The sequence below is a fragment of the Acidiluteibacter sp. genome (assembly GCF_055129545.1).
The window spans coordinates 57,672-115,342 of record NZ_JBSRUB010000006.1 but is presented as its reverse complement, the minus strand read 5'-3'; the positions used below and the strand labels follow the sequence as shown (position 1 = coordinate 115,342).

The 57,671-nt window shown below is 35.8% G+C and carries 56 protein-coding genes (2 of these 56 cut by a window edge); 30 read left to right on the top strand and 26 right to left on the bottom strand.

Features of this window, described 5'->3' with window-relative positions; translation table 11 throughout:
* From ACTB0X_RS02490 to ACTB0X_RS02430, 13 genes are all read left to right on the top strand, one after another.
* Positions 1 to 768 carry the 3' portion of an amidohydrolase family protein gene (locus tag ACTB0X_RS02490; protein ID WP_463023402.1) on the top strand. 405 nt of this gene lie to the left of the window's left edge, so only the last 768 of its 1,173 coding nucleotides appear in the window; its start codon lies off the left edge, out of view; the stop codon is at positions 766 to 768.
* Positions 769 to 905: 137 nt separating this feature from the next.
* Positions 906 to 1,427: a hypothetical protein gene (locus ACTB0X_RS02485; protein WP_463023401.1), complete on the top strand. Its 522-nt coding sequence runs from the start codon at positions 906 to 908 to the stop codon at positions 1,425 to 1,427.
* Between the two features lie 147 nt (positions 1,428 to 1,574).
* Positions 1,575 to 2,378 (top strand): caspase family protein, encoded by an 804-nt coding sequence (locus tag ACTB0X_RS02480; protein WP_463023400.1) that lies wholly within the window; start codon positions 1,575 to 1,577, stop codon positions 2,376 to 2,378.
* A 5-nt stretch (positions 2,379 to 2,383) separates the two neighbouring features.
* Positions 2,384 to 2,737: a hypothetical protein gene (locus tag ACTB0X_RS02475; RefSeq protein ID WP_463023399.1), complete on the top strand. Its 354-nt coding sequence runs from the start codon at positions 2,384 to 2,386 to the stop codon at positions 2,735 to 2,737.
* The gene (locus ACTB0X_RS02470; RefSeq protein WP_463023398.1) at positions 2,730 to 4,517 is read left to right on the top strand and encodes a tetratricopeptide repeat-containing sensor histidine kinase; all 1,788 of its coding nucleotides are present in this window, start codon (positions 2,730 to 2,732) and stop codon (positions 4,515 to 4,517) included. The genes ACTB0X_RS02475 and ACTB0X_RS02470 overlap by 8 nt, the downstream gene beginning before the upstream one ends.
* A complete protein-coding gene (locus ACTB0X_RS02465; RefSeq protein ID WP_463023397.1) occupies positions 4,514 to 5,140 on the top strand; it encodes a response regulator in 627 nt (208 codons plus the stop codon). The genes ACTB0X_RS02470 and ACTB0X_RS02465 overlap by 4 nt, the downstream gene beginning before the upstream one ends.
* Positions 5,141 to 5,318: 178 nt before the next feature.
* Entirely contained in the window at positions 5,319 to 6,323 is a 1,005-nt protein-coding gene (locus tag ACTB0X_RS02460; protein ID WP_463023396.1) for a 3-oxoacyl-ACP synthase III family protein, read from the top strand.
* A 12-nt stretch (positions 6,324 to 6,335) separates the two neighbouring features.
* Positions 6,336 to 6,569, top strand: coding sequence for a hypothetical protein (locus ACTB0X_RS02455; protein ID WP_463023395.1), 234 nt, complete (start codon positions 6,336 to 6,338; stop codon positions 6,567 to 6,569).
* Complete coding sequence (locus tag ACTB0X_RS02450) at positions 6,569 to 7,618, top strand: ketoacyl-ACP synthase III (protein ID WP_463023394.1); 1,050 nt, start codon at positions 6,569 to 6,571, stop codon at positions 7,616 to 7,618. Before ACTB0X_RS02455 ends, ACTB0X_RS02450 begins: the two co-directional genes overlap by 1 nt.
* Entirely contained in the window at positions 7,594 to 8,349 is a 756-nt protein-coding gene (locus tag ACTB0X_RS02445; protein ID WP_463023393.1) for an SDR family NAD(P)-dependent oxidoreductase, read from the top strand. Before ACTB0X_RS02450 ends, ACTB0X_RS02445 begins: the two co-directional genes overlap by 25 nt.
* Positions 8,350 to 8,351: 2 nt before the next feature.
* Entirely contained in the window at positions 8,352 to 9,020 is a 669-nt protein-coding gene (locus tag ACTB0X_RS02440; protein WP_463023392.1) for a hypothetical protein, read from the top strand.
* Positions 9,017 to 9,943, top strand: coding sequence for a glycosyltransferase (locus ACTB0X_RS02435; protein ID WP_463023391.1), 927 nt, complete (start codon positions 9,017 to 9,019; stop codon positions 9,941 to 9,943). The genes ACTB0X_RS02440 and ACTB0X_RS02435 overlap by 4 nt, the downstream gene beginning before the upstream one ends.
* Complete coding sequence (locus tag ACTB0X_RS02430) at positions 9,930 to 10,670, top strand: aspartyl/asparaginyl beta-hydroxylase domain-containing protein (RefSeq protein ID WP_463023390.1); 741 nt, start codon at positions 9,930 to 9,932, stop codon at positions 10,668 to 10,670. The genes ACTB0X_RS02435 and ACTB0X_RS02430 overlap by 14 nt, the downstream gene beginning before the upstream one ends.
* Here ACTB0X_RS02430 and ACTB0X_RS02425 read toward each other — a convergent pair.
* Together ACTB0X_RS02425 and ACTB0X_RS02420 are read right to left on the bottom strand one after the other, a co-directional pair.
* On the bottom strand, positions 10,667 to 11,638 hold the full coding sequence (locus tag ACTB0X_RS02425) for a sulfotransferase family protein (protein ID WP_463023389.1): 972 nt from the start codon (positions 11,636 to 11,638) through the stop codon (positions 10,667 to 10,669). The genes ACTB0X_RS02430 and ACTB0X_RS02425 overlap by 4 nt on opposite strands.
* Positions 11,628 to 12,692 (bottom strand): sulfotransferase family protein, encoded by a 1,065-nt coding sequence (locus ACTB0X_RS02420; RefSeq protein WP_463023388.1) that lies wholly within the window; start codon positions 12,690 to 12,692, stop codon positions 11,628 to 11,630. The genes ACTB0X_RS02425 and ACTB0X_RS02420 overlap by 11 nt, the downstream gene beginning before the upstream one ends.
* 53 nt (positions 12,693 to 12,745) lie before the next feature.
* Here ACTB0X_RS02420 and ACTB0X_RS02415 point away from each other — a divergent pair, with 53 nt between their 5' ends.
* Entirely contained in the window at positions 12,746 to 14,635 is a 1,890-nt protein-coding gene (locus tag ACTB0X_RS02415; RefSeq protein WP_463023387.1) for a tetratricopeptide repeat protein, read from the top strand.
* 7 nt (positions 14,636 to 14,642) lie between these two features.
* Here ACTB0X_RS02415 and ACTB0X_RS02410 read toward each other — a convergent pair whose 3' ends face one another.
* The 10 genes from ACTB0X_RS02410 to gldB form a co-directional block, all read right to left on the bottom strand.
* Positions 14,643 to 15,698: a cupin-like domain-containing protein gene (locus ACTB0X_RS02410; protein WP_463023386.1), complete on the bottom strand. Its 1,056-nt coding sequence runs from the start codon at positions 15,696 to 15,698 to the stop codon at positions 14,643 to 14,645.
* Positions 15,699 to 15,711: 13 nt separating this feature from the next.
* The gene (locus ACTB0X_RS02405; protein ID WP_463023385.1) at positions 15,712 to 16,755 is read right to left on the bottom strand and encodes a cupin-like domain-containing protein; all 1,044 of its coding nucleotides are present in this window, start codon (positions 16,753 to 16,755) and stop codon (positions 15,712 to 15,714) included.
* 420 nt (positions 16,756 to 17,175) lie between these two features.
* On the bottom strand, positions 17,176 to 17,844 hold the full coding sequence (locus tag ACTB0X_RS02400; RefSeq protein WP_463023384.1) for a 2-C-methyl-D-erythritol 4-phosphate cytidylyltransferase: 669 nt from the start codon (positions 17,842 to 17,844) through the stop codon (positions 17,176 to 17,178).
* A gap of 3 nt (positions 17,845 to 17,847) precedes the next feature.
* Positions 17,848 to 18,894 carry a tRNA preQ1(34) S-adenosylmethionine ribosyltransferase-isomerase QueA gene (gene queA, locus ACTB0X_RS02395; protein WP_463023383.1) on the bottom strand — a complete coding sequence of 349 codons (1,047 nt, stop codon included), beginning with the start codon at positions 18,892 to 18,894 and terminating at the stop codon, positions 17,848 to 17,850.
* Between the two features lie 74 nt (positions 18,895 to 18,968).
* Positions 18,969 to 19,658, bottom strand: coding sequence for a tRNA pseudouridine(55) synthase TruB (truB, locus tag ACTB0X_RS02390; RefSeq protein ID WP_463023382.1), 690 nt, complete (start codon positions 19,656 to 19,658; stop codon positions 18,969 to 18,971).
* Between the two features lie 3 nt (positions 19,659 to 19,661).
* Positions 19,662 to 20,486, bottom strand: a complete 825-nt coding sequence (locus ACTB0X_RS02385) for an undecaprenyl-diphosphate phosphatase (protein ID WP_463023381.1) — start codon at positions 20,484 to 20,486, stop codon at positions 19,662 to 19,664.
* Positions 20,487 to 20,503: 17 nt separating this feature from the next.
* Entirely contained in the window at positions 20,504 to 20,737 is a 234-nt protein-coding gene (locus ACTB0X_RS02380; protein WP_463023380.1) for a DUF3098 domain-containing protein, read from the bottom strand.
* Between the two features lie 5 nt (positions 20,738 to 20,742).
* Positions 20,743 to 21,618, bottom strand: a complete 876-nt coding sequence (locus ACTB0X_RS02375; protein WP_463023379.1) for a cell division protein FtsX — start codon at positions 21,616 to 21,618, stop codon at positions 20,743 to 20,745.
* A 70-nt stretch (positions 21,619 to 21,688) separates the two neighbouring features.
* Positions 21,689 to 22,036 (bottom strand): gliding motility protein GldC, encoded by a 348-nt coding sequence (gldC, locus tag ACTB0X_RS02370; protein WP_463023378.1) that lies wholly within the window; start codon positions 22,034 to 22,036, stop codon positions 21,689 to 21,691.
* 3 nt (positions 22,037 to 22,039) lie between these two features.
* Positions 22,040 to 23,071, bottom strand: coding sequence for a gliding motility lipoprotein GldB (gldB, locus tag ACTB0X_RS02365; protein WP_463023377.1), 1,032 nt, complete (start codon positions 23,069 to 23,071; stop codon positions 22,040 to 22,042).
* 48 nt (positions 23,072 to 23,119) lie between these two features.
* Here gldB and ACTB0X_RS02360 point away from each other — a divergent pair, with 48 nt between their 5' ends.
* The 4 genes from ACTB0X_RS02360 to ACTB0X_RS02345 are packed head-to-tail and all read left to right on the top strand — an operon-like array spanning position 23,120 to position 28,500.
* On the top strand, positions 23,120 to 23,824 hold the full coding sequence (locus ACTB0X_RS02360; RefSeq protein WP_463023376.1) for a porin family protein: 705 nt from the start codon (positions 23,120 to 23,122) through the stop codon (positions 23,822 to 23,824).
* 42 nt (positions 23,825 to 23,866) lie between these two features.
* A complete protein-coding gene (locus tag ACTB0X_RS02355; protein ID WP_463023375.1) occupies positions 23,867 to 25,495 on the top strand; it encodes an NAD+ synthase in 1,629 nt (542 codons plus the stop codon).
* A 9-nt stretch (positions 25,496 to 25,504) separates the two neighbouring features.
* Positions 25,505 to 27,778, top strand: a complete 2,274-nt coding sequence (locus ACTB0X_RS02350) for a M48 family metallopeptidase (RefSeq protein ID WP_463023374.1) — start codon at positions 25,505 to 25,507, stop codon at positions 27,776 to 27,778.
* Positions 27,775 to 28,500 carry a hypothetical protein gene (locus ACTB0X_RS02345; RefSeq protein WP_463023373.1) on the top strand — a complete coding sequence of 242 codons (726 nt, stop codon included), beginning with the start codon at positions 27,775 to 27,777 and terminating at the stop codon, positions 28,498 to 28,500. The genes ACTB0X_RS02350 and ACTB0X_RS02345 overlap by 4 nt, the downstream gene beginning before the upstream one ends.
* Here ACTB0X_RS02345 and ACTB0X_RS02340 read toward each other — a convergent pair.
* Positions 28,497 to 29,531, bottom strand: coding sequence for a 2-oxoacid:ferredoxin oxidoreductase subunit beta (locus tag ACTB0X_RS02340; protein WP_463023372.1), 1,035 nt, complete (start codon positions 29,529 to 29,531; stop codon positions 28,497 to 28,499). The genes ACTB0X_RS02345 and ACTB0X_RS02340 overlap by 4 nt on opposite strands.
* Positions 29,532 to 29,543: 12 nt before the next feature.
* Positions 29,544 to 31,388, bottom strand: a complete 1,845-nt coding sequence (locus ACTB0X_RS02335; protein ID WP_463023371.1) for a 2-oxoacid:acceptor oxidoreductase subunit alpha — start codon at positions 31,386 to 31,388, stop codon at positions 29,544 to 29,546.
* A gap of 123 nt (positions 31,389 to 31,511) precedes the next feature.
* Between ACTB0X_RS02335 and ACTB0X_RS02330 the strand changes: the two genes are divergently transcribed.
* The 3 genes from ACTB0X_RS02330 to ACTB0X_RS02320 all read left to right on the top strand — a co-directional run bounded on the left by ACTB0X_RS02330 (position 31,512) and on the right by ACTB0X_RS02320 (position 35,834).
* Positions 31,512 to 32,723, top strand: a complete 1,212-nt coding sequence (locus tag ACTB0X_RS02330) for an OmpP1/FadL family transporter (protein WP_463023370.1) — start codon at positions 31,512 to 31,514, stop codon at positions 32,721 to 32,723.
* 12 nt (positions 32,724 to 32,735) lie between these two features.
* Entirely contained in the window at positions 32,736 to 34,145 is a 1,410-nt protein-coding gene (locus tag ACTB0X_RS02325) for an SGNH/GDSL hydrolase family protein (RefSeq protein ID WP_463023369.1), read from the top strand.
* Positions 34,146 to 34,238: 93 nt separating this feature from the next.
* Complete coding sequence (locus ACTB0X_RS02320) at positions 34,239 to 35,834, top strand: arylsulfotransferase family protein (protein WP_463023368.1); 1,596 nt, start codon at positions 34,239 to 34,241, stop codon at positions 35,832 to 35,834.
* A gap of 218 nt (positions 35,835 to 36,052) precedes the next feature.
* Here the strand turns inward: ACTB0X_RS02320 and gatC are convergent, their stop codons facing one another.
* Entirely contained in the window at positions 36,053 to 36,346 is a 294-nt protein-coding gene (gene gatC, locus ACTB0X_RS02315) for an Asp-tRNA(Asn)/Glu-tRNA(Gln) amidotransferase subunit GatC (protein WP_463023367.1), read from the bottom strand.
* 2 nt (positions 36,347 to 36,348) lie between these two features.
* Positions 36,349 to 37,122, bottom strand: a complete 774-nt coding sequence (locus ACTB0X_RS02310) for a lysophospholipid acyltransferase family protein (RefSeq protein WP_463023366.1) — start codon at positions 37,120 to 37,122, stop codon at positions 36,349 to 36,351.
* Between ACTB0X_RS02310 and trpS the strand changes: the two genes are divergently transcribed.
* The 9 genes from trpS to ACTB0X_RS02265 all read left to right on the top strand — a co-directional run bounded on the left by trpS (position 37,121) and on the right by ACTB0X_RS02265 (position 45,958).
* Positions 37,121 to 38,098, top strand: a complete 978-nt coding sequence (gene trpS, locus ACTB0X_RS02305) for a tryptophan--tRNA ligase (protein ID WP_463023365.1) — start codon at positions 37,121 to 37,123, stop codon at positions 38,096 to 38,098. The two genes, ACTB0X_RS02310 and trpS, sit on opposite strands and share 2 nt — an antisense overlap.
* Before the next feature lie 91 nt (positions 38,099 to 38,189).
* Positions 38,190 to 40,277 carry a T9SS type A sorting domain-containing protein gene (locus ACTB0X_RS02300; protein WP_463023364.1) on the top strand — a complete coding sequence of 696 codons (2,088 nt, stop codon included), beginning with the start codon at positions 38,190 to 38,192 and terminating at the stop codon, positions 40,275 to 40,277.
* 84 nt (positions 40,278 to 40,361) lie between these two features.
* On the top strand, positions 40,362 to 40,871 hold the full coding sequence (locus ACTB0X_RS02295) for a TlpA family protein disulfide reductase (protein ID WP_463023363.1): 510 nt from the start codon (positions 40,362 to 40,364) through the stop codon (positions 40,869 to 40,871).
* Positions 40,872 to 40,930: 59 nt separating this feature from the next.
* Positions 40,931 to 42,583: a DUF6029 family protein gene (locus ACTB0X_RS02290; protein WP_463023362.1), complete on the top strand. Its 1,653-nt coding sequence runs from the start codon at positions 40,931 to 40,933 to the stop codon at positions 42,581 to 42,583.
* A 12-nt stretch (positions 42,584 to 42,595) separates the two neighbouring features.
* On the top strand, positions 42,596 to 43,492 hold the full coding sequence (locus tag ACTB0X_RS02285) for an Omp28-related outer membrane protein (RefSeq protein WP_463023361.1): 897 nt from the start codon (positions 42,596 to 42,598) through the stop codon (positions 43,490 to 43,492).
* A gap of 15 nt (positions 43,493 to 43,507) precedes the next feature.
* Positions 43,508 to 44,419 carry an Omp28-related outer membrane protein gene (locus ACTB0X_RS02280; RefSeq protein ID WP_463023360.1) on the top strand — a complete coding sequence of 304 codons (912 nt, stop codon included), beginning with the start codon at positions 43,508 to 43,510 and terminating at the stop codon, positions 44,417 to 44,419.
* A gap of 35 nt (positions 44,420 to 44,454) precedes the next feature.
* On the top strand, positions 44,455 to 45,111 hold the full coding sequence (locus tag ACTB0X_RS02275) for an outer membrane beta-barrel protein (protein ID WP_463023359.1): 657 nt from the start codon (positions 44,455 to 44,457) through the stop codon (positions 45,109 to 45,111).
* A gap of 1 nt (position 45,112) precedes the next feature.
* Positions 45,113 to 45,673, top strand: coding sequence for a UbiX family flavin prenyltransferase (locus ACTB0X_RS02270; RefSeq protein WP_463023358.1), 561 nt, complete (start codon positions 45,113 to 45,115; stop codon positions 45,671 to 45,673).
* A gap of 99 nt (positions 45,674 to 45,772) precedes the next feature.
* A complete protein-coding gene (locus ACTB0X_RS02265; RefSeq protein WP_463023357.1) occupies positions 45,773 to 45,958 on the top strand; it encodes a hypothetical protein in 186 nt (61 codons plus the stop codon).
* Here the strand turns inward: ACTB0X_RS02265 and queG are convergent.
* The 10 genes from queG to ACTB0X_RS02215 form a co-directional block, all read right to left on the bottom strand.
* Positions 45,933 to 46,877, bottom strand: a complete 945-nt coding sequence (gene queG, locus ACTB0X_RS02260) for a tRNA epoxyqueuosine(34) reductase QueG (protein ID WP_463023356.1) — start codon at positions 46,875 to 46,877, stop codon at positions 45,933 to 45,935. The two genes, ACTB0X_RS02265 and queG, sit on opposite strands and share 26 nt — an antisense overlap.
* A complete protein-coding gene (ruvB, locus tag ACTB0X_RS02255) occupies positions 46,870 to 47,901 on the bottom strand; it encodes a Holliday junction branch migration DNA helicase RuvB (protein ID WP_463023355.1) in 1,032 nt (343 codons plus the stop codon). Before ruvB ends, queG begins: the two co-directional genes overlap by 8 nt.
* 7 nt (positions 47,902 to 47,908) lie before the next feature.
* Complete coding sequence (locus tag ACTB0X_RS02250) at positions 47,909 to 48,544, bottom strand: hypothetical protein (RefSeq protein ID WP_463023354.1); 636 nt, start codon at positions 48,542 to 48,544, stop codon at positions 47,909 to 47,911.
* A 72-nt stretch (positions 48,545 to 48,616) separates the two neighbouring features.
* Positions 48,617 to 50,380, bottom strand: a complete 1,764-nt coding sequence (locus ACTB0X_RS02245; protein ID WP_463023353.1) for a cytochrome c oxidase subunit I — start codon at positions 50,378 to 50,380, stop codon at positions 48,617 to 48,619.
* A 33-nt stretch (positions 50,381 to 50,413) separates the two neighbouring features.
* Complete coding sequence (locus ACTB0X_RS02240; protein WP_463023352.1) at positions 50,414 to 51,472, bottom strand: cytochrome c oxidase subunit II; 1,059 nt, start codon at positions 51,470 to 51,472, stop codon at positions 50,414 to 50,416.
* A gap of 25 nt (positions 51,473 to 51,497) precedes the next feature.
* The gene (locus tag ACTB0X_RS02235) at positions 51,498 to 52,757 is read right to left on the bottom strand and encodes a quinol:cytochrome C oxidoreductase (RefSeq protein ID WP_463023351.1); all 1,260 of its coding nucleotides are present in this window, start codon (positions 52,755 to 52,757) and stop codon (positions 51,498 to 51,500) included.
* A gap of 26 nt (positions 52,758 to 52,783) precedes the next feature.
* On the bottom strand, positions 52,784 to 53,443 hold the full coding sequence (locus ACTB0X_RS02230) for a c-type cytochrome (protein WP_463023350.1): 660 nt from the start codon (positions 53,441 to 53,443) through the stop codon (positions 52,784 to 52,786).
* Positions 53,444 to 53,464: 21 nt separating this feature from the next.
* Positions 53,465 to 53,992 carry a DUF3341 domain-containing protein gene (locus tag ACTB0X_RS02225; protein WP_463023349.1) on the bottom strand — a complete coding sequence of 176 codons (528 nt, stop codon included), beginning with the start codon at positions 53,990 to 53,992 and terminating at the stop codon, positions 53,465 to 53,467.
* Positions 53,993 to 54,011: 19 nt separating this feature from the next.
* Positions 54,012 to 55,391: an NrfD/PsrC family molybdoenzyme membrane anchor subunit gene (gene nrfD / locus ACTB0X_RS02220; protein WP_463023348.1), complete on the bottom strand. Its 1,380-nt coding sequence runs from the start codon at positions 55,389 to 55,391 to the stop codon at positions 54,012 to 54,014.
* 29 nt (positions 55,392 to 55,420) lie between these two features.
* On the bottom strand, positions 55,421 to 57,671 hold the 3' portion of the coding sequence (locus ACTB0X_RS02215) for a TAT-variant-translocated molybdopterin oxidoreductase (RefSeq protein ID WP_463023347.1). It continues 848 nt past the right edge of the window; the window shows 2,251 of its 3,099 coding nt (coding positions 849–3,099); its start codon lies off the right edge, out of view — the gene reads right to left on this strand; the stop codon is at positions 55,421 to 55,423.

Sequence of the window (57,671 nt, the reverse complement as noted above, 5' to 3'; positions counted from 1 at the left end):
CACACTTTTTTGGAGTGCTTCGGCTTCAATCCTGATCAAGCTGAGGATGTTTACAATCGAGCAAAATCGCTTAATCAAGAATTGAATGACCACAATTTAAATAACAGTATTGTACCTCATAGCCCCTATTCAGTGTCTTATGAATTGTTTGAATTGATTCGAAAAGGACACCAATCAGACCAACCCATCTGTATCCACAATCAAGAGAACAAAGACGAGAATACATTTTATAAATCGGGTGAAGGCAGATTGGCAGAAATGCTTCAAAGTTTTGGTATCTCTATGGCTCATTGGGAAGCAAACTTTGAAAGTTCGTTAATGGGTTACTTGGAACAACTTCCTGCTAAGAGCAAGACTTTACTAGTGCACAATACGTTTACTTCAGAAAACGACATTGATTTTGCTGAAAAATCAAACCGAAATACCTTCTGGTGTTTTTGCCCCAATGCCAATCAATATATAGAGAACTCCTTACCCAACATTCCACTTTTCGTAAAAAAGAAGGTAAAGTGCACCATTGGAACAGATAGTTTGGCGAGCAATTATGGCTTATCTGTCTTGGATGAATTGAAAGTTATTGCAACCGCATTTCCCGAAATCCCAACAGCTACTTTATTGGAATGGGCAACAATTAATGGAGCTCAATTTTTAGGAGTAGAGCAACATTTTGGTTCTTTTGAGGTCGGCAAGAAACCAGGCATCAATTGGATTAAGAATTGCAAAGGTGGCGCTATTTCTGCAGAGAGCTTTGTTGAACGAATTATATAACTTTAATTACCCCCCTTCATTCCAATTAAAACGCCCTCTACTACTCATAAGTAAGTAGAATAAATTACACTTTCCTCGTGAGTAAATTCCGTGTTGTAAGTTTCACCTTTGTGTAGTAATCATAAACAATCGTTGAGATGAAAACACATAGACTATTTATTTTGGTAAATCAATTGGAAGAAATCAATTCTGATACACTTCCAAAACTCCACAACTTGGACATTTCAGTTGCTGATTTATTGAGTATCCGTAAAAAAAATAGCATTAAGTTAGCAATGGAGGATATTTTTATTGGCAGCAAAGCCACTTGGAAAAACATCCAATCCAGGATAGAAGAGTATCAAGAATTGGCTTTACTTAGAGAAGGTAGATTAGAAATAGTCTATTACAGTATTTATGATTCGTTAACCAGAATGTACACCAACGACGCGGATTATCATTTTCATTTCTACGACAATTGCATCCATCGAAAAGAGATCGAGCAATTGATTAACAGCTTCCCTTCTACTTTTACTTGTGAATTTAAAAACCGATCAGGAGAACAAAAAAAAGTAAAGATTTTGGAGAGCGTTAAAGAAAAATCTAGTTCCGATTCCTCATTCTTTTTTAACCTTGACTCTTTGTCTATCAATAATAAGACATCAACTCAACTTATTTAAATATACTCATAAGTAGGTATTTAAAATCAAAATATGCCTTACTAACTTTATCATATTATGAAATTGGATAGTTATTCGAAGTTTTTATATCTTAGTTGTCCATCATTTCTGCTTATAAGCAATCACTTCTTGAACAAAACACTCTGTATGAAAGGATATTCATTAATTGTTGGGGTTGACGAATTAAATGAACGTCACTATGGGGTAGAAACCTATTCCGGAAATGCGAAAACAAGCGCAGAGGCAATTCATCAATACATCCGAGATGAAACTTCTATTAGAGCAAAGGAAGATGATCTTTTTCTTGATAAGAATTCGATATTCAATGACATCATTCTTCGACTTGAAGCTTTAGCAGATGAATCTAAATTACAAGAAACTTTTGTATTTATCTTTTTTGTGGGTCATGGAACCAAGTATACCAAAGAAGAGGAACAAAAATTTAGCTTCTTCAAATTGTTCGACCAAATGCTATTTGAAAATGAATTTAAAAATGCATTAAAAAAGTTTGATCCACGAACAAAACTCTTTTGTGTTTGTGACTTCTGCTATGCAGGAAGCTACGCAGACAAGACCAACTTTATACAAGGAGAATTTGGTATTAGACAAAATAAGAACCTATCCTACCAAAAAATAATCAATCAATACCATAACAAAATTTCAGTCAAATTAGATTCCGGCGCAAACTGCCCCACCTTTTTAATTACCTCAGTATCAGAAAAACAGTTCGCCCAAACAAATGGAGAAGATGATATGTATGTATTCTCATATCATTTGCTTTCCATTCTAAAATCAAAAAAAGCTTCCAATTATTACGAGCTATACGAACAATTGAAGGCGATTTTTAATTTACAAGCTACTCAGGCATTAGGTGGCAAGCACATTCCTGAGTTATACACCTTTCAGTCAAATACTAATTATTTCATTAATCATAAACCATTTAAAATTTAACTTTTATGTCGGCATTAACAATTACTCAACAAACTCCAGGAAATACTATAATAGCTCATTATAGTGGAACAGACTATAAGTACAAGAGAACTGCATCTTTAGAAATCTCCGACACTAACCTTCCAAAAACCATAAAGAATTTGGCAACTGGAGATAATGCCAGTGTCAATAAATTCTCAATTGCAGTAGTTAAGGCTCAGTCAGAATCTGAGGCATTTAGTTTTAGTGGGGAAATGTCTTTAGTATCCAATGATTTAGTAAACGATGGAATGGTTGTAGTTTATGATGTAGACAATGATACTGTTATAGAACACGTCCCAGTTTTAGGAGATGTTAAACTTGGCGCAGGAGATGAATAAAGCTTTATCTTTTTTTATTTTTTTTTCACTTTATCTTTTAGCCCATTCTACTAACTGGGATAGTATCTATGGAGTCAACCAACAAGCGACAAAACTAATAGACAGTCAACTACAGACTGCTAAAGTTATGAATGGATCAATTGTAGAGTTTATCTCAAATAAAACTCCAGATACTGTAAGTTGTGCATTTTGGAATTTAGAAACGAAAATTGCTTTTTACGAAGGCAATTTTAATACTGCTATTCAAAACAATCTAAAATTTTTAGATTTTGCAGAAAAATTAAAAGACACCCTTAAAATTCATGATGCAATCATTATTTTAGGAACGATAAATTATTATTCTGGAGCATATAAGGAAGCTATAAAATATTTAAACCAGAGTATTCAGCTAGTCCATACTTCTAGCTTACCTGAAATTAAGGTAGCATCTCCATATAACACATTAGGAGCTTTATACAATACACTCAATCAACCAGACTCATCCATAAACTATTATAATAAAGCAATTGATGCATTAGCAAATGACAGCAGTGGCGATAGTCAATACATGAGAGGTATAATATATTCTAATTTAGGCTTACTCTATCTCGCTAAAGAGGAACTATCAAATGCTGAAAACTTTCTACTCAAAGGAATTTATTACAATCAACGAGTAGGCAGAAATTCAGGTTTAGCTTGGTGCAAAAATCATCTTGGTGAAGTTTACTTAGCACAGAACAAACTAGATAAAGCACGAATAATGCTAGAAGAAGCAGATAGTTTAAGCCATTTATCTGCCACTTTCGAACTAAAATCTGAGAACAAATATTCTTTACTTAAATACCACTTAAAAAAGGCTAGAAACAATGAAGCTTTACGTACACTTCAACAATATAGGATATTGGTTGACTCATTGATTATTTCAAAAACCAACTCAAACATTGATGAATTTCAAACCAAGTATGAAGTTGAAAAAAAAGAAGCTTCACTGCAATTGTCCATTGAGAAAGCTAAGAAATTGGCGCTAGAAAACAAAGCTCAGAATCAATTGCTATTGTTAGCCATAGCCGGAATGTTTATTTTGGCGTTAGTCATCTTATACATTTATAGAAATTTCAAACAAAAAACGAGACTGGATGGGTTGGAACTTCAAATCAAAGATTCACGATTGGATGAATTACTTTCTAGCCAAGAATCCAATGCATATGCCGCAATTCTTCAAGGACAAGAAACGGAAAGAGAACGAATTGCACAAGACTTACACGATCGATTAGGAGGAACCTTAGCCGCGTTAAAATTAGCACTGAGAAAGCCTGAAAACAAGGTAGCTCCAGACGATTTAGCCATTATAGATCTAGCTGTAAATGAAGTAAGAAGCATTGCACATAATCTTTCTACCGGCTTGGTATATAAATATGGACTAAATGAAGCAATCAACCAACTATTTAGAACATTAGAGCAATCAAAAGGAATAGAATTTAGCTTATACCTCCATCCTAAAACACCAACGCTAGGACAAAGTGCAGGAATAGAACTTTATCGAATTGTACAAGAACTAGTCAGCAATACCATCAAACATGCTCAAGCCACTGAGGTGAGTTTGCAAACAAACTTTAGTGATGAAACTTTCAATCTTATTTTTGAAGATAATGGAGTCGGTTTTGACTCAAAACAAAAAAAAGGAGGAATCGGACTTGAAAATATTAATGCTAGAGTGAAAAGATTGGGAGGAGAATTACACATTGATACAGAAAAAGGAAGAGGAAGTATTTTTATTGTAGAAATAAAAAAGAACATATGATTAAAATAGCCATTGTAGACGATCATCAATTATTTAGACAAGGTTTAGCTGTGATGCTCACCGTAAAAGAAAACATCGAAGTGGTGGGTAAATTTGAATCGGCTATAGCTTTATTAAAGGCTATCGAAACACTTGAGGTGGATTTAATTTTGATGGACATCGACATGCCGGAGATGGATGGCATAACCGCTACAACAGAGGTATTGAAACTTAGACCAAGGATTAAAGTAGTCATCCTAAGCATGCACCTCAACAGTATTAAAATTCAAGAAGCCATTGCTGCAAAAGTCAATGGATACTTATTAAAAACGGCTAGCGACATAGAAGTAGCAAATGCGATTGAATCCGTAATGCAAGGCAAGGATTTTTTTTCACATGAAGCTCAACAAGAACTAATAGCAAGCTATCGTAAAAAAGAAGATCCTAACTATTCCGAATTGACCAATAGAGAAATTGATATCTTAAGGTTGGTTTGTCAGGAATTGAATTCACAAGAAATTGCTGACAAATTATTTATTAGCAAACACACCGCAGAAACGCATCGAAGAAATTTATTGAGTAAAATTGATTGTAAAAACTCGGTGGGATTAGTCAAGTTTGCCATGGACAACGGATACATATAACATTCTAATTAACAATATCTTATTTCTCAATCTATTTCCATTTATATACCTTACTATTTCATTTCAGCGAACCAATAGACAGTAACAAAATATTTTGCTCTAGTTATTTCAATGAAAGTCATGTTATCACTGCTATTTTTATTTAATTAACTTTAATATCTTAGCAAGAAAACTATCAATGCCCAAATTTGCCGAGAGTGCCTTATACTTTCCAGCCAAAACCTTTACTAACGAAGATTTTTTTCTCAAATTTCCGGAGGAACGAGAGAGTAAAACTTGGCCAAAACTAGGCATCATAAATCGCCACATTATCGGTGATGATGAAGTTCCTTCTGACATGGGACTTAAAGCGGCAGAAAAATTACTACAAGCCCACCCACATTTAAAAGAAGAGATTGATTTTATACTATTTACATCCCCTGAAAGAGATTATTACACGCCAATAACTGCAGGTGTAATGCAACACAAATTAGGCTTAAAAACCGACTTGGGGGCCATGGATGTGCATCAAGGTTGCAGCAGTTTTATTTACCTATTGTCACATGCAGACGGATTAATAAAAATAGGAGCCGCAACAAAAGTCTTAGTGATTGCAGTTTCTTCATTGACTCGAACAATTGATGAAAACGATAAAGCCAACCGATTTATTTTTGGAGATGGAGCTGCTGCTTATATCATAGAAAAATCAGACGAACAGAATTTCCACAGTTATTATTTTGGCAATGACGGGAGCAAAAAGGATAAAATAATTATTCGAGATGGAGAGAACAGAAATCCAATAAACTCAGATTCCTTTATTCCTTTCACCAATGAATTTGGCGAACAACAAATTCCTGCGAAATTTTATCAAGACGGTGCCGGAGTCTTTCGGTTTACATTGGATAGAATTCCTAAAATGATTAACTCCATACTAGAAAAGAACAATTTAAGTAAAGAAGACATAGATCTATACCTTCTTCATCAGCCTAACGAATTTATCGTAAAAGCATTGACAAAAATTGCAAAATTACCAGAAGAAAAAGTAGTGATTGACGTAGCAGATTATGGCAACACAGTGAGTTTGTCCATCGCCATTTTGATACATAACCTAAAAAAACAAAATAAAATTAGACCCGGAATGAAGATCTTTATCGCAGCATTTGGCACAGGATTGAGTTGGAATGGATGCATCTGGGAAACTTAAATAAAAAAGACAATGAATTGGAATGATTTTGAATCTAATGTTAGAGAAACATTAGAAATTGAAGACGATGTGGTAATTGATAAAAATGAATTGCTAGAAGATAGTGAGTACTGGAGTAGCATGCACGCATTATTAATAATGGCATTAGCAGAATCAGAATACGACATTAGTATTACTGGCGAAGAGTTGAGAAACTCAAAAACCTTACAGGACCTTTTTAACTTATTCGAATCCAAAGTGGCATAATGGCATTTTTTAATATCCCTAACATTCGTGTAAATGGCATTAGTAGTGTTGTTCCTAAAAAGACGGTACACAACAAAGACTACGAATATGTGACTGAAATTGAACGTAATTTTTTGATCAAAACTACCGGGATTGAACAAAAAAGACATGCGGAAACTGGGATAACAACAACGGATTTAGGAGAAAAAGCAGCGAATGAGTTGCTCCACGAATTGGGCTGGGAAAAAGAAGAAATCGATATCTTAGTCTTGGTTACTCAATCCAGAGATTACTACCTTCCTTCCTCAGCGATTATTTTACAAGACAGACTTGGTTTACCAACTACATGTATGGCTTTCGATATTGGTTTGGGCTGTTCAGGATACGTTTATGGCCTTTCAGTGATTGCGCAGTTTTTACAAAATGGGCAACTCAAAAAAGGACTCCTAATTAGTGGAGACGTATCAACAATTTCAACTAATTATGAAGACAAAAGCACATATCCATTATTTGGAGATGCAGCAACCGCCACAGCAATTAGCTTTGAAGAAGGAGCGGAAGGAATTCCATTCAATTTAGAAAATGATGGAAAAGGCTATGATTCAATAATTATTCGAGATGGAGGAGCCAAGAATCAATTAAATGATCAGACGACTGTTCTTAAAAACTATGGACCAGGCATCAATCATACCGCAAAAGATTTAGAATTAAACGGACTAGATGTATTTTCTTTTTCAGTTAAAGAACCACCCAAAAACATCATTCAATTATTAGAAAATTCGAATCAATCTAAGGAGGCAATCGATTACTTTATTTTTCATCAAGCCAACAAATTGATCATTGATACCATTCGAAAGAAACTAAAAATAGACGTAGAAAAAGTTCCATTTTCATTGACCAAGTATGGCAATACGAGCTCTGCCTCAATTCCACTAACCATCTGTGATCAATTATCAGAAAGCAGCAAAAACAAAAAAATGTTGTTCTGTGGATTCGGTGTTGGGTTATCATGGGGCAGTTGCATTATCAATACAAAAGACATCTTATGTTTGACACCAATCGAATTTTAGAAGCGGCCAACTATGACTTCAATGGCAAAAAAATACTGATCACAGGAGCTTCCGGTGGCATTGGATATGCTACCGCAAAAAAACTAATCGATTCCGGTGCTGAAGTATTCACTAACTCAAGAAGAGAAATTGAAATTATCTCTAAAAATCACCACCATTTTTGTGGTGACATTGCTGATGAAGCCATATTAGAGAGATGGGTTTCTGAATTGCCTAGCATCGATGGAGTGGTTTATTCTGCCGGAATATTAGACACCATGCCCATTCGATTTGCTAAAAAAGAAAAAATGATGAAGACATGGGACATCAACTTTTTTGCAGCAGTTAATTTAAGTGCCCTGCTAATCAAAAAGAAAAAACTCAATAAAAACGGAGCATTTGTATTCATTTCTTCCATTTCAGCAAAGCACCCTTATATTGGCGGCAGTATGTATACTGCTAGCAAAGCAGCTCTAGAGACCTATTCTAAAGTATTGGCATTGGAATTAAAGGGTAAATTTATCCGAAGTAATTGCATTGCTCCAGCTATGGTTAAAACTGAAATGTACGAGAAAGGCATTGAAAAAGGATCCTTAGAATTCATGGAAGAGCACGTCGCTAAATATCCCTTTGGAGCCGGAGAGTCAGAGGATTTAGCGCAAGCAACTTGCTTTTTATTGTCAGATGCCGCCCGATGGATCAATGGAATAACGTTAACAATGGACGGTGGATTTTTATTACAAGGCACATAACCATGAAAATTAGAAAATACGGTTTAGAACTTAAAGAGGTAGAGCGGGAAGATTTGGAGTTAATTCGCCAATATAGAAACACAGATATCATCAAAAAAAAGATGATTCACCGTCAACAAATCACTCGAGAGCAACAGCTAGAGTGGTACAAAGAAATACGATCGGTCAAACATTATTATTTTCTCATCTACAAAGATGACTCTGCTATCGGACTCATCAACGGAAAAAACATTGATTTTATAAACAAAACTTCTGAAGGAGGTATTTTTGTTTGGAACGAAGATCGAAATTATGAAATTTCAATTACCGCCTCCATCATTTTAAATGACTGGAACTTCTTTATCAATGCTTTTGAAAAAAATTATGCTCAGGTATTAAAATCCAACAAACAAGCCATTGCCTACAATGAGTTTATGGGTTATAAAATAGCAGATAGAACCCATGAAAATGATCAAGTTATTTGGATGGAACAGACCAGAGAGGACTATGCTATATATCGCAAAAAAATAGAACTCTTAAAATTTGAAGACTTCAATATAAGTGAACCGCTGACCGAAAATGATATCTTTTTCGACGCAGATGAAGAATCTTATGCAAGAAGTATAGTTGAATTAATCCCGGCATCACAACAAGAAATCTACAACCGAATTTTAAAGAGAGCCTTCCCATGAAACACAAAACACTGAGTATTGTCGTTCCTGTTTACCAAGCAGAAAATAGCATTGGGGAGCTTATTGATCAATTGGAGACCAACACCTATCTGAACACTCTAAAATGGGAACTTATTTTAGTCGATGATTGCAGCACTGACCTTAGTTTTCAAATTATTGAGGCAAAAGCAAAACAATACAGTAATATTATTGGCTTGACTTTACATAAAAACTCTGGGCAACACAGCGCAACTCTGGCAGGGATTATTGAGGCGAAAGGCGAATTACTTTTGACCATGGACGATGATTTTGAGCATCCGGTTGAAGCAATAGAAGGATTGATTAATGATTTAAATATGCAAAAAGCCGATGTCGCATTTGGCATTCCAAAAAACCAAGAAAAGAATATCATTCGAAAACGAATAAGCAAGGAATTCAAACGTTCTACCCGTAACTTCTCAGAAGGTTATGGAGAAGGATCTGCTTTTAGATTGATACGGAAAGAAATTTACACTCAACTAAGCAAACACAAAACCCCTTTTGTATTCATTGATGAAGTATTGGCTTGGTATACAAAAAATGCGATTTTCATTCCCATCAACTTTAATAAAGCCACAAAAAAGTCAACTTATAAAGTTTCGAATTTATTTGGTCTGTTTTTTAACATTATGTTTACCTATTCCTCATTCCCAGCACAGTTGTTAACTAAAGTTGGAATCGCAGGAAGTTTTATATCATTCGCAATTGGCCTCTTTTACATCGTCAAAAAACTATTTTTTAAAGCACAGCTTGGATTTACATCAATCGCAGTATCCATCCTGTTTTCAGCTTCGTTAATACTTCTAGCACTAGGTGTGATTGCCCAATACATTTATCGTCAAAACAGGTTATTGAATCAATACCCTCAATTTTCTATCAAAAGTAGAACAGATGAGGAAGACTGACATTTGGTATTCTTACACTTTAAAACCTTACCTGCTTGATGAACCAGGCTTCTATAACAAGCAAGACTTTGAGTGGACAAAACTGTTGGAAGATAATTTTGAGGTTATCAAAAAAGAGACGTTAGCATTTGTCCAAAACAATCAATTAAAACCCTATTTTAATAAAAGCCTACTCAGTAAAACCAATAGTTGGAAAACGGAAGGCTTGCTATTTTGGGGATACTTTTTTAGAAAAAATCACTCCCCTTTCAGTGCCACTTGGAAAGTTGCCAAACAAATTCCGGGAATTGTTTCTTTTTCCATCTCAGAGTTGGATCCAAATAGCAATATAAAACCTCACAATGGAGATACCAATGCCATCATAAGAGTCCACTTCCCAATCGTTGTTCCTTCAGGGCTCCCTGAGTGTGCATTTACCGTAAATGGTGAAACAAGAGCTTGGGAAGAAGGAAAAGTGATCTTATTCAACGATGCGCAAATTCACTGTGCACAAAATTTAACCGACCAAAAACGGTTGGTACTATTGATTGATGTTATTCGACCTGAATTTCTGAATCAGAAAATTGAGATCTGTGGTAAAGTTCTGAATGGATTGGCTTGGCAGGCCATTACTCAAAGCAATCCAACCATAAGGAATTATCCGTTATGGATGAAAAAGCTACTTTGGAGTAGCATTCGTTTTTCTGCACGAACAGCGTTGAGAATTAATCGAATATTTTGGCCTTAGTATTTTACATTTCGGCGGATGTCCCACTTTAATTTTCCAAGACTTAAACTCACTAGAGCACTCCACACAAATGACTTTGGTGGAGAAGCTTCAAATTTACCCCCGATTAAACTTTCATAATAACCTTTACTCAACTCATCTACTGCAGAAATCTGAGAAGGGGATAATTCTTTTTCCCATTGTTTTGTTTTTGAAGTATTAATCGGCTTTTGTAGATTCTCCCACATCGCATACTTTTGTTTCAAATAGGCTGGATCTAACTTCCCGTCTCGGGCTTCCAATGAGGACAAATAGGCCTGTATCTTCTCGTCCTTATTTTTTCTAAAATTTAGCATTTCTGAATCGAATGACACTCCTAAAAAATCGCAAATTTTCTGTGTGTATTCTTCAGGCTTCACGCACATGGCGTCATAATGCACCAATAAAAAACGATCGGGATATTTCGCGGCTTGCTGCGCAATCAATTCATTCGTATAATTCCACCAACTTGCCAAATAGCTGTAATTTTCAAAATGCTGAATTTTGTGTTTAGCTCGGGAGATACAATTGTCCTTTGGCTCTCGTAGCATCCAAATAAATTTAGAGTTTGGAAAGAGCGACATTATCTGAGGTAGATAATAACTGTAAATGGGGTTTTTATCTATTAGAATTGATGGATTCTCGTCACCTTTTAAGCAGCTTTCGTAAGTTGATTTTATGGCTTCTTCAAAATTATTGGCCAACAAAAACTTAGACTCTAATCGCTTGAGATCAGGTTTCGCAAAATGCAAAAAATCCTTATTCTCAGTAATTGAATTCAACATTTTAGTTTTCTGAGTTGCATCAAAAGAATAGGCTATCGAAAGGTGATTCAACAACACAAAATGTTCCGGAAAACTTTTTATTTCAGGACTCATATCAAGCACCTCGCGCAACATGGTGGTACCAGAGCGCCAGAGCCCAACAACGAAATGAATATTACTTTGCATTTTTAGATATTACCTCATGTAGTTTTTCCTTCTTATTGGGCTGAAAATTATTCAAGATAAAGTTTCTTGAACCCAGAAGTATAGAAAAAGGCAAACCGTAATACACTTTATGTGCAAATAATAATACATAGTAATTCAATTGAACCCTAGTTTTATCCATAATCGATAAGCTAATTGATGGCAATTCTCTTTTGTAATCCCATCGTTCTGCATATGGAAAGCTATGTGCGTCTATCATTCGAATTTGTTCTTCTGTCAACTTCTGCTTATAATGGCCAATCTTATTTGGATTTAAAGGCTTAACAGTTGATTGATGTTGAGCCTTTAATCGTTCACTAAACTTCTCCTCAAATTGGTCCTTAATTTTCAATCGTTCCTTTTCTAAATCTGACAACGAATCAATTCCTGAGAATACTTCAAACTTCTTGAAGAAAGTATCCTTATCTAGTATCAAATCCTCAAACCTTAAGGTCATGAATTGATTGGGATATTTTTGTCCAAAATCATCTAAACTTTTATTATAATTCTGCCATTTATTAGCAATCGCTCCGACTGATGCTTTGGAATATTTTATTTGAGAAGTGACATTGTCTCGTGGATCTCGAATAAGTCTAAAAAACTTAGCCTCGGGAAAAATTGAGATTAACTTATCAACGAAAATGGTGTATTTAGGGTTTTTATCTACAATGAATTTTATTCTTTCTTTATTAAAATTTGACTTCCGATAAATATAAACCAGTTTAATTAAATCTTGAATCGTGGCAGAGTTGGGTAATTGCTCAATATTCTCTTTAAACCCATCGCTGAATTCCCACATATAATTCACAAGAATATCTCTTTTTACATCAGCTATAAATAACGCTGAATTTTTAGGATTCCAGCGCTTCATTTTTTTATACTTCTGCCAAATAATCAACAGAAATCTAGACTCCGTTGCTGAAGCTACATTGGGATGGCTATCCAATATTGTACTCAACAATGTGGTGCCACTTCGACCTTTTCCAACGATAAAAAAAATAGGAATTGCGCGCAGCTCCTCTAAGGTATAAATCATAATTCAAGCTAATATTCTTCCAAAGAAAAGATTTCTTTTTCTAATTTAGAAAAATGAATTTCCAAAAAACACTATCAACCGACAACCAACTGATTAAAAGGCCACAACTACTTTGGTCCATTCTAGGATTATTTATTCTCTGCTTTGCGTTTTATGGATCAACCATTAAAAACGATTACAATTTAGATGATAATTATGCATACACCAACAATAAAAATGCAATAAACGGGCTTTCAAACATTAAGGGAATTTTTACGGAAAATACATTTGCACAAGCGTCCTACAATTATGGTTATCGTCCAATCACGACATTAAGCTTTGCCATAGAAAACGAGTTTTTTGGAATTAATTCAGCAGCTAGTCACACCATAAATGTTTTACTCTATTTCATCGGTTGCAGTTTATTTTTACTCCTTTTAATTACGCTTTTCCCATCTGCTAAATTTGGGCTCAGCTTAGTCGTCGTCATCTTCTTCTTGGCTCTACCAATACACAGTGAAGCAGTCAATAATATCAAAAGTAGGGATGAATTATTAATGTTAATATTTTGTTTGACAGCTACTTGGATTTGGTTGAAATCTACCAACGGAAAATGGTGGTTATTCTTCCCGGCTTTAATTGCATTTACATTGGGAGTTTTGAGCAAAAAAACTGGACTCATCTTTATCGGTATCATCCCTACCGCATTGTTTTTCCAAACACCTTTTAAAGTAAAACCTTTTTTTGCCTCTATTGGTATATTAGCGCTTATTCCAATTGGAATTCGGGTCTTTAGAAAAATAACCAAAGTAGGTGAAACCGCTCGCCTTTACACCAGTATTGAAAACCCGCTATATGACCAATCAATTGTGGTAGACCCAATGAGTTTTAGTTTCCATTCATTATGGTTTTATTTTAAAAAAATGGCATTTACCAGTGAGTTAGTCTCTTATTATGGATACAATACGATTCCAACCACTGGATATGGAATAACAGTTATTCTCTCTGTAGTCCTATTGATTGCATTAATATTTATCGCATTAAAAGGATTAAAAGATCGGACACCGATATCATTCGGAATTATTGTGATGTTAGGTGGCTTACTTCCATTTGTCAACTGGCTGGTGCCAATGGTTGGAATCGTTGCCGAAAGATTTGCAACAGTTGCCACTCTGGGCGTTTGTATTTTTATTCCATTTGGATTAGCTGAAATCTTTAAACAACTAAAGGTTAAGATTAATCTACAGCTTATTGGAGGAATGACACTCCTCATTTATTGCGGAATTGCTTTTTTTACTATTCAGGCAAGAAATAAGGAATGGAAAAATGATGAAACTTTATTTACTGCTGATGTAAAAAAGGAACCAAATAGCGCTACTGTTCAGGGTCTCATTGGAAAGATCTATTTAAATAAAATCCCCAACTTACCTGACGATCAGGCGAAAATCACTATGGGTAAAAAAGCGCTTCAACATTTGGAAAAGTCCGTAAATATTGCTGAAGACAAATATATTCTAACTGAATTGGGAAGCCTTCAATTTAGGGCATTACTCAATTATAAAAAAGCGACAGAGTCCTATTTGAGAGCAATTGCAATTGATGCTCTATTTGCAGACCCATATTATCATTTAGGCTGGGTGAGTTTAGCTCAAAAAGACACTGCGGAAGCAATTGACTATTTCAAAGAAGCCATCCGAATAAAACCATCATATATTAGTGCCTATGAACCACTGTTGCAGCTGCTTGTTTTTACAAATAGAGCCGCTGAAGCGATGGAAATAAATCAAAAAGGACTAGACAAATACCCGACTGATCTTCCTTTAATTTTAAATCAAGCAAATATTCATTTTGTGCTCAAAGATTATCGGAATTCACTTGTTTGGTATGAAAAATACCAAGCTTCAAACCCGAATAACAAAATGGTTGTACAAAAAATAAATAAAGTCAAATCGCTATTAAATTAAAATTGATTTATTTTTTCTTGTTTTGCTTCTGAATAAAATCATCTAGCTGTCCATGCTCAGCCATATGAATCAGATTGATATCTTGCTTATACAATTTGTAAGCTTTCCAAATGGGCGGATTAGTAGCAAAGGCATCTAAGAAAGAATACAATTTAGAATTCTTAAAACAATAAGCAGGTGGCAGCCATCGATATCCTACACCAATCGAGTTGCCCACATTTTTCACCGAGTGCCAGTAAAATGGTGGGTTCCATAATACATCACCGGGCTTTAAATGCACACTATAGCCATCAATATATTGATACAGTTTATAAGGCCCACTGAAATCAGGATTAAATGGATCAAAAGGACCAGACTCCATTTTAGCTGGCCCATCTCTGTATACATTTCTTACAGGGTTTGGATCTACTATAGCAGTGTGTTTCGGATGATACAGCATCCATTTCTTTTCACCGTATACTTGGGTAAACAAATTACATTGATTAGCGTTATGAATTGGTGTTATGGTATTATCCCCGCCCATAAATACCTGAAAAGCTTCGAATGCAGTTCCTGGATTCCGACGTTCTCTCAACCATTTATAGTCAAAATCTAGAATGTGTTCAGGATGCCTTTCCAATAATGGATAAAAACGGTAATACTTTCCGGTTCCTTGATGTATTCCATCGATTAAATCAGCTAACGTCATTACCTCATAAGGGTTCTCCATTTTTAACTGATCAGCCATTACAATTCGATCTTTCCCGTGTAAATTCTTGAAATAATCTAAGCTCCATTCTTTTACACAGTTCCATTCTTTAGCGGCACCTTCTATAATGACGGGTTTCATCCCATCTACATATTCTCGTTGAAACTCATCTAAACTCAAATTAGATCGTCGCTCCACAGGAATTATTTTACCCGGACCTTGTTCCTTTAATGACTTTTCTAATTCAGTATAAAACATTCGTCGACTATTTAAAGTCAATTTATAAGCTTTCTCTCTTCCCAAGAAATGATCTAAGATCTGAAATTTTGCATATTTCCTAAGTTGAGCAGGACTAATTTTGATATTTATATCCATCTATTTTTTGAGTTTAGACTTTTTGTTTTGCAAGGTATTCTTTCAGCATCCCGCCTTCTAAGAGGTGAATCAAATTGGCATCTTTCTGGACAAATTTTAACGATTTCCAAATTGGTGGATTAATCACCATAGTATCTAAAAAAGCATATAAAGGAGCTAATTTATAACAATAAAATGGAGCACACCATCGGTATCCAACTCCGATAGATTTGCCAACATTCTCTACTGCATGCCAGTGATAAGGAGGATTCCACAACACATCACCCGGTTTTAAATGCACGGAATATCCTGAAATGTATTTGAATAAAGTATAAGGCGATGAATAATCAGGTTTAAAAGGGTTAAATGGCCCTTCTTCCTTTTTAAATGGTGCACTTCTATAAATACCTTTTACAGGATCGGGGTCTATAATTGCAGTATCATTTGGATGATACAACACCCATTTCTTTTCGCCTACGACTTGAGTAAATAAATTCGGCAAATTGGCGCTGTGCATTGGAGTCACAGTTTTATCTCCTCCCATAAATACTTGGAACGCTTCCAAAAAAGAAGCCTTATTCTTCTTCCTTCTTAACCAATCATAGTCGAAGTCTAATAAATGTTCAGGGTGCCTTTGCAACAATGGATAAAACCGGTAATATTTTCCACTTCCCTGGTTAATTTCATCAATGAGCTTGCCCAATGTCAATTTCTCGTATGCATTCTCTATTTTATATTGATCGGCCATTACTATTTCATCCGAACCATGCAACTCTTTAAAGTAATCAAAACTCCATTTCCTAACACAATCCCATTCTTTTGCAGCACCCTCAAACACAACAGGAATCCCTTTCTTTAAATAGTTTTCTCTAAACTCAGCATCACTTAAATCTTTCCTCCTATCAATCGGAATTAATTGTTGTTCTCCTTTCTCTTTTAAATCATCTAGTAAAATATCATAGTATTTTCTCCGACTATTTAAGGTCAGTGATTTCCCTTTACTCCTTCCTACAAAATGGTCAAGCAATGCATAATAAGCATATTGCCTTAACTGACTCTTCTTTAATGACTGTGACATGATTCTACTAAAGGAATAAATTTAGTCTTATATTTTGACTTCCAAAATAGGAAACTTATTTTTTAGATTTGAAACATTCTCTTCCATAAAGTATTCATTATAAAAAAACCTGAATAGTTTCATTTTGTCTGTCGACCATAACTAACTTTTGCCTCTTCATTATAGATGTGGTGAGGAGAAGAAAACAATAAGGAGGCAGAGTAGAATGATATTCTTAAAACAACCTTCCATAGAAAAATGAATGATTGAGGTAACTTTTTTGAAATGAGCTCAAAAATTTGTTTCGAATCCAAAATAAAAACTTCAAATACTAGAAAATGCAGAACAATGTATCCAATTAGAAACAGCAAAATCGGCTTGCGGCCACTCACTTAGTTTGCAATCATAGAGCTGTAAACATAGGCAATTCCGAACTATTCTTCAATAGTCACCAACCAAAACTTCAGCCACCATTAAATCAAAAGGAGTAGTGATTTTGATGTTTTCAGGGTTCCCTTCAAACAAAGAAACTGTGTGACCATTTGCCTCCACAACAGAAGCATCATCGGTAAAAGAATCAGAAAAAGATTGCTCGTATGCAGAATGCAATAAATCAACATCAAACACTTGTGGCGTTTGTACCAAACGATATTCGGAACGATTTACCGCCTTATTATTTTCTCCTTTAACTAATCGTATAGAATCTACCAATTGCACCACAGGGATAGCTGATTTCGCCTTACTGGCCACTTCATACCCTTTTATGATTGTCTCTTTTGAAACAAATGGCCGAACACCATCATGAACAGCTACCAAACCGGATTCTGAAATAAGTGCTAATCCGTTTTTTACGGAATGAAAACGGGTTTGCCCACCGGCAGTAACTAGAACAGGAACTTCAAACCCATATGTGGTTCGAAGTTCCTGCCAATATTGTATTTGCTCCGAAGGGAGCACAAGAATAATCTGTATTGTTTGGTCTGCGTTATAAAATTGCTCGATGGTATGCATTAAAATAGGTTTTCCTCCCACTTCAATAAATTGTTTGGGTAGTTCCGATTTCATTCGGTTTCCCTTTCCTCCTGCAACTATTATCGCAAAATGCTTCATTGATTAAATAATCAACATGGCATCACCATAACTGTAAAACTTGTATTTTTCTTTGATCGCTTCTTTGTATGCTTTCATGATCAAGTCATATCCACCAAAAGCAGCCGTCATCATTAATAATGTAGACTCTGGTGTATGGAAGTTAGTAATCATTGCATCAGCAATACTAAATTCATATGGAGGGAAAATAAATTTATTGGTCCACCCTTTATGTGCTTTCATAAATCCATCAGTAGAAACTGACGTTTCAATTGAACGCATACTTGTGGTACCAACAGCTACAATTTTCTTCTTTTTCTTCTTAGCACTATTTACAATCTGAACAGCTTCTTCAGTTACCTCAGCTTCCTCAGAATCCATTTTATGTTTCGTTAAATCTTCCACCTCAACTGAACGGAAAGTACCTAACCCAACATGTAGTGTTACGTAAGCGAAATCAATTCCCTTGATTTCCATCTTTTTCAACAAGTTTTTTGAAAAGTGCATTCCCGCTGTAGGCGCTGCAACAGCTCCTTCATTCTTTGCATAAACTGTTTGGTATCGCTCCTCATCTTCTGGCTCTACCGCTCTTTGAATATACTTTGGAAGTGGAGTTTCTCCTAAACGATCTACGATTGCTTTGAATTCTTCATGAGAACCATCAAACAAGAAACGTAAAGTTCTACCTCTTGATGTCGTATTGTCAATTACCTCAGCAACTAAATCATCGTCACCAAAGTACAATTTATTTCCGATTCGGATTTTTCGAGCAGGATCAACCAAAACATCCCACAATAAACTTTCTCTATTTAATTCTCTTAGCAAGAAAACTTCAATTTTAGCACCAGTTTTCTCTTTATTTCCATACAAACGAGCAGGAAAAACCTTGGTATCATTCATGATGAAAACATCTCCTTCATCAAAATATTCAAGTACATCTTTAAAAAGTCGATGCTCAATTTCACCCGTATCTCTGTGAACCACCATCATTCGAGACTCATCTCGATTGGTTGCAGGGTGCTCTGCCAATAATTCTTCAGGTAAATCAAACTTGAACTTAGATAATTTCATATGAATCGTATTTAATTATGGAGTCAATTTTAGCGAGCGCAAAGTTAATAATTAAAACTTAAATCCACTCTTTATTATATGGTTTCCAACGAATCGAAAAATTCCTCTACTACAATCGCATCATTTACGTTGTATTCTCCAATTTTTGTCCGTCGCAATTCTGTTAAATGCCCACCGCTTTGCAATGCAATTCCAAAGTCATAAGCAATGGATCTTATATAGGTCCCTTTGCTGCATTCTATTCTAAATCTGACCTTAGGAAACTCCGAAGTATCCACATCAAATGAATAAATGGAAATTAATTTTGTTTTCAATGCAGGCTTCTCCCCTTTTCGGGCGATGTCATATGCTCGTTTTCCGTCTACTTTTTTCGCAGAAAAATCAGGAGGCATTTGATCCATCTCTCCGACGAATGATTGGGCGGCACCTTCCATCATTTCTTTTGTGATGTGATCGGTTGGAAAATGCGCATCAATTTCGGTTTCTAAGTCATAAGAGGGTGTTGTCGCTCCTAAGGTAATTACACCTGTATATTCTTTTTTCTGCTCTTGAATGGATTCAATTGTTTTCGTCTTCTTCCCGGTACAAATAATCAATAACCCAGTGGCTAAAGGGTCTAGTGTGCCGGCATGACCCACTTTAATCTTCTTTAGGGAATACTTTTTCTGAAGTGCATACTTCACCTTTTGAACTGCATTGAACGAGGTCCAATCCAAAGGTTTATCAATTAAAATAACTTGTCCTTCTATATAGGGATTCTCCATTGACTAAGCTCCTAGAAAAGTATAAATACATGCGATTGCACCTACTATAAAACAGTAATATGCGAAATATTGTAGCTTACTCCTTTTCACAATTTTTATCATCCATTGGCAAGCAAAAAGTCCCGACACAAATGCTGCGATAAAACCTACCAAAAGAACCATTCCTGAAATGGGTTGCAAAACGACTGCATCGGCAGAAGCTTCAGCACCGCTCAACTCCATAAACTTGATCACTTTTAACAAAACTGTTCCTAAAATCGGAGGCAAAACCATTAAAAATGAAAATTGTGCTGCTTTTTCCTTGTTGATGCCCAATAATAACGAAGCTGCAATAGTAGACCCTGATCTAGAAATACCAGGTAAAATAGCGATGGCTTGAACCAGCCCTACAATAAATGCATTCTTGAATGTAACTTTACCATACTTCTCTTTCGCAATCGTAGTTAAATATAATAAAACACCCGTTATCAATAACATTACACCAACGAAAAACACATTTCCATCAAATAACTCTTCGATTTGTTTTTCGAATAAAATTCCAACGATTCCAACAGGAATCATTGACAAGGCGATTTTGAATAAATATTGGGTCTCATCGTTCCATTTAAATTGAAAAAGTCCAGCAAATAAATTGCCAATCGTTTTTCTAAAAACAACGATGGTACTCAATGCTGTAGCACCATGAACAACAATAGAGAATAATAATGGATCGGAGACTTGAACATCTAAAATGGCTTTACCCAACTCAATATGTCCACTGCTACTTACTGGTAAAAACTCGGTTAATCCTTGAATAATTCCAAGGATTATGGCTTCTAAAAAACTCATGGAAATGACTTATGGAATTAATCCGCTTTTTTCATAATTGCATAAACTGCCAACCCAAAACCAACTAACACCAAAATTGGAGCTACCGTTATTCTAATTGGGCTAAAAATTTCATCGTAGTGAAATTCATTTGGATTGTCAGCTCCACCACCAGACATCAAAAAATATCCAAGGATAACAATTGCTGCTGAAGCAATTAATAACTGATAATTCTTTTTGCCAAATGCAAATTCGTCTTGCTTATTTTCCATAACTCTTAATATAAATCTGTGCTTTGTATTCTTAAAAATTTACGAACTGCTAATGAAGTTGAAATCCAAGAGATTAACACTCCTAAAACAATTACTCCTGCTCCTAAAATACCATACAATTGAATGTCGGCGATGTCTAGAATGTCAGGCATATTTTGAGCCGCTGAATAAATCACGCCTGATAATAATGCGATAGCGATCAATGCGCTAAAAAATCCATTTACAATTCCTCTCCAAACAAATGGACGACGAATAAAACCACCTGTAGCTCCTACCAACTGCATTGTTTTTATTAAAAACCTTTTGGAATATATCGCCAATCGAATGGTATTATTTATCAATGCTATTACTACAATCAACAACAAAACACTAAAGCCCAACAAAATGACTCCAATCTTTCTAACATTGGCATTCACTGCTGAAATCAAATCCTTTTGATAGGAAACCTCCAATATTTGAGGGTTTCGAGCTAAACTAGCTTCTATCCATCCAATACTATCCGGATGCGCATATGCAGCATTCATGTTTACATCAATACTTGCCAACAACGGATTATAACCTAAAAACTCGACAAAATCCTCCCCTAAATCCTGTTGCAACAATTTAGCAGCCTCGTCTTTATTGATGAATTGTGTTCGCTTCACATACGCTTGCTTATTCAAAGTCTCTTGAATTTTGGCAGCTTGCTCAGCAGTTGTATTTTCATGCAAGAAAATTGAAAAACCAATGTTTTCTTTCACATGATTGGAAAGTTTCTGCGCATTTAAAATAATCAACCCCAACAATCCCAACATAAACAACACCAGCGAAATGCTAATAATAGTCGATATATAGGAGGTTCGAATACTTTTTCGTGCAACTTTTTTCTCTTCCTTGGACATCCTTTAGTGGAATGATTAATGTGCTAAATTATAATTTATGTTTCCCATTTTCAACGGAATTCTAGAATAATTATTTTTTGGGTCCTAAAACGCCCATTTTTACAGCGATAGACTTTCCAAATTCTCGGATTTCTTCTGCGTAAGCTTCTTCACCAGTAGCTCTTGCAAATGCGTCTGCCAATGTGATAATATTCTGACAAGTAAACTTCATCATCTCTTCTACCGCTAAGTCTTTTTTCCACAAATCAATTCGCAATGTATTTTCTTCTTTTTCGTCGTACAATGCAATCATCATCGCTTTTGCTTCTTGCCCTTCTGCTCTTTCCGAGCCTTCTGCCATCCAATTAATTTCTTCAGGAACATGATTTTCATCCATTCCTATTATAAACTTAATCTCTGAACGTGTTTTTACTGCCATCTCTTATCTATTCGGTTTGTATTTCGATTGATTCAATAATTCTTGTGCATTTTTCTCTTCCATCAGCTCTTTCAGCGATAATTGTGGTTTTAACTTCATGTACTTCTTCACCATTTGCCACCCGATAAAATGACCCAATTTCGCTGGAGCTTGTTCTGGAAATCCTGCCGTAAAAGGCCCTTCTCCAATAAATTTCCTAATCTCCATATTGTCGTTTGAGTAAAGCAACTCTTGCTCTACAATAAAGGCCCAAATTTGTGCTTCGTTTTCTAAACACCATTCCAACTGCTCCTCTGTAAATCCAAAACTTTGATGCAAAGCTGCATCCGGTAACAATTGATTCAACACATAATGCACTTTACCATAATACACCATTTGTTTTAATAAATTATCGCCATTGGGTGCTTCATACTCTGTAGTCAACCATGAATACATGGCATCCACTACAATTTGGTTGGGATACATATTCCGAAAACGGTATTGTGGCATTCCCAATTGGGGATAATAAGCAGAATTAGCACCCAAATACATGTCTAAGCCAATTGCCAATAAACTATCATCAGCCACCATGGCATAATTAAATCCTGAAATAAAGCTCACTAATTTCGGGGTTGGCTGTTCAGGAAAGTAATGTTTATAATATTTAAACCCTTCTAGTAATTGATTTTCAAACTGATTTATTTCCGTAAATACAATCTGAGTAGTATCGTAAAGTGCACTTACATTTTTATCTTGAACAAATTTAGTGAGGTTAATAGCCGTAACACTGTCATATGGGCCTTCTAATCGCATAATTTGTTGCGTAAATAAGAGGTAGAAGTGTGGAAAATCCGCCCTTAATTGTGAAACCTCATTGGCGGTAAAACCCTCACTGCCTGCCTGAAACAAAGCTTGATCAAACCGATGAATGGGCAACTCCAATGAAATTCCTGATGTATCGATTCTTTTTACCTCATCTCCGCAACCAATCAGGACAAAAGAAAGTAAAAGGAAAGAAAGAAGTTTGTTTGTTGCTGTTTTTAACCAAAAAGCCATTAATATTGTAATTGAAATATAAATTCACCAATCTTAATCCGCAAAATTATGAAAAAGATTACGCTATTATCCTTTAGTATTCTATTTAGTCTAATCAGCATGGCTCAGTCAAGTTTTCAACTTGGATTCAGAGCAACTCCGAACATTTCTTGGTTAAAACCTGATTCAAAAAACGTAGATGCTGATGGCGCAGTTTTGGGTTTCAATTATGGTGTAATTGCTGACTTTAATATCTCAGACCGATATTCTTTTTCAACAGGTGTAGAATCTGTTACGACAGGTGGAAAATTAACAATGAAAGACATTGCTACATCTGCTGAGTACAAAATAAAGTATGTAGAAGTGCCATTGAGTTTAAAATTGAAAACTAACCAAATTGGATACATTACTTATTACGGACAATTCGGTGTAGGCTTAGGAATTAATTACGATTCAGAAGCAAAATTTTCGAGACTTGGGGTAAACTCAACTGATGAGCGATACAGTGATAAGATTAGCATTTTTAGAGGTTCAATCATTATGGGCTTGGGAGCTGAATACAATATCTCAGGAAATACTTCAATTGTTGTAGGTCTAACTTTCAATAATGGTGTGACCAATCTTTTTAATAAAGATGGGAAAGATTATATCAAAGAAACTAGTAAGTTCACGAACACAGATGTAAGTGGAAATCCTATTGATCCTACATTAGATCCTGACGAATTAAAAGCCATTTCAAACTACTTGGGTCTAAATATTGGAATTATTTTTTAATCGATACATCCCCAAGTTTTAGTCAACAATTGACTTTATTTCATGAAGATATCTTTAGCACAACTCAATTATCACATTGGGAACTTTGAAGAGAACACCAAAAAAATAATTGACTCCATTAATTCTGCAAAAGAAGAAATGGTTGATCTTATTGTTTTTGCAGAATTGGCTATTTGTGGGTATCCGCCAAAAGATTTATTGGAGTTTGAAGAATTTATTGAGACCTCTGAAAAGGCCATTCTGGAGGTTACAAAGCAGTGTATAGGAATTGCTGCTATTGTTGGAGGCCCTAGCAGAAGTCAACTAAAAAAAGGAAAAACACTTCACAATTCAGCTTATTTTTTAGCTGATGGAGAAGTAAAAAGCATTCATCACAAAACACTTCTCCCTACTTATGATGTATTCGATGAAAATCGATATTTCCAATCAGGTAGCTCAGCTCAATTGGTACACTATAAAAATGAAACCTTCGCCATTACGATTTGTGAAGACTTGTGGAATGTAGAAGGAGATATGAAATACAATGCATCTCCTACGGAAGAGCTGGAACTTGACAAAGCCGATTTTATCATCAATATTGCAGCTTCTCCATTCTCTGTTATTCAACGAGAAAAAAGAGAGACTGTATTGAAGTGGAATGCCAATAAATACCAGTTACCTATTTACTATGTCAACCACATTGGCGCACAAACAGAATTAATATTTGATGGTGGATCCCGCGTTATTCATCCAAATGGAGATTCAATCGGAGAAATGAGTTATTTCAAAGAAGAAATCAATTCATTCAACACGAAAAGCCATAAGGTTGAGCATCCAAACGTCGGAACAACAGAAATAGAACGCATACACCAGGCATTGGTTTTGGGTGTAAAAGACTACTTTAAAAAATCAAATTTTACCAAAGCGCTTATTGGATTAAGTGGCGGAATTGATTCTGCTGTAACATTGGCAATAGCTGCGGAAGCATTGGGAAACGAAAATGTAATGAGTGTGCTAATGCCATCTGAGTATTCATCCGAACATTCTATAGAAGATGCAATTGCATTATGTAAAAACCTCAATTCTCCACACGAAATTGTTCCCATAAAATCAATTTTTAATGCCTTTCAGAATGAATTAAAAACACCTTTTGATGGAAAAGAAGAAGACGTAACTGAAGAAAATTTACAAGCCAGAATTAGAGGAACTTTATTAATGGCTTACTCCAATAAATTTGGAAATATTTTACTAAACACCTCCAACAAAAGCGAAATGGCTGTTGGCTATGGAACGCTTTATGGGGACATGTGTGGAGGCCTTTCGGTGATTGGCGATGTATACAAAACAGAAGTGTTTAAGTTGGCCAATTACATCAATCGAAACAAAGAAATTATTCCCCACAATACAATCACTAAACCCCCATCTGCTGAGCTACGACCTGACCAAAAAGACACGGACTCTTTGCCAGAATATGAATTGCTGGATCAGATTTTAAGACTCTACATAGAAGAGAATAAAGGAGTGAAAGCAATCATTGATTTGGGATTTACTTCAGAAATTACAAAAAAAATAATTAGACTTGTTAATCTTAACGAATACAAGCGTTTTCAAGCCCCTCCAATTTTAAGAGTTTCTACAAAAGCTTTCGGAATGGGACGGTTAATGCCACTTGTTGGAAAATACACGTTCTAATTTTTTGAAATGAAATTAAATTTTGCACTACTCCTACTTGTCTGTTTTTTAATCACTAAAACTACTTTTAGTCAAGACTTCAATTCAAATTACACTCCTCTTCGATCTGCAGGGGAAGTTCCAATAGAGCTCAGAAAATTATCTACCGAGAAATACGAAACTCGAAAAGAGACGTTTAAGAAAGAGGATCGAAGAACGCGGAAGACAAAAGAAGAACTCATACTTCAAACTACCTTTGCTATTGATGAGTTATTGTTGAGTGGAGACGTTATCTTTAATGACACCTTAGGGAAATATGTCAACAAAGTAGCCGATGAACTCTTGAAAAACAACCCAGAGCTAAGAAAGAAGTTAAATTTTTACATTGTAAAATCAAGTTATATCAATGCCTTCACCACAGAAAGAGGAGCTATTTTTATAAGCTTAGGATTGATTTCAAAACTACACAACGAAGCAGAATTAGCATTCATCCTTTCTCATGAAATTATTCATTATCAAGAAAACCATATCCTAAATGGATACATCGAATCCTCCAAGATCAAAAAAGAAAAAGGAAAATATAAAGGTCAAAGCATTAAGGAGAAATTACTGTCTAGAAGTAACTACTCTAAAGATTTAGAATTAGAAGCGGACAATAAGGGATTCAAATTATTTTCTCAATCCAACTATGATAAAAAGGCAGCCATTACTGCAATGGAAGTTTTAAAATATGGCCCATACCCTTTTGATGATAAGGAGTTTGATCTTTCATTCTTACACCATTCAAATTACACTTTTCCAAATTCTTATCAGCTAGACACTGTCCGAACAATTGATCCGGAAGAGGATTACGATGACAGTGAAAGCACCCACCCCAACATAAAGAAACGAAAAGAACAATTGAACAAGTTACTAATTGACAGTAGCTCTAACTCTCAATTTATAGTTTCAAAAAAATCGTTCGACTACGTTAGAGAAATTAGTCGATTTGAAATCCTAAATAATTTCACTTCAGAGCAAGATTATGGTATGGCATTTTACCACAACTACTTACTTCAGTTAAAGTATCCGGATAATGTTTTCTTAAAAACTAACATGGGGTATCTCCTTTATGGTTTATCCGTCTACAAAAGTAATAAAACTCAATTGCGAGTACTAAGGAAATATTCTAAAGAACAGGGAGAATTTCAACAAGTATTGTATCTCTTCAATCGACTAAAAGATGAGGAACTTTCTGCAATCGCTGTAGAGTATTTATATAAATTAAATAAAGAATATCCAGACAATAAATTCACCGAAAAGATAATGCTTGATGCTTTTAGGACTTTGATTCACGATCAAGAAATGACACTAGACCATTATGTAAAAAAATCAGAGATCGCAGAAATCTTATTACAAAACCAAGAAGACCTATTAACAGACCCTTATGCTAATATTGACACCACTGACTACACAGATAGACAAAAAGCAAAATTAGAAAGAGAGATTAAAAGGCAACTTCGAAAAAAGGAAGAGAAGGTTCAGTTTGACCAGTTCGTGTTCGCTGATATAATCACTGAGGTACGATTTGATTCTATATTTAAACAAATCACCGCAGAAGTAGACAAAACGAAAAACGACACGAAAGAATTAAGCTATAGTTCTCAATTACAAGCTAGAAACAAAGCAAGGAGAAAAGCATATAAATTCGGAGTTTCGTTGGATGCAGATAAAATTGTGTTGGCAGATCCTTATTATTCTAAAATTGATGAACGAAAAGACATCCAAACAAAGTATATAAAATCTGAGAAGAAACAACTAGATTTTAGGGAAAGTGTGTCTAAAAATGCTGAACGATTAGATTTAGAAATTGAAATTCTGGGAAAGAAAAAATCTATGAATGATGACATCAATAGATTAAATGAAATATCAATTAGCAACAATTGGTTGGAAGAACGAGCAGAACATGACAATATTAAAATCATTCCGTACAATTATCAATTTATGAAACCACTTAGCGAAAGCTATGGAACCAATTATTTTGCTTGGATGGGTCTGCTAAACGCACGTTTAAAAACAGAGTTCAGTGGCACTTTATTTACATTAAGTTTACTCTCGGTATATCCACTACCATTTTATTTGGCTTCCTTAATTAGACCAGACTATGCTACATACTATTACGCTTTAGTGGTGAATGTAGAAACGAGCGAAGTTTTGATCGAAGAAAGCAGGTATAATGATACCAGAGATAATAACGACTTAATCCAAAGCCAGATTTACGATACCTTCTTTCAAGTAAAACGTAAAAAAGACTACATCAAATGATTCTAAAACAACTCTTGCCATTGGTTCTTTTCTCGTTTATTTCTTTGCTTGGAGTCTCTCAGAAAGCGCCTGGCTATATGGGAAACAGACTAAGTATTGGAGCTAATTTTCATGCAGTACCTGCCTTAATTAACCCCAACAAGAATGGTGGAACTGGCTTTTTTAAATTCAATACTCAAATAGGAGCAACTGCAGAATATGCAACCAATCGACACGCCTCTATTTTAGCTCATTATCAAACATACAAAACTAGGAAGGAGTATGATAATTACGATTTTGTTAATTTCCCAAACAACTATAGTTCCTTAAATGAACTATCCGCTGAACTAAAGGTAAAATCAATTGGGTTTGAATATCGACGCTATGCCAACAGCATCTCCCCTTTCGGAAGTTATCGAGGGTTTTTATTCAACTTTAAAACAATCGATTTAGTTCAACCTGACTATTTGAAATCTCCGACCATTTTGAATCCTCCAAAAAATGAATCTCCTTATACGTTGCTTAGTGTCGGTTATACAATCGGGAAACAACGAATTTATTTTAATAAAATAATTGTTTCTACTGGTGCAACCATAATGATACCATTAGAGTTTGGAAAAATTAAATTATTAAAAACTCAAGATGGAAATAGTACTTACAATGAGGATATCGGAGTCTACAAACGTGTATTCCTGCACGATTTATTCAATTTCAAAATCGGTGTGAGATACCTTCTGTTCTAAGCTACGGTCCAAGTATTTTCGCCACTTAACAATTTATCCAAATTCCCCTTTCCTTTGCGCTCAACTGCCAAGTCCAATTGTTGATACATGGCCTCTTCATATCGATATCGATCTTCAGCATAAAGCACTCCAAAAGGTCGTGGCAAATGGCCTTCCAAGGAGGTGTTATCAAAAAATGTAGTCAATAAATAGGCTTTATTTTTATCACTAGAATCGTGAATCCAAAGGTCTTCCAAAGTAAAAGTTCCATCATCTAATCGCACCACTTTGGGTTGTCCATTTTCAATGATTATTCCTTTGTTATTTTCCTCTCCAAAAACCAAAGGTTGACCTTCTTCCAAAAATAATGCTTCTTCTTTTTTACTTCCTTTATCGGTATAGACTTCAAATGCCCCATCATTAAACACGTTACAATTCTGATAAATTTCTAACATCGATGTTCCTACATGGTCATTGGCACGAACCAATACATCACGCAAGTGTTTAACATCACGATCCATCGCCCGAGCTATAAAAGTAGAGCCAGCTCCGAGACACAATGCCATTGGATTAAACGGGTGATCTAACGAACCCATTGGAGTTGACTTCGTCACTTTACCTTCCGGAGAAGTTGGAGAGTACTGCCCTTTGGTTAAACCATAAATTTCATTATTGAACAACAAAATATTCATGTTAAAATTCCGTCGAATGGTATGAATCAAGTGATTTCCACCGATAGATAATGAATCTCCATCACCAGTAATCACCCAAACGCTTAATTCTGGTCGAGCAATTTTTAATCCACTAGCAACTGCCGTCGCACGTCCGTGAATAGAATGCATTCCAAATGTATCCATGTAATACGGAAAACGAGAGGAACATCCAATTCCAGAAATAAATACAATGTCTTCCTTGTCTACTCCAGTATCAGGTAGAATACTTTGCACCTGTTTTAAAATAGAATAATCGCCACAACCAGGACACCACCTTACTTCTTGGTCGGTTACAAAATCCTTTGGAGTCAATTTTATATCTGCTGTATCTGTAATCATTGTTATTCCTTTTTAAGCTTTCGCTAATTCCTTAATGGCTTCCACAATTTCTGGAGTAGAAAACGGAATTCCTTTAATTTTATTCAATCCTTTGGCATCTACTAAATAACGATCTCTAATGATTTTTATCAATTGGCCGTTATTCATTTCAGGAATCAATACTTTTTTATACTTTTTGATGATCTCTCCTAAATTTTTTGGGAAAGGTTCAATGTATCGAATGTGCGCATGTCCCACGCTTATTCCTTCTTCCAAACACACTTTCAGTGCAGTTTTGATTACACCATAGGTAGAACCCCAGCCAATTACCAAAACTTCACCAGATTCTACACCAGAATCAATTTTCTGTAAGGGTATAAAATCAGCAATACGAGCCACTTTTTCAGCTCGAACTTTCACCATGCGCTCATGGTTTTCAGGATTGTATGAAATATTACCAGTATCCCATTCCTTTTCGATTCCACCAATTCGGTGTTCCAACCCTTTCGTTCCAGGCAATGCCCATTGTCTTACCAATCGATCATCTCTTTTATATGGTAAAAATGCAGGATCTTCTTTTTTTCTTTCTTTCGCAAACTCCGCTTTTATTGGCTTTAATTCGGAAGTATTAGGAAATTTCCATGGTTCTGAACCATTGGCAATATATCCATCCGACAAGAAAAATACAGGAGTCATGTGTTCGATTGCAATTCGACAAGCTTCAAAAGCAGTATCAAAACAATCAGATGGAGAACTCGCTGAAATGACAGGCATTGGAGCCTCACCATTTCGGCCGTACATGGCTTGCATTAAATCGGCTTGCTCTGTTTTTGTTGGCAAACCTGTTGATGGACCACCCCGTTGAACATTAATAATTACCATCGGGATTTCCAACATTACACCTAACCCTATGGCCTCGCCTTTTAGAGCGATTCCAGGTCCAGACGAAGCTGTAACACCCAATTCACCCCCAAACGAAGCGCCAATTGTGGAACAAATCGCTGCAATTTCATCTTCAGCTTGAAATGTTTTCACGCCAAAGTTTTTATGCTTCGACAATTCATGCAATATATCAGAGGCAGGTGTAATTGGATAAGATCCATAAAACAAATCCAACCCAGCTTTTTCAGAAGCAGCAACCAAACCTAAGGCTGTAGCTTGATTTCCCATTATATTTCGATACGTCCCTTTTGGTAATTGGGCCGCCTTTACATTGTAACGTGAAGTAAAAGTCTCACTGGTATCTCCAAAGTTATAACCCGCTTTTAATACCTTAATATTGGCATCAATTAAATGGGGTGCTTTAGCAAATTTATCTCTGATGAATTTTTCTGTTGGTGCCACTTCTCGGTTGTACATATAATACAAGAAGCCCAAAACAAACATATTTCTTGAACGGTCCACTTCTTTCTTTCCCAATCCGGAATCAACCAATGCCGCAGCAGTTAATTTAGTCACGTCAATTGGGATCGTTCTATAATCCTCTAGGCTTTTATCATCCAATGGACTTTTATCATAGCCAGCCAACCGAAGATCTTTCGAATTAAAACCATCAGTATTAACGATAATGGTTCCACTTTTCTTCAATCGAGGCAAGTTCACTTTGAATGCAGCAGCATTCATAGCTACTAACACATCACAAATGTCTCCTGCTGTGTATATTTCTACACTCCCAAACTGCAATTGAAACCCCGAAACTCCAGCAACCGTGCCCTGTGGAGCACGTATTTCTGCTGGATAATTTGGGAATGTGCTTACATCGTTTCCAAACAGTGCCGATGTATTGGTAAATTGGGTACCAGTTAACTGAATTCCATCTCCGGAATCTCCTGCAAAAACGATGGTTACCTCTCGTTTTTCTTCAACAACTTTAGCCATAAAACTCGTTCAAAATTACCCCTCAAAGTTAGCTAGAATAATTATAAATAAACTTTCAAAATTTACAATGCATGCATATTAAAAAAAAGTTTTCTATATTTATTCAAATTATTAACACTAGCTATGAAGAAAACATTACTATTCCCGCTTCTAACATCTATACCGATGTTAATGTTTGCGGGAGGGTTTCAAGTAAACCTACAGGGAAACAAACAAACAGGGATGGGACACCTCGGAACGGCCTTAACTCTGGGAGCTTCAAACGTCTACTTCAATCCAGGATCAATGTCCTTTTTAGAAGATGATTTCAGTTCTGAACTAGGAGCCTCTTTCATAACAGCGAAAGTGGCCTTTCAAGACCAATCCAATGGAATAACAGAGCGGACGGACAACCCATTGGGTACGCCATTCTATGCCTACGGCAGTTACAAAATCAATGAAAAGTTATCTGCAGGGATAGCCGTTTATACCCCATTTGGATCTACAGTAGATTGGGGTGAAAATTGGAGTGGAAAGAATTTAATTCAAGATATTAAACTACAAGCCATTTTTATTCAACCAACAGTTTCTTATAAATTGACTGATAAGTTAGGTTTTGGAGCAGGATTAAATGTAGTATTGGGTTCAGTAGAATTAAACAGAGCTATTGATGCGCCATTTGGAGATGACAACACTGTTAACTTAAAAGGATCAACGACAGCGTATGGATTTAACACTGGTTTATACTTTCAAGCCACTGAAGAGTTGAGTATTGGTTTAACTTACCGATCTCAAGTGGACGTGGAATTAACTGAAGGGGATGCAACTTTTCAAGTAGATTCAAGAGTTGCAACTAGTTTACCAAATACAACTTTTGATGCTACTTTACCTTTACCTGCAACCACCACTTTAGGTTTTGGATACAAAGTGAACGATAAATTATTGATATCATTAGAAGGTAGCTTTGTACAATGGAGCGCATACGAATCATTGGATTTTGACTTTAAAAGAGCTTCAACACCTGATTCAAAAAATCCAAAAAATTACGAAGACGCATTCATCATAAGAGTAGGAGCTCAGTATTCTGCATCAGAAAAATTAGATGTGAGAGCAGGATTCTATTACGATCAATCACCTGTACAGGATGACTTCTTTTCTCCTGAAACACCAAACTCTGACAACATAGGACTTACTTTAGGAGCTAGTTTATATGTAACAGAAAATTTTGGAATAGATGCTTCCTTCCTTTACATTATAGGTTTAGAAAGAGAGTCTTCATACAGTCCAGAAAACTTTGGTGGTAAATATGCCTCTCGTTCATACATCCCAGGAATTGGTTTACATTATAACTTTTAAGACTAAGAAATCATGAAAAAAAGAAATTTATTATATATCCTTCCCTTGGTATTTGCTGTGGGTTGTGAGCCAGAATTTGATGACGTCAACTTTAATAAAGGGACGGCTGACTTTTCTAGAACTGTAGCATTAGGGAACTCCTTAACGGCAGGTTATCAAAGTAGCGCATTAAGCCTAGCAGGCCAAGAAAATTCATTGCCTGAAATTTTAGCAAAGCAGTTTGCATTAGTAGGTGGTGGTGCATTTAAAACACCTTTTTTATCAGGTGAAGCAGGAACAAGAGGAGCAGGAGTAGATGCCTATAGATTAGGTGTATTAACTCCGGCTCTAGCATTGTTGCCAAAAGCAGATTGTAAAGGTGAAGTGAGCCTATCGCCAGGTTTAGATGGAACGCCATATCCTATTGCCGGTTCTGGCTTCGCTTCTGTTGCCTCTGACGGCCCATACAATAATGTGGGTGTGCCTGGTGCTAAATTGACTCATTTGAATTCAAATCAGATCGCTCAAGGCAATCCTTATTTTGGGAGATTTGCTGCTAGTTCAAGTCAGACAATGTTAAATCATGCCATGTCTGTAAATGCAACATTCTTTACCCTTTGGATAGGAAATAACGATGTTCTCGGATATTCTACAAGTGGAGGAGAAGAAGGCGGAGCATCAATTACTGACCAAGCTACTTTCTCATTCTTATATGCTGCTGCAGTAGATTCATTAATGAAGAATGGAGCAAAAGGTGCTGTTGCTAATATTCCTGGAATTACTTCTATCCCATACTTTAATACGGTTCCAGCTAAAGTTATTCCCATCAGAAGACAAAGTCAAGCAGACTCTGCAAATGCAGCATATGCACCATACAATGGAGGACTTGATCAAGTTGTAAGTCAAAACTCTGCTTTTAAAGCAGAAGCAGATAAAAGAAAGATTAAATTTAGTGTAGGTGATAACTACATGGTAATAGTAGATACCAACCTGACCGACCTAACAGGAAGCGGATTACCATTTTATAGACAAATGAAAGAAGGAGAATTACTTACTCTTGTGACACCTTCAGACTCTATAAAGTGTTTTGGATATGGAACTCAAGTCCCAATGCCAGGTAAATATGTATTAATGCAATCAGAAATTGACAAAATCAACACTGCTGTTGCAGGTTATAATGCAACAATAAAGTCAATTGCTACTGCAAAAGGATTAGCTTATGTTGATGCCAATGCGAAGTTGAAGGAAGTGGAAACAGGTTTAAAATTTAACGGAACCAAATTTACTACGGAATTTGCAAGAGGCGGAGCATTTTCTTATGATGGGGTTCACCCAACAACGAGAGGGTATGTTCTTATTGCAAATACTTTTATTGAGGCTATCAATAGCTCATACAATGCAAACATTCCAAGAGCAAATGTAAATGATTACCCAAATCAGTAATTAATTACAAGAACAAAATATAAAAGCCGCAATCTAATATTAGATTGCGGCTTTTATATTTATTACTTAATTTTAGTCCATAACAAATATGATATGCGGCTTTTTTTATCCCTTATTGTAATCTTTATTTCCTCTCACCTTTGTTTTTCTCAAGCCCCCACTATTGGGTTATTGTTGAAAGAAAAAGGAGTTGAAAATGGATACACTTTATTTACACCAGAACAAAACAACGATGCCTATTTAATTAATAACTGCGGATTAGCAATTAATCACTGGACTTTTAATGAAAAGCCGGGAGCAACTTGTTATCTCTTAGAAAATGGCAACTTATTAAGGGCAGGTCGTGATTCAATTGCCATTAAAGATTGGAATAACAATCTTGTTTGGTCTTATGCTATGAATGCAAATGGCTATTTACAACACCACGATATTGAACCATTGCCAAATGGCAATGTTTTGTGTTTACTTTCTGACATTTTCAATGATTCTTTAACCTTACTATTAGGAAAAGATAGCGCCTTGAATTCTACTGGCATCAAATTAGATCGAATTGTTGAACTCAGTCCAATCGGTTCTGATAGTGCTGAATTGGTATGGGAGTGGCGATTTTCTGAGCATTTAATTCAAGATAAAAATCCAGCTCAAAATAATTTTGGGACAGTTAGCAACCATCCGGAATTGCTTGATATTAATTATGGGAACACAGACGAATTTGATTTTACACACGCCAATGCCATCGATTATAACAGTGCATTAGATCAAATAATTATATCAGCAAGAGCACTAAGTGAAATTTATGTAATAGACCATAGCACTTCTGCTATAGAAGCAAAAGGGCATTCAGGAGGAAACTCAAATAAGGGGGGAGACTTTTTATGGAGATGGGGAAATCCACAAGTTTATAATCAAGGAACCTCTAGTAATCGAAAATTATTTTTTCAACATGATGCCAAATGGGTTCAAAACGGGTATTTAGACTATGGAAAAATTTCCGTGTTTAATAACAACGGAGACACCATCAATGGCAACAGCACTTTGGATCTAATCGAACCTATTATTGTTAATGGCACTTATCAAGTGAATAATGGTGCATTTTTGCCGAATAGCGCCATTTATTCTTGGGGTGATTCCATTCTTGGTAACCCCATCAAAGAGTCTAAAAAATCAGGAGTACAATCCCTGCCAAACGGCAATTTATTAATCTGTGAAACAAGCACCGGACAAATTTCAGAAATTACTAAATCGGGTAGGTTAGTTTGGGTGTATAAAAACCCTGTCACAACAACCATATTAAACCAATACACCGACCCTTCAGGTGTTCAGAATTCAATTTTTAGAGCAGAAAAGTATCCAACGAATTACACTGGATTTAATGGAGTTACCTTAACTATCAATAGTACAATTGAAAATATAAATACAACTTCTGATTCATGCACCATAATAGGTTTAAGTAACCAGAATTTGAATGAAGTGCTTTCAATAACTAACCCAGTGTTAAATGGTCAGATCAATTTCAACACACCACTTAGAATTCATTCAGTTGTGATTATAGATATAAATGGCCGATTAATTTACACGAACTACAATGTAAATGGGAATCAAATCAATACTAACTTAAGGCCAGGAATATATTTTATTAAGACAGAAACTAAAAAAGGTCTAATAACCAACAAGATATTGGTTCAGTAGAAGGGTTCCATAAAGAACCTACCCCCCTATATAGAAGAACATTACTTCTCGAATTCTATTTTCATCGAAGCTTTAGTACGCAATTCTTTAACATATATTTTCAGCTACAATCTCGATTATCACAGAGATTTTTCGATTGGTTTCAATAAGAGGATTTAATGGTCAGATAGATTACAAATACGATGACATTGAACTATTAAGTCAATTGAAAAATAATACTACCGCCCTTTCATCACTTTAGGAACTTTGATGTAGTCGGTATCAGCGTCTGGTGCATTTTTCAATGCTTCTGCTTGAGTGGTGGTTTGCTCCACTTTGTCCAACCTTACTGATGGTTTTTCATCCAATAGATACACCAAAGGCTCTACACCTTCTGTATCCACTTCGCTTAACTTCTCTACGAAATCCAACATCCGATTCATATCGTTTAAAATTTCTGCTTGTTCAGAAGGTTCAAATTTTAATTTTGACAATTCTGCAATACGTTCAACAGTGGATTTATCTATGGACATGTTTATGGCAATTTTGATGCGATGATTTGATTAATTTGATCGCTCAAAAGTACGCAATCTTCTACTTTTAGATGGTCAGTTGAAACCACTTCATGAATAAAAATATCGACCACTCCTGGAATTGATTTATCCCAAAATTGATTAGGACGAGCGCTTACTATTTTATAATTGTTGCACATTGTCACAGGTATAATCGGAACTCCTGATTCTATGGCCAATTTAAATGCACCATTCTTAAAAGGCCGCATTTGAGGAGCTCTGGAAGAAATAGTTCCCTCAGGAAAAATAACCACATTGCATCCGCTCTTTAATCGATTGGCACAATCTTCTAATGCTACTTTACTCATTTTGGGATTTGATCGGTCTACCAACAAATTTAATTGCTTGAAATAGATATTAAACAATGGAACCGACCCCAATTCTTTTTTTCCTAGAAATACAAAAAACTCACTGCAGGTGGCGTACAAAACCAATATATCTAAATAGGAAGTGTGATTGGGGCAAATAATATAGGGAGGAGCAGGCAATTTTTCAGGTTGCTCTAATCGACACCTCACTCCGACTAGAAATAAAATAGCTTTCGCTTGATACCTTATTAAGTGAAAACCTTTTCTAAACAGTTTTTCATTGGTCAAAAACAACCACAAAAAAGGGTAAAGCACTAAAATGCTCAATAAAATGACTATAAAAAAGTAGAATTTCCAAAGGGAAGATAAGAGCGCATAAACTAGCTTCATGAGTGCAAAAGTAGCAACAAATTGGTATTTTTGAACCATGGCAAGAATACTAACAGGAATACAAAGTTCAGGAGCAACAGGAGAGATTCATTTAGGCAATATATTAGGTGCTATTATCCCAGGCGTTGAACTATCCAAAGATCCAAAAAACGAGGCTTATTTTTTTATAGCCGATTTGCATTCATTAACCACTGTGAAAGATGCTAACATTCGAAAAATGAATGTACATGCAGTAGCTGCAGCATGGCTTGCTTTTGGTTTTGACACGGATAATAATGTATTCTACCGTCAGTCTGACATTCCTGAGGTATGTGAATTGACTTGGTATTTAAGTTGCTTTACGCCATATCCGATGTTGGCCAATGCACATTCTTTTAAAGACAAGTCCGAGCAATTGTCTGATGTGAATGCAGGATTATTTAACTATCCTGTATTAATGGCAGCTGACATCCTTTTATACGATGCTGAATTTGTCCCAGTAGGAAAAGATCAGCAACAGCATTTAGAAATGACGAGAGACATTGCAGGAGCTTTCAATCACCAAGTGGGTGAAACGCTGATTTTGCCTGAAGCAAAAATTGATGAACGCGTAATGACCATCCCCGGAACAGATGGTCGGAAGATGAGTAAGTCATATAATAATTTCATCAATGTATTTTTACCTGACAAAAAGCTGCGAAAAGTAATCATGAGTATAGAAACTGATAGCACTCCATTGGAAGCTCCGAAAGATCCGACTACATGCAATGTATTTGCATTGTATGAATTACTAGCCAATGAAAACCAAACTGCTGAAATGAAAGGCAATTATGAAGGAGGCAATTACGGTTACGGTCATGCCAAGCAAGCGTTGTTTGAATTAATTATTGAAAAATTTCAGAACGAAAGAGAAAACTACTGGAAGTTGATGGAGAATCCTTCCATCATTGAAGAAAAACTAGCTCAAGGTGCGATAAAAGCAAAAAAAACCGCTTCAGAAGTGCTTCAAAGAGTAAGAATTAAACTCGGATATTAAATAGATTTGTTATGCGTACGTAATTAATGTTATTTGATTGTTGTTTTTTGTTAAATTTGGTGCATACACTTAAACTAATCTAATTAACATTATGAAAAAAATAATTACCGCATGTGCATTATTGCTAACAGCTTCAATGGGATACAGCCAGTATTACCAACAAAGTTACATTAGCGTAAACAGAAACCCACTAGGTTTAAATACAGACGTAGAACAAACTTCAGGAGTATTGGTTCCTCAAGGTTGGGTAGTAGTTCAGTCTACTTCACCATCTCCTGTATGGTCAGCAAGTCAAACATTACCATTTGCATTTAAATTTAACAATGCAGCTGTAACCAACTATAAAGTATCTACAACAGGTGTTTTGACCTTTGATGTAGCTTCAACAGTAGCAGCTCCACCAGAAGCAAACGTTGCAATTCCTTCTGCTTTAATTCCTGACAAGTCAGTAATGGCTTGGGGTATGAATGGAAATGGTGGAAATGACGCCATTATTTCTAAAACATTTGGAACAGCTCCACATAGACAACACTGGATTATGTTCTCTTCTTATTCTGCAGCAGGTGGAACAGGTTGGGCATACTGGGGAATTATGATGGAAGAAACTACAGATCGTTTGTTCGTGGTTGACATGAGAAATTACAACACTCCACTTTCTTTAACGGTAGGTGTTCAAGTTGATGGCACTACTGCTACTTCATTAGCAGCCTCTCCAAATGTTGCAGGTGTTAACTTAAACGGTGGTTCTGCAGACACTCCAGATGACAACACTTATTATGAGTTTGGTTATGGAACACAGCCTGTAACAGAAGCTGAATTAGCTGAAGTTTCTATGCCAGCAATTTTAGCAAACGGATCAAACACTACAATTTCTGGTAAAATTGTAAACAGTGGTTCAGCTGCTTTAACTGCTTATAGCATTAAGTATAGCGTAAATGGAGCAGCAGCAGTTTCTCAGAGTTTCACTAATTCGATTGCTGCAGGAACAGTAGGAACTTTTACTTTAACACAAGCCTATAATGCAGCTACTCCGGGAAATAAAGACTTTGTATTTTGGGTAGAGGCATCTGCTGATGCAAGAAATTACAACGATACAATTAAAAAAGCGGTAACTGTTAACTCAGGTGGTTCAGGAACTAAAAAAGTACTTTTAGAAGAATTTACTACAGCAGTTTGTCAATTTTGCCCAGATGGTGAAGTAGTAGTAGGTCAAATATTAGCATCAACCCCAGAAGTAATCGCAGTAGGAATTCATGCAGGTTTTGGAACAGATGCTATGACTATTCCAGCACATCAAGCTTATGCAGCTGCATTTACTACTGGAGCTCCTACAGCTTGTATTGATCGTAAAATATTTCCAGGTGAAACCAGAGTTGGACACAGTAGAAGTGTTTGGCAAGCAAATGTAAATACTCAGAAAATTGCCTTAACTCCTATTGACATTGTTTTGGGTGGAAATGTAACTGGTACAAATAATATCGATCTAAATATAGATGTTCAGTTTAAAGATTTCTTACCAAACTGGCAAGATGCTAATTTGACTATTTTCGTAGTTGAGGATAGCGTTGTTGGAACAGGTTCAGGATACAACCAAGTTAACGCATATCAAGGACAAAATCACCCTTATGGTAATGCAGGAAACCCAATCATAGGATATCCACACAGACATGTTGTTAGAGACGTACCTACAGGAACTTGGGGAGATGCTACATTCATAACTAGTGCACCAGTTATCAATACTAACATTGCAAGAACATATTCATTAACATTGAACCCAGCATGGGATAAATCAAAAATGGAGTTTGTTGTATTTATGAACTACTATGATGCATCTACTGGCGAAAATGCTAGAGAGATTCTAAATGTAAGTCATATTAAATATGATCAATTGGTAGTAGGCGTTGAAGAAAATGATTTAGCTATTTCTAAATTAGGAATTCATCCTAACCCAACTTCAGGAAACTTAAATGTAAACTTCGAATTGGAGCAATCAGAAAATGTAACCATTGAAGTATTGGATCTTTTAGGTAAGTCAGTTTCAGTTCAAAACTTTGGAACACTAGTTTCAGGAGCACAAAAATTGAACATGAATTTATCTGATTTTAATTCTGGCATCTATTTTGTAAAAATCAATGCGGGAAATAAAGTATCAACACAAAAAGTAAACGTAATAAAGTAATTATTCGTTCTACTTTGTAAACTTAATCAGCACTTTCATTCCCTTTGGGAATGGGGTGCTGATTGATTTTTTAAAATCATTTATATGAAAAAAATACTAGTCGGATTTTTAATTGTTTTTGGATTACAAACAATTGTAGTAGCTCAAGGCAAATTGCCTTCAATCGACGTAAAAACGATGGAGTTTGAAACATTCAATACTTCTGAAATCAGTAATGATGGGAAACCAGTAATTGTTAATTTCTGGGCAACATGGTGCAGCCCTTGTAAAAGAGAGTTGAATAACATTTCAGACATGTATGAAGATTGGGTTGAAGAAACTGGTGTTAAACTAGTAGCCATATCCATTGACGATGCCAGAAACATGGGCAAGGTAGCTCCTTATGTAAATGGTCAAAGTTGGGAATATGATGTTTACATCGATCCAAACGGAGATTTAAAAAGAGCAATGGGTGTAAACAATGTACCTCACACCTTTTTATTAGATGGCAAAGGAAATATTGTATGGCAGCACAACTCTTATTCAGAAGGAGATGAATACGAACTATACGATTTGGTTAAAAAGCTATCCAAAGGAGAAACAATTTCTAAATAATTTATTCTAAAGCTTGTAGTAGTCTTACTACAAGCTTTTCATTTTAATATTTCCCACCATTGAACTCAATTAAAATAAAACTATTCTGTGCTTTTGCACTGATATTCTGCTCTACTATCCAAGCACAAGAGGTAAAAGATATTTTAAGTCAAGGAAAAATCATCGGTAACTTTCAAGTTGATGCTCAATACTACCAAGAAGATTCAGCCATCGGTGCGGTTCAACCAGATGAAAAGATATTGACCAATGGATTCCTCAATTTGATATATACCAACGGGATAGTTACTGCAGGAATTAGATATGAATCCTATCAAAATGCAATGCTGGGTTTTCCAACAGGATACAAAGGGAATGGGATTGGATATCGATTCGCTTCTATTAATAAAGACAACCTGTCTGTAACAGTAGGAAATTTCTACGAACAATTTGGAAATGGACTAGTGCTCAGAGCATATGAAGCAAGAGGATTGGGCTATGACAATTCGATTGATGGAGTTCGTGTAAAATACACCATTAAAAAAGGAATAGAATTGACCGGATTAATTGGGCAGCAACGTCTGTTTTTTGATAAAGGAGATGGAATTGTGCGTGGTTTTAATGCCACCATAAATTTAAATGAAACCTTCACTAAACTAAGTGAGAAAAAGACAAATGTAATCATTGGGGGTAGCGTAGTGAGTAAGTACCAAGAAGACAACAAACCAGATTTAATCTTACCAGAAAATGTAGCTTCATTTGCTGGGAGAACTATTATCAGTCGAGGGAAGGTAAGTTTGAATGCTGAGTATGCATTTAAATACAATGACCCAAACATTGAAAATGGCTATAATTACAAAAATGGATATGCCGCATTTGTGCAAGCTTCCTATTCTCAAAAAGGTTTAGGAGTATCATTATCAGCTAAGCGTGTTGACAATTTTAGCTTTAGAAGTGATCGTGACGCCAGTGGACAAGACTTATTCATCAATTACCAGCCTTCATTAACAAAACAACATACCTACAACCTACTTGCGACACTTTATCCTTACGCCACACAACCAAATGGTGAAACAGCTTTTCAAGGAGATATTATTTACACTTTTGCAAAAGGGAGTTTACTTGGAGGTAAATACGGCACAGGACTTCAACTAAATGCAGCATTTGCATATGATATTCATAGAGACTCTTTGGATCCTGCAACTGACGACAATAGAGAATTTTATACCTCCAACTATTTTGAAACTGGTGATCGCTTATTTAGAGATTTAAACATTCAGTTGAGTAAGAAATTGAATAAAAATCTAAAAATGAAATTAACGTATGCTAATATTTTGTTTAATCAAAAAGTAGTGCAAGGCAAAACAGGTGTTCCGATGATAACAGCTCACGTAGGAGTAGCTGAGGTTACCTATAAATTAAACATGAGGAATTCCCTGCGAATGGAAGGTCAGTATTTAGGTACGAAACAAGATCAAGGAAGCTGGGCTACTGCTTTGATTGAGTATTCTTATTCACCGCATTGGTTTGTTGCTGTATTAGATCAATTTAATTATAACAATCCTAAAGGTGCCGAAGAACATTATTATAACGTATCAGCAGGATATAACAATCAAGGAAATAGGATTACTATAGCATACGGAAGACAGCGAGCAGGTATCTTCTGTGTGGGTGGAGTTTGTAGAGAAGTACCAGCAGCGAATGGACTGTATTTATCAATTACTAGTAGTTTTTAACCAATTAATACTATGAAGAATATTCTATTTCTTTCTTTAGTCACTCTGCTCTTTTTTGGATGTAAAAAAGAAGATGAAAAAGTGGTTCCAACGATACCAGTTATAGAAGATACAACTGTTGTTAATGAACCGGATACTTTATCTCAATACAACTGGACAAGTGTAAAAGCAGCGCCTACTGCTCAACGTAATTTAGTGATTGAGGAGTTTACAGGCGCTCTATGCGCATTCTGTCCAATTGGTCATAGAGAGTTAAAACGATTGGATTCTATCTATGGTAGTCAAGTTATACCTGTCTCTATTCATGCAGGAAATTTTGCAATTTTTCAAAGTGACTCCTCGAAGAAATTTTTCTTAGATTTAAATATTCCGATAGAAGCAGGAGAAACTGAATCTAAAGGAGAAATTTATCTAAATACTTTTAATCCGGGTAAAAGCTACCCGCGAGGAATTGTAAGTCGCATTACTCAGGAGGCTGAAAATCCAACTAAATGGCAAAGTGTAATTGATGGTGCCAAAAATAACCCAATGAAGGCTACCATGGATTTAGAAGTAAAGTACGCTCAACAAGAAGGCTTAATTCACTTATTGATTGATTATACATTTAGTGATATATCATCCAGTAACTATACTCTTCAAGTTTATATCATTGAAAATGATATAATAGGGTGGCAAAATGACAATGGCACTCATAAAGAATTTTACCAACACAATTATGTTCTAAGGAGAGCGTTAAATGGAACTTGGGGAGTGCAATTAAGTTCATTAAATTTGAATGAGAAGTATCGCAAAGAATATGTTTTTAAAAAAGCACCTCACTGGAACAGTAATAATGTAAAGATTGTTGCCTTCTTAGCAATCAGAGACACCAAAGAAATTATTCAAGCGACTCAAGCATCATTGAAATAAATAAAAATAAGAACTATGAAAAAGTTAATTTATATACTTCCAATCATTGCAATAACTTTCTTCGGTTGTGACAAAATAGAAGATCCATATCCGGTATTGTTAGATGACGGTTCTACAGTAGTCATCGACCCTTCATTAGGTATCACTTTTGAAGACTTAGCTAATATTAATTGGACAAAAGTGGAAGGGATTCCTACAACCAAAAGAAATATGGTCATTGAGGAGTTTACTGGTCATCGATGTAAGTTTTGTCCAGATGGATCTAAAGAATTAGCCAAGTTAGATGCGGATTATGGAGAACAAGTCATTCCAGTTTCAATACACTCAGGTAATTTTGCTCAATTTCAAAGTGACTCCTCAAAACCGTTTTTCTTAGATTTAACAGTTCCGATAGAAGAAGGAGAAGAAAAAGCGAAAGGGGAAATATATTTAAATACATTCAATCCACTTTTATCCTATCCACGAGGAATTGTAAGTCGAATCACTCCAGAAGCTGAAAATCAAGCCAAATGGAAAGATGAGGTTGAAAACTTAAAGGATAAACCAATGAAGGCTACTATTGATTTAGATGTATGGTATGCTGAAAGTGAAGAATTTATAAGAATCATTATTGATTATGAATTTAAAGAGGTTATCGAAGAATCTCAAAATTTACAAGTTTATCTCATAGAGAATCACATTATTGGTTGGCAGGATGTCAAAGGTACATTTACAGAATTTTATGACCATAAGTATGTTTTAAGAAGGGTATTGAATGGCGTTTGGGGTTCAACAGCACAACCTGCAATCTTAGGAGAGGTATACCACAAAGAATATGTGATTCGGAAAGAAGCTCACTGGGATAGCAACAACTTAAAAGCGATTGTTTTTATAGCTGATAACGACACTAAAGAAATTATTCAAGCGAATCAAACATCAGTTCGCTAAAACAATTTGATCTATTTTAGGTTTATTAATTCTGTATGAAAAAAGTCCAACACATCCTTTTCCCTCTTTTTTTTCTTTGGTGCTTTGTTGGTTATTCCCAAACATTTGATGCGGGTATAAAAGCAGGAGTAGCAGCATCGCAAGTTAGCGGTGATGGCTATTCAGGATTTAACAAAGCAGGTATTATTGCCGGTGGTTTCGCACGATTAAATTTGAAAGATAGAAGTCACTTGCAGTTTGAAATTACTTATACTCAAAAAGGAAGTAGAAGAAATCCAAAAACTGACCAAGGTGATGTTGACTTTTTCTTATTGCGATTAAATTATATTGAGATTCCTTTATTGTATTTATACGATTATAAAGATTTTACTTTTGAAGTTGGACCCTACTTCAGCACCTTAATTAGTCAACACATAGAAGATGAAGTTAACAGCAACATCATTATTCCAGAAGGAAGCAATCAATTCAAAGATTTTGACCTTGGTTTCTCAGCGGGTATTGCCTTTAATTTCACAGAAGAAATTATAATGAGCTGGCGATTTAGTAATTCTATTATTCCAGTTAGAGATTTTGATTCTAAAGATGCCATAATTCAGCAATTACCGGGACAAAGTCCATTAAAGAGATTTGATACAGGGATGTATAATACTTACATAAGCTTTACAATGAATTATAAGTTTGGAGGAAATTAAATTGAAAAGAAAAGTAATCATAGCTATTACAGGTGCTTCTGGTTCTATTTATGCCAAACTATTATTAGATAAGCTAAAAACGTTATCTGACCAAATAGAGAAAGTTGGAATAGTTATGTCTAAAAATGCAAAAGATGTGTGGCTGTGGGAATTGGAAAACGAATCCTATAAAGACTATCCATTCGACTTTTACGAAAAAACCGACTTCATGGCGCCTTTTGCCTCTGGATCAGCAAAATACAACACCATGATTATTATACCTTGTTCAATGGGAACTTTAGGTCGTATTGCAAATGGGTTTTCTGATGATTTAATCACTCGATCAGCTGATGTCATCTTAAAAGAAAGAAGAAAGTTAATATTAGTGGCAAGAGATACGCCTTTAAGTTTGATTCATATTAATAATATGAAATCCATTACTGAAGCTGGAGGCATCATTTGTCCTGCAGTTCCTTCCTATTATAGCAAGCCAAAAACCATAGCTGACGTAGCCGCTACAGTTGTAGATAGAGTAATCGACCTAGCCGGCTTTCAATCAGAATCATATCGCTGGAGTGAATGAACAAATCACCAACAATTGACCGTTAAAAACTATAGGTAATTTTAACTTTTATCGTACTGTTATTTTTTGTAATTTGATGCTTCAAAATAAGTCAATATTATGTACGAGTTTAGTAAGAAAGTGCTCTTGAAAGTAAGTTTTGACAGAGTGCTATTTAGAAAAGAATTGCTAAAAGCAAAAAAATGGCTCAAAAGGGAAGAATACGTTATGCTTCAAGCATGGTGTCTGACCACATTCGGACATATGTATAGAGATACTATTATGGATGTTTTTGAGATGGCTTAAGAAATTGAATATTTCTTTTTAATCCATTAAACTTGGTTCGTTTCACCGGTGAATTTTTAAAAATAACCTGAAACACTTTTTCATCCAATTCAATCCAGTCTTCTGCAGACATTTCTAATAATTTCTCAGACGGTTGGAACAGGGGTTCCTTATTTTCCACTCCAAATCGATTCCAAGGACATACATCTTGACAAACATCACAGCCAAACATCCAGTTGTCCATTTTATCCTTAAACTCTTTTGGAATAATTTCTTCTTTTAATTCAATTGTGAGGTAAGAAATACATTTACTACCGTCCACTATTCTATCGTTAACTATAGCATCAGTAGGACAAGCATCAATGCATTTCGTGCATGTACCACAGTAATCTTTTATTGGCCCATCAGGCTCAAGTTCCAGGTCCAAGATTAACTCCGCTAAAAAGTAAAAAGAACCACGCGTTTTATTAATCAATAAACTGTTCTTGCCAATCCATCCTAATCCTGACTTTTGAGCCCAAGCTCGCTCAAGTACAGGTGCCGAATCTACAAATACTCGACCTTCTACCTGACCTATTTCCTCTTGTATTCGATATAAAAACTCCTTCAGTTTATCTTTAATGATAAAATGGTAGTCGGTTCCATAGGCATAACTAGAAATCTTTGGAGCATTGGGGTCTTTTTGTGCTAAATTTGTATTGTAATTGTACATCAAAGTAACCACAGACCTTGAACCTTCAACCAATTTAGTCGGATCAATGCGTTTTTCAAAATGGTTGGCCATATAATCCATTTGACCATGATGGCCTTTTTTCAGCCAATTGCTCAAGTGCTCTTCTTCTTCAACTAATTTTTCTGCTTTGGAAATACCAACAAAGTCAAATTTCAATTCCTTTGCGATACGCTTTACAATAGTAGTATTCTTGGCCTTATTATTCATTTCCGAATAAAGTTCCTGTATTGCGATGATTAATGCGTCCAAGGTGTTTATATGCCTTCTCTGTTACTTCTCTACCACGAGGAGTTCGCATGATGAATCCTTCTTTAATTAAAAATGGCTCGTAAACTTCTTCAATTGTCCCTGCTTGTTCACCCACAGCAGTGGCTATGGTAGTTAATCCCACGGGACCTCCTTTAAATTTATCTATGATATTAGAAAGGATTCTATTGTCCATTTCATCCAATCCATATTTATCTACGTTTAAAGCAGACAAAGCCACATTAGTAATGGTGATATCGATTTTACCATTGCCTTTGATTTGAGCAAAATCTCTAACTCTTCTTAAAAGAGCATTTACAATTCGAGGTGTCCCTCTACTTCTACCTGCAATCTCAATAGCAGCATCATCAGTAATTGAAATATTCAAAATTTCAGATGAACGTTTCACGATTGTTGAAAGCAACTCTTTATCGTAATATTCCAACCTAGAATTAATTCCAAATCGAGCACGCAAAGGAGCCGTTAGAAGTCCTGCACGAGTAGTGGCACCAATTAATGTAAAAGGATTCAATTTTATTTGAACAGTTCTAGCATTTGGGCCAGAATCGATTAAAATATCAATTTTATAATCCTCCATGGCGGAATAAAGGTATTCTTCCACGACAGGACTTAACCGATGTATTTCATCAATAAATAAAACATCACCTTCCTCTAAATTTGTTAAAAGCCCAGCTAAATCTGCAGGCTTTTCCAACACGGGACCAGATGTAATCCTGATGGAAACATTGAGTTCGTTGGCAATGATATTGGCCAAAGTAGTTTTCCCTAATCCAGGAGGACCATGAAGTAGAACATGATCTAATGCTTCTCCACGCTGTAATGTTGCTTCTACAAAAACGCGTAAATTATCAGTCACTACCTTTTGACCAGCAAAGTCCTCCAACGTGATTGGACGTAAAACTCTTTCGAAATCTTTTTCGATGCTGCTTGTAGGTTCTATATTTGGGTCAAGGTCTTCTAACATGTTTGATTCACTTTTTTAAATCTCTATAAATTTCGCCAAAAAAGATCTTAAATCTAAATATATAAACTGGGGAATTGAAGGATTCCTTAATTGCTTTATTGTCAATAATCATTAAGCGATACCCTACACCGAATCCGGGTCCAAAATACTTCAATATTTTATACTGAGCAGTAATTGCGGGTTCGTAAGACAGAATAAATTGTCTATTTCGATTAATTCGTCCATTTTCTGTTGCTAACGTATAATATGAATTACCAAATCCAAATTGAACTGGAATACTTATTTCCCAACGTTCGTCTCTATAAAAAACATATTCTAAATAAGGAGAGATATGATAAAAAACCAAACGAGCATTATCACTTGATTTTATCAACCCACTTTCCACATAAGTAATTGTAGAATTTAATTCAGTGGAAAGTATATTGAAACCTAAACCAAAGCGAAGTTTTCGATCAAACTCAATGCCTCCTTTAATTCCAAATACACTAACACCTGATTGATTGATAAAGGAATGACGTGAGTCCAATCTTAAATCTAAAATGGGCTTGCTTTTCAAGGCATCACGTATGTCTTTCTCAAATGATTGAGCAATACCGAATTGACCGAAAAATAAAGCGGTATATAATGCGAATAACTTCTTCAAGCAGATGAAATTAATAAAAAAATGTCCTTAACTAAGTTAAGGACATTGAATATTTATAGGTGTTAATAAGTCTTAATGACCCTCATCTTTCTCATCAGGCCCAAGCGGTATATTTTGTGGAATATAATCTTCTTCTGCACCAGGCTTACTATAATCATAAGGCCATCTATGTACCTCAGGGATATCTCCAGGCCAGTTACCATGAAGGTGCTCTACCGGAGCAGTCCATTCCAAGGTATTGGATTTCCAAGGATTCTGTGGAGCCTTAGGTCCTTTAAATATAGAATAAATCATATTATATAAGAAGATAAACTGAGCAACACCACCAATTAAAGCGAACACACTAATGGTAACGTTGATATCAATCATATTTTCAAACAAAGGAAAAGCAGTATTGGAATAATATCTACGTGGGACACCGGCTAAACCTAAAAAGTGCATTGGGAAGAATACCCCATAAGCAGAGGTAATGGTCAACCAAAAGTGAACAAAACCCAAACGCTTGTCCAGCATTTTACCAAACATTTTAGGGAACCAATGATATACACCGCAAATCATACCAAAGGTACCTGATAATCCCATCACAATGTGGAAGTGCCCAACTACGAAATAAGTATCGTGAATATTGATATCTAATGCAGAATCTCCAAGAATAATTCCTGTTAAACCACCAGTAATAAAAGTAGAAACCAATCCAATAGCAAATAACATTGCTGGTGTAAAACGAATATTCCCTTTCCATAAGGTAGTTAAGTAGTTAAATACTTTAACCGCAGATGGAATTGCTACCAATAGTGTAGTAAATGTAAATACAGCCCCTAAGAAAGGACTCATACCCGTAACAAACATGTGGTGTCCCCATACTAATACCGAAATAAATCCAATTGCTAGAATAGATCCAATCATTGCTCTATATCCAAAAATTGGTTTTCTTGAGTTAGTAGCTACCACTTCAGAAGTAATACCTAATGCAGGTAAAAGGATAATATAAACCTCAGGGTGACCTAAAAACCAGAATAAGTGTTCGAATAATATTGGACTACCGCCTTCAACTTCTAGTGCTTTACCTGCAATAAAAATATCAGATAAATAGAAACTGGTACCAAAAGAACGGTCAAATAATAAAAGTAAAACTGCTCCAAAAAGAACTGGGAAAGAAAGTACTCCTAGAATTGCTGTCACAAAGAATGCCCAAATCGTCAATGGCAATCTAGTCATTGACATTCCTTTAGTTCTTAAATTAAGGATAGTAACAATGTAGTTTAATGAACCTAATAATGAAGAAACAATAAACACTGCCATAGATGCAATCCAAAGTGTCATCCCCATTCCAGAACCAGGAATAGCTTCAGGTAATGCACTTAATGGAGGATAAATTGTCCAACCACCAGATGCAGGTCCACCTTCAACAAAAAGAGAAGCGACCATGATAATACTAGACAAGAAGAAGAACCAGTAAGATAACATGTTCATAAAGCCTGAGGCCATATCTCTAGCACCAATTTGAAGTGGAATTAATAGGTTACTAAAGGTTCCACTCAATCCTGCAGTTAACAAGAAAAACACCATAATGGTACCGTGGATAGTCACTAAAGCCAAATACTTATCAGGAGACAAAACTCCACCTGGAGCCCAATCGCCTAAAAATGTTTCCAACAATGGAACACTTTCGCCAGGCCAACCCAATTGAATTCTAAAAAATAAAGACATCATCATACCGATGAAACCCATTACAGTTCCAGTAAGTAAGAATTGCTTCGCAATCATTTTGTGATCAGTACTAAATATGTACTTGAACAAAAAGTCGTTATCGTGGTGATGTGAATGTGTAGACATGGAAATTATTTTAAGTCTTACTGATTTACTAAATTAATTAATTGATGAAGTAGCCGTTTCATCTAACACTTCTTCCACAACTTCTTCAGTTGCCTTCTCAGAAGCCTTTGCTTTACCATCCATTGGTAAAAATTCTTTTTGTTCAGCTAACCAAATCTCAAAATCTTCTGCGCTTTCAACAATGATATCCATCTGCATGTTGTAGTGAGCTGCACCACAAATTTTATTACAAAGAAGAATATAGTTGAAATCCTCATTCTGAGTTATTCCTTTCATCTCTTTGGTGGTAATCGTAGGGATGAAGTTAAATCGAGTAGTCATACCTGGAACACAGTTCATTTGCGCTCTAAAGTGAGGCATGTAAGCACTGTGAATAACATCTTGTGCTCTAAAAATAAACTGAACTGGTCGATCAACTGGTAAGTGAAATTCACCTCTTACAATTTTATCATCCCATCCATTTGCATCAGTCGAGTCCATACCAAGAGCATTAACCCCTTCGATATTTCTAACATTAGCATTTCCTAATGCTCTATCATCTCCAGCATATCTGGCAATCCATCCAAATTGATACCCATATACTTCAATTAATACTGGATTATCTTCATCTGCAACAGGTGTTGTTATATTATTCCAAGTATTCAAACCGTAAAGAATCAATATAGATAAAACAACTGTTGGAACGATGGTCCATAATAATTCCAATTTATTACTGTGCGGAAAAAACTCTGCTCTTCTATTCTTATCATAGGAATATTTCCAAGCAAAATAGAACAACAAAATATGGGTCAAAATAAACACTGGGAATATAATGATCCAAGAAGTCATCATTAAGTTATCAATCGTTTCCCCATGGTGAGAAGCCGATACAGGTAAAATATACTTACCCCAAGCTAACATTTGATAGATGATGAAAAGGAAATATACTACCAAGAAAACGGGCATTAATCTCGCTTGAGTTCTGTTATCCTTATCGGTAACATCCCAAGAATTTTCCCCTTTTGCTTTTCCAGCAAGTTCCAATACTTTAATTAATTGAGCAAGAGCAATAATACCCAATACAACCGATACAATAATTAGCAAATCTAGCATTGCAAAAACCTTTTAGTGTTTATTTTTAAATGTGTAAATGTTTACTTTCTTCAAGGAAAGGGTGATTCTTAACAACAAGCGGTGCTTTAGCTAACGATCTAAACACTGTGAATAAGAACAATCCTAAGAATCCTAAAAAAGTACCAATCTCTAAGAAACCAAAGTGCCAGTGGCTACCAACTGTGCCAGGCATAACCATTAAGAACACATCTAACCAATGTCCTATAAAGATGATTATCCCAACAACAAGTGCATATCCAATACTTCTTTTTGAATCTCTAGACATCAAAATTACCATTGGCATGATAAAGTTAACAGCAAAAACTCCGAAGAACAATCCCTTGTAATGTTCTATTCTTGTCATATAATAAGTTACTTCTTCAGGAATATTTGAATACCAAATCAACATAAATTGAGAGAACCATAAATAACTCCACAAAAAGCTAATGGCAAACATCCATTTTGTAATGTCATGCATGTGTGACTTATTCACTACCTCTAAATAACCTTTAGATTTTAAGTAAAGGGTTAACAATACAATTGTAATCATCGCACTCACCCAAATTCCAGAGAATACGTACCATCCAAACAAGGTACTAAACCAGTGCACGTCGATTGACATTAACCAATCCCAAGAGGCCGTAGATGAAGTATAAGCAAAGAAAACAAGAAATATAGCACTTAGTACCATGTTCCGAAAGTGAATCTTAGTTCCACCTTCTTGATCTTCTCTTAAAGATCTTTTTCTAAACAAGTTCACAAAGAACAACCAAACTGATAAATAAGCGATGGTTCTCAACCAGAAAAATCCTTGATTTAAATAAGCAGTTTTGCCTGCGATTAATTCATCATAATGATGATTTTCCACAGCTCCTTCTACCAATTCATTGGTAAACTCAGGATGACCTGAATCCATTGTACTTTCCATAACGAATTCATGAGTAGCAGCGGGATCCATCCAGTGATAGATGTGGTTCCAATGCATTGAACAAGCAAAAAAGAATATAATTAATGTAATTGCTCCTACCCACATGTATTGTGTAATACCCTCGAAAACTCTTTTCAATACGGTTAAATAAGAAGCTTCAGTAGCATATTGCAATGCTAAGAAAAACAATGTTCCTAGTGAGATTCCAAAAAAGAAAAATCCATTCACTAAAATATTAGCCCAGAATCGAGTATTACTTTCAGCATCATGAGGCATCCCCATGATAAGGGCGATCAAACCTATTGCCATCAAGATTGCAAAGGTGATTTTTGATTTATTTGTAAATATGAAGTCCATATTAGCTGTTTTTTAACTTTCTTATATTACTCAGCAGTTTTTACCGCTGTTTCATTAGATTCATTGTTTGTGCTATCCACTGCAGTTACATTAGCTGCATCAGGACTTTTCCCTTGTAACTTCTGAACATATGCAATGATCAACCATCTTTCCTCTTCATTCAATTGGGGAGCGTGTGGTCCCATGGCATTCAAACCATACATGATGGTATGGTAAATATGACCTGGAGCAAGCTCAGACATCGAACGACCACCTCTTCTTGTTTTGTTTTCATCAGTGTATGATGGAACAGCACTATAAGCAGGATGATTTATTGAGCCACCACCTTGCCCTTTCGGTCCGTGACAATGCTGGCAGAAAGAAGCATATAAAGCTCCACCTTTTGCTAACATTTCATCAGTTACTTTAAAAGGAATAGCCAATTTCTGTCCTGCTTCTTCATAACCTTCTAGCGTATTCGCGAATGGGTATGGTTTATACCCTCTTGGTATGGTATTCTCTACTGGCATTCGCGCAGACATAGAATCTGGGTATTCATAATCTACATATGTTTCAATGGCCGGTGAACGATACATATCTGGCATGTATTCAATCCCTGGGCTATTTGGGTCTCCACAAGATGATAAAACAACAGATGCTAGCGCTCCTGTAAGTAATACCTTTGTTATGATTCTATTATTTTTCATGTCTATGCCTCGTAAATTTTCTTATCTAGCTTCTATTCTTGTTGTTCCTGTTGCCAATAACATTTCTTCCAATTCAGTTTCTGATTGGTCGTGATTGTCGTGCAAATGTAATTCCATTACAAACTTATCATCTGTAGTTTCTGGATATGGGTTTCTAGCCTTTACACCAGGTAATGTCCAGTTTCTTAAGAAGTAAGTCAATGCCATTCCATGAGCCGCTAATAAAACGGTAAACTCAAATGAAATTGGAATAAATGCCGGTAAGTTATCAATTAATGTAAAGTTTGGCTTACCACCAATATTCATTGGCCAATCTTGAATCATGAAATACCACATTCCGAAAACGGCCAATGACAATCCAATACAACCATAAATAAAGGCTGCCATTGCAATTCTAGTTTGCTTCACTCCAATAATCGGATCTAGCCCGTGAATTGGAAATGGAGAGTAAACATCTCTAATGTAAATTCCTTTTGATACTAAGTCTTTAGCTCCTCTTAAAAGAACTTGCTCATCATCATAAGTTGCGTATATAACTTTATCAGCCATTTTCTTTAATTATATATTATTAATGCTCTAGAGTTTGCTTTTTGTAAGCCTCTCCTGATGATTTTAAAATTGATTTCAATTCATTCAATGCCAATACTGGGAAGAATCTTGCAAACAATAAGAATAATACGAAGAAAATTCCAATGGTTCCGATGAAACATCCTATATCGATAAATGTAGGGTGGAACATCGTCCAACTTGACGGCAAATAATCTCTGTGCAATGAAGTCACAATAATTACAAAACGCTCAAACCACATACCGATGTTTACGATAATAGACATGAAGAATGTAAAGGTGATGTTTGTTCTCAATTTTTTAAACCAGAATACTTGTGGAGAAAGCACATTACAGGTCATCATTGACCAATATGCCCACCAATAAGGTCCGGTTGCTCTGTTGATAAAGGCGTAGGATTCATACTCTACACCTGAATACCAAGAAACAAATAATTCAGTTAAATATGCTACACCTACGATAGAACCAGTAACAATAATTACAATGTTCATATACTCAATGTGCTTTACATGAATGTAGCTTTCTAGGTTCAATACTTTTCTCATGATAATCAACAAGGTGTTTACCATCGCAAATCCTGAGAATACAGCACCTGCCACAAAATATGGAGGAAATATTGTAGTATGCCAACCTGGAATTACTGAAGTAGCAAAGTCCATTGATACAATAGAGTGAACTGAGAATACTAAAGGTGTAGCCAAACCAGCCAATACCAAAGAAACCTCTTCAAATCTATTCCAAGCTTTTGCGTTACCAGTCCATCCAAATGCTAATAATCCGTATACTTTTTTAGGAACCACTTGAGTTACTTTATCACGAATAGTAGCAAAATCAGGAATTAATCCAATGTACCAGAATACTAATGATACAGAGAAATAAGTACTAATCGCGAAAACGTCCCAAAGCAAAGGAGAGTTAAAGTTTACCCAAAGTGAACCAAATTGGTTTGGCAAAGGAAAAACGAAATAAGCCAACCAAATTCTACCCATGTGGATACCAGGCCAAACTGCGGCCATCATTACTGCAAAAATCGTCATTGCTTCAGCTGAACGGTTAATTGCCATTCTCCACTTCTGACGGAACAATAATAATACTGCAGAAATCAAAGTTCCTGCGTGACCGATACCTACCCACCATACAAAGTTGGTAATGTCCCAAGCCCAACCTACAGTTTTATTCAACCCCCAAGTACCGATACCTGTTCCTAACAAATATAGGATACAACCGATTCCCCAAAGGGCCATAACTGAAGCTAGTCCAAAAACAATGTACCACGAACGATCTGCCTTACCAACAATTGGTCTAAGCACATCATTTGTAATATCGCTATAGGATTTCTCTCCTAATATAAGTGGTTCTCTTATTGCTGATTCCTGATGCATTATATTACTATTTTGCTAATTACTATAAATTATGCTTCTACTTCTATATTTCTAACTTTTACTTGGTAGTAAATGTTAGGTTCTGTACCAACTTCTTCGATTACTCTATATGAACGGTCACTATCTGCGATTTTTCTAACCAACGTTCCTTGATCATTTAAATCTCCAAAAGTAATCGCGTCTGTAGGACAAGCAGATGCACAAGCAGTCTGAATTTCTCCATCCATTACTTTTCTACTGTCTTTTTTAGCAGTTAATTTTCCTTCTTGAATTCGTTGAACACACATGCTACATTTCTCCATAACCCCTCTTGCTCTCACTGTAACATCAGGATTCAGCACCATACGACCTAAGTCATCTTGTGATGGATTAATATTGGCAAAATCACTGTTACCCATGTAATTAAACCAGTTAAAACGACGCACTTTATAAGGACAGTTGTTTGCACAGTATCTAGTACCAATACATCTGTTATAAGTCATTTGATTCAATCCTTCGTTACTATGTGTTGTAGCAACTACAGGACAAACAGTCTCACAAGGAGCATGGTTACAGTGCTGACACATCATCGGTTGGTGAACAACTTTAGGATTGTCCTCAGCAATTTCCATCAAACCATAACTTCTATCATCTTCTGATTTCTGCTCTTCTTCACTACTAAAGTATCTGTCAATTCGCATCCAATGCATCTCTCTAGATCTTCTTACTTCGTCTTTACCTACAACTGGTACGTTGTTTTCAGAGTTACAAGAAGTCACACATGATCCACATCCAATACATGAATTCATGTCAATTGTCATTCCCCATCGGTGTCCAACATCTTCAACTGGATGTTTCGCCCAAAGCGATGCATCTGTTGTTTTAATTGGTCCATCATGAGTGGCTAACATATGAGCAGGATTGTAATCGTCTTTCTCTCCATTTTTAAAGGCTCCGAAAGTTGTTTCTCTAACTATCGAATCTCGACCCATAATCGTTTGGTGAGTCTGGGTTGTAGCAATTTGATGACTTCCAGCTGCCATTTCAAATGATACGTCAGTAGAATAGTTAGCCATTGTTCCAGCCATTAAGCCAATTGCAGGATATGCATTAAAACCAACGATTTGATTTTCTTTTCCAATTGTTCTTCCGTATCCAACAGCTACCCCTAAAGTTCCTCTGGCTTGCCCTGGCTGTGAAACCACTGGCACTCCTTCGAAGGTTACTCCATTAATTGTAATGTTTGCTACATTGGCATCTTTCTGCTCGCCGTATGCAGTTGCATAACCTAATTCGCGTGCATCAGATGGATTCATCGTAATGTAGTTGTCCCAAGTAATTTTAGAAACTGGATCTGGCAACTCTTGCAACCAAGGGTTATGAGCATTTGCTCCAAAACCGATCCCAACTTTTTCATAAAATTCTATTTCCCAATCCGCCTTACTAACTTTTGAAATAGCAGAAGCAGCAGCATTTAAATCTCCTACAAATGCAGTTGCAGTTGAAGGGTTTAGATCGTGCTTAAATACACCATCGCTAACTACAGTGTTCCAGAAGTCATTAAAGTTTAAGCTAATTACTTGTTGTGGATATGCTTTCGCTTCCCAAGTTTTTCTCATGTAACCATAAAAATCACCTTCTTCACCCATCCAACTCAATAATGAGTCTTGCATTTGTCTGGTGTCGAATAATTTTGAAATAACAGGCTGAGATATTGAATAATGTCCATAAACAGGATTATGGTCATTCCATGATTCTAGGTAATGGTTATCAGGAGCTACAAAATTACATGCTTCTGAAGTGGCATCTGGACGAGTAGCAAATGATACTCTAATTTTAACTTTTGCTAATCCTTCTGCAAAGTTTAATGCTGCAGGCATTGAATATACAGGATCTACTCCTGCTATAAAGATCGCATCAACTGAACCAGAATTTAAATCTTTCGCCAATTTAACTACAGCAGCATCATCTCCTTGTCTGTAAAATGATGGATTGTCTAAATCTAAAGTATTCCCGTAGTTTCCTAAAAGGTTGTTAATCCCATTTGCGATTAATTGATCGTTCACGTTATTAGAACCAGAAATAACTAAAGAATTTCCTTTTGCGGCAACAAGCGCAGATGCAGCCATTGCCACATTTTCGTCAGCTGATGTAGTTGATGATCCCAAAGAGTTTCCACCTAATTTAGCTGCAATTTGGTTGTATAATGAAACCAACACTTTCCCATGCTCAGATGGTTTGATTGGTGTTCTATAATCAGCATTCGTACCAGTCATTGAGAAACTAGACTCAAATTGGAAA

What these genes read in the sequence shown, in the direction of transcription:
- ACTB0X_RS02485 (WP_463023401.1), top strand. Translation starts at nt 906, where the DNA reads ATGAAAACACATAGACTATTTATTTTGGTAAATCAATTGGAAGAAATC.
- ACTB0X_RS02480 (WP_463023400.1), top strand. Translation starts at nt 1,575, where the DNA reads ATGAAAGGATATTCATTAATTGTTGGGGTTGACGAATTAAATGAACGT.
- ACTB0X_RS02475 (WP_463023399.1), top strand. Translation starts at nt 2,384, where the DNA reads ATGTCGGCATTAACAATTACTCAACAAACTCCAGGAAATACTATAATA.
- ACTB0X_RS02470 (WP_463023398.1), top strand. Translation starts at nt 2,730, where the DNA reads ATGAATAAAGCTTTATCTTTTTTTATTTTTTTTTCACTTTATCTTTTA.
- ACTB0X_RS02465 (WP_463023397.1), top strand. Translation starts at nt 4,514, where the DNA reads ATGATTAAAATAGCCATTGTAGACGATCATCAATTATTTAGACAAGGT.
- ACTB0X_RS02460 (WP_463023396.1), top strand. Translation starts at nt 5,319, where the DNA reads ATGCCCAAATTTGCCGAGAGTGCCTTATACTTTCCAGCCAAAACCTTT.
- ACTB0X_RS02455 (WP_463023395.1), top strand. Translation starts at nt 6,336, where the DNA reads ATGAATTGGAATGATTTTGAATCTAATGTTAGAGAAACATTAGAAATT.
- ACTB0X_RS02450 (WP_463023394.1), top strand. Translation starts at nt 6,569, where the DNA reads ATGGCATTTTTTAATATCCCTAACATTCGTGTAAATGGCATTAGTAGT.
- ACTB0X_RS02445 (WP_463023393.1), top strand. Translation starts at nt 7,594, where the DNA reads ATGTTTGACACCAATCGAATTTTAGAAGCGGCCAACTATGACTTCAAT.
- ACTB0X_RS02440 (WP_463023392.1), top strand. Translation starts at nt 8,352, where the DNA reads ATGAAAATTAGAAAATACGGTTTAGAACTTAAAGAGGTAGAGCGGGAA.
- ACTB0X_RS02435 (WP_463023391.1), top strand. Translation starts at nt 9,017, where the DNA reads ATGAAACACAAAACACTGAGTATTGTCGTTCCTGTTTACCAAGCAGAA.
- ACTB0X_RS02430 (WP_463023390.1), top strand. Translation starts at nt 9,930, where the DNA reads ATGAGGAAGACTGACATTTGGTATTCTTACACTTTAAAACCTTACCTG.
- ACTB0X_RS02425 (WP_463023389.1), bottom strand. Translation starts at nt 11,638, where the DNA reads ATGCAAAGTAATATTCATTTCGTTGTTGGGCTCTGGCGCTCTGGTACC.
- ACTB0X_RS02420 (WP_463023388.1), bottom strand. Translation starts at nt 12,692, where the DNA reads ATGATTTATACCTTAGAGGAGCTGCGCGCAATTCCTATTTTTTTTATC.
- ACTB0X_RS02415 (WP_463023387.1), top strand. Translation starts at nt 12,746, where the DNA reads ATGAATTTCCAAAAAACACTATCAACCGACAACCAACTGATTAAAAGG.
- ACTB0X_RS02410 (WP_463023386.1), bottom strand. Translation starts at nt 15,698, where the DNA reads ATGGATATAAATATCAAAATTAGTCCTGCTCAACTTAGGAAATATGCA.
- ACTB0X_RS02405 (WP_463023385.1), bottom strand. Translation starts at nt 16,755, where the DNA reads ATGTCACAGTCATTAAAGAAGAGTCAGTTAAGGCAATATGCTTATTAT.
- ACTB0X_RS02400 (WP_463023384.1), bottom strand. Translation starts at nt 17,844, where the DNA reads ATGAAGCATTTTGCGATAATAGTTGCAGGAGGAAAGGGAAACCGAATG.
- queA (WP_463023383.1), bottom strand. Translation starts at nt 18,894, where the DNA reads ATGAAATTATCTAAGTTCAAGTTTGATTTACCTGAAGAATTATTGGCA.
- truB (WP_463023382.1), bottom strand. Translation starts at nt 19,658, where the DNA reads ATGGAGAATCCCTATATAGAAGGACAAGTTATTTTAATTGATAAACCT.
- ACTB0X_RS02385 (WP_463023381.1), bottom strand. Translation starts at nt 20,486, where the DNA reads ATGAGTTTTTTAGAAGCCATAATCCTTGGAATTATTCAAGGATTAACC.
- ACTB0X_RS02380 (WP_463023380.1), bottom strand. Translation starts at nt 20,737, where the DNA reads ATGGAAAATAAGCAAGACGAATTTGCATTTGGCAAAAAGAATTATCAG.
- ACTB0X_RS02375 (WP_463023379.1), bottom strand. Translation starts at nt 21,618, where the DNA reads ATGTCCAAGGAAGAGAAAAAAGTTGCACGAAAAAGTATTCGAACCTCC.
- gldC (WP_463023378.1), bottom strand. Translation starts at nt 22,036, where the DNA reads ATGGCAGTAAAAACACGTTCAGAGATTAAGTTTATAATAGGAATGGAT.
- gldB (WP_463023377.1), bottom strand. Translation starts at nt 23,071, where the DNA reads ATGGCTTTTTGGTTAAAAACAGCAACAAACAAACTTCTTTCTTTCCTT.
- ACTB0X_RS02360 (WP_463023376.1), top strand. Translation starts at nt 23,120, where the DNA reads ATGAAAAAGATTACGCTATTATCCTTTAGTATTCTATTTAGTCTAATC.
- ACTB0X_RS02355 (WP_463023375.1), top strand. Translation starts at nt 23,867, where the DNA reads ATGAAGATATCTTTAGCACAACTCAATTATCACATTGGGAACTTTGAA.
- ACTB0X_RS02350 (WP_463023374.1), top strand. Translation starts at nt 25,505, where the DNA reads ATGAAATTAAATTTTGCACTACTCCTACTTGTCTGTTTTTTAATCACT.
- ACTB0X_RS02345 (WP_463023373.1), top strand. Translation starts at nt 27,775, where the DNA reads ATGATTCTAAAACAACTCTTGCCATTGGTTCTTTTCTCGTTTATTTCT.
- ACTB0X_RS02340 (WP_463023372.1), bottom strand. Translation starts at nt 29,531, where the DNA reads ATGATTACAGATACAGCAGATATAAAATTGACTCCAAAGGATTTTGTA.
- ACTB0X_RS02335 (WP_463023371.1), bottom strand. Translation starts at nt 31,388, where the DNA reads ATGGCTAAAGTTGTTGAAGAAAAACGAGAGGTAACCATCGTTTTTGCA.
- ACTB0X_RS02330 (WP_463023370.1), top strand. Translation starts at nt 31,512, where the DNA reads ATGAAGAAAACATTACTATTCCCGCTTCTAACATCTATACCGATGTTA.
- ACTB0X_RS02325 (WP_463023369.1), top strand. Translation starts at nt 32,736, where the DNA reads ATGAAAAAAAGAAATTTATTATATATCCTTCCCTTGGTATTTGCTGTG.
- ACTB0X_RS02320 (WP_463023368.1), top strand. Translation starts at nt 34,239, where the DNA reads ATGCGGCTTTTTTTATCCCTTATTGTAATCTTTATTTCCTCTCACCTT.
- gatC (WP_463023367.1), bottom strand. Translation starts at nt 36,346, where the DNA reads ATGTCCATAGATAAATCCACTGTTGAACGTATTGCAGAATTGTCAAAA.
- trpS (WP_463023365.1), top strand. Translation starts at nt 37,121, where the DNA reads ATGGCAAGAATACTAACAGGAATACAAAGTTCAGGAGCAACAGGAGAG.
- ACTB0X_RS02310 (WP_463023366.1), bottom strand. Translation starts at nt 37,122, where the DNA reads ATGGTTCAAAAATACCAATTTGTTGCTACTTTTGCACTCATGAAGCTA.
- ACTB0X_RS02300 (WP_463023364.1), top strand. Translation starts at nt 38,190, where the DNA reads ATGAAAAAAATAATTACCGCATGTGCATTATTGCTAACAGCTTCAATG.
- ACTB0X_RS02295 (WP_463023363.1), top strand. Translation starts at nt 40,362, where the DNA reads ATGAAAAAAATACTAGTCGGATTTTTAATTGTTTTTGGATTACAAACA.
- ACTB0X_RS02285 (WP_463023361.1), top strand. Translation starts at nt 42,596, where the DNA reads ATGAAGAATATTCTATTTCTTTCTTTAGTCACTCTGCTCTTTTTTGGA.
- ACTB0X_RS02280 (WP_463023360.1), top strand. Translation starts at nt 43,508, where the DNA reads ATGAAAAAGTTAATTTATATACTTCCAATCATTGCAATAACTTTCTTC.
- ACTB0X_RS02275 (WP_463023359.1), top strand. Translation starts at nt 44,455, where the DNA reads ATGAAAAAAGTCCAACACATCCTTTTCCCTCTTTTTTTTCTTTGGTGC.
- ACTB0X_RS02265 (WP_463023357.1), top strand. Translation starts at nt 45,773, where the DNA reads ATGTACGAGTTTAGTAAGAAAGTGCTCTTGAAAGTAAGTTTTGACAGA.
- queG (WP_463023356.1), bottom strand. Translation starts at nt 46,877, where the DNA reads ATGAATAATAAGGCCAAGAATACTACTATTGTAAAGCGTATCGCAAAG.
- ruvB (WP_463023355.1), bottom strand. Translation starts at nt 47,901, where the DNA reads ATGTTAGAAGACCTTGACCCAAATATAGAACCTACAAGCAGCATCGAA.
- ACTB0X_RS02245 (WP_463023353.1), bottom strand. Translation starts at nt 50,380, where the DNA reads ATGTCTACACATTCACATCACCACGATAACGACTTTTTGTTCAAGTAC.
- ACTB0X_RS02240 (WP_463023352.1), bottom strand. Translation starts at nt 51,472, where the DNA reads ATGCTAGATTTGCTAATTATTGTATCGGTTGTATTGGGTATTATTGCT.
- ACTB0X_RS02235 (WP_463023351.1), bottom strand. Translation starts at nt 52,757, where the DNA reads ATGGACTTCATATTTACAAATAAATCAAAAATCACCTTTGCAATCTTG.
- ACTB0X_RS02230 (WP_463023350.1), bottom strand. Translation starts at nt 53,443, where the DNA reads ATGAAAAATAATAGAATCATAACAAAGGTATTACTTACAGGAGCGCTA.
- ACTB0X_RS02225 (WP_463023349.1), bottom strand. Translation starts at nt 53,992, where the DNA reads ATGGCTGATAAAGTTATATACGCAACTTATGATGATGAGCAAGTTCTT.
- nrfD (WP_463023348.1), bottom strand. Translation starts at nt 55,391, where the DNA reads ATGCATCAGGAATCAGCAATAAGAGAACCACTTATATTAGGAGAGAAA.